At 67.3% G+C, this 57,671-nt stretch carries 46 protein-coding genes and 1 riboswitch (2 of these 47 cut by a window edge); of the genes, 10 read left to right on the forward strand and 36 right to left on the reverse strand.

Going from position 1 to position 57,671, the window contains the following annotated elements:
• Positions 1-4,955: the 3' portion of a cation-translocating P-type ATPase gene (locus MKW15_RS08935; protein ID WP_240857256.1), read on the forward strand. Its footprint begins 394 nt before the window's first position; only the last 4,955 of its 5,349 coding nucleotides appear in the window; the start codon falls outside the window, past its left edge; it ends in the stop codon at positions 4,953-4,955.
• A 233-nt stretch (positions 4,956-5,188) separates the two neighbouring features.
• Here MKW15_RS08935 and MKW15_RS08940 read toward each other — a convergent pair whose 3' ends face one another.
• The 6 genes from MKW15_RS08940 to MKW15_RS08965 form a co-directional block, all read right to left on the reverse strand.
• Positions 5,189-6,619, reverse strand: a complete 1,431-nt coding sequence (locus MKW15_RS08940) for a cytochrome P450 (RefSeq protein ID WP_240857257.1) — start codon at positions 6,617-6,619, stop codon at positions 5,189-5,191.
• Between the two features lie 134 nt (positions 6,620-6,753).
• Positions 6,754-7,989, reverse strand: coding sequence for a glycosyltransferase 87 family protein (locus MKW15_RS08945; RefSeq protein ID WP_240857258.1), 1,236 nt, complete (start codon positions 7,987-7,989; stop codon positions 6,754-6,756).
• A 103-nt stretch (positions 7,990-8,092) separates the two neighbouring features.
• Positions 8,093-10,510 carry an ATP-binding cassette domain-containing protein gene (locus MKW15_RS08950; protein WP_240857259.1) on the reverse strand — a complete coding sequence of 806 codons (2,418 nt, stop codon included), beginning with the start codon at positions 10,508-10,510 and terminating at the stop codon, positions 8,093-8,095.
• Positions 10,511-10,544: 34 nt separating this feature from the next.
• Positions 10,545-10,955 (reverse strand): VOC family protein, encoded by a 411-nt coding sequence (locus MKW15_RS08955; RefSeq protein WP_240857260.1) that lies wholly within the window; start codon positions 10,953-10,955, stop codon positions 10,545-10,547.
• 10 nt (positions 10,956-10,965) lie between these two features.
• Complete coding sequence (locus tag MKW15_RS08960) at positions 10,966-11,361, reverse strand: helix-turn-helix transcriptional regulator (RefSeq protein WP_240857336.1); 396 nt, start codon at positions 11,359-11,361, stop codon at positions 10,966-10,968.
• Between the two features lie 90 nt (positions 11,362-11,451).
• A complete protein-coding gene (locus tag MKW15_RS08965; protein WP_240857261.1) occupies positions 11,452-13,131 on the reverse strand; it encodes a phospho-sugar mutase in 1,680 nt (559 codons plus the stop codon).
• A gap of 94 nt (positions 13,132-13,225) precedes the next feature.
• Here MKW15_RS08965 and MKW15_RS08970 point away from each other — a divergent pair, with 94 nt between their 5' ends.
• Entirely contained in the window at positions 13,226-14,485 is a 1,260-nt protein-coding gene (locus tag MKW15_RS08970) for an esterase/lipase family protein (protein ID WP_240857262.1), read from the forward strand.
• Between the two features lie 12 nt (positions 14,486-14,497).
• Positions 14,498-15,598, forward strand: a complete 1,101-nt coding sequence (locus MKW15_RS08975) for an NAD(P)/FAD-dependent oxidoreductase (RefSeq protein WP_240857263.1) — start codon at positions 14,498-14,500, stop codon at positions 15,596-15,598.
• 79 nt (positions 15,599-15,677) lie between these two features.
• Here MKW15_RS08975 and MKW15_RS08980 read toward each other — a convergent pair whose 3' ends face one another.
• The 7 genes from MKW15_RS08980 to MKW15_RS09010 form a co-directional block, all read right to left on the reverse strand.
• On the reverse strand, positions 15,678-16,022 hold the full coding sequence (locus MKW15_RS08980) for a nitroreductase/quinone reductase family protein (RefSeq protein ID WP_240857264.1): 345 nt from the start codon (positions 16,020-16,022) through the stop codon (positions 15,678-15,680).
• Positions 16,023-16,034: 12 nt separating this feature from the next.
• Positions 16,035-17,060 (reverse strand): oxygenase MpaB family protein, encoded by a 1,026-nt coding sequence (locus tag MKW15_RS08985; RefSeq protein ID WP_240857265.1) that lies wholly within the window; start codon positions 17,058-17,060, stop codon positions 16,035-16,037.
• A gap of 95 nt (positions 17,061-17,155) precedes the next feature.
• Positions 17,156-17,968 (reverse strand): VOC family protein, encoded by an 813-nt coding sequence (locus MKW15_RS08990; RefSeq protein ID WP_240857266.1) that lies wholly within the window; start codon positions 17,966-17,968, stop codon positions 17,156-17,158.
• 239 nt (positions 17,969-18,207) lie between these two features.
• Entirely contained in the window at positions 18,208-18,429 is a 222-nt protein-coding gene (locus tag MKW15_RS08995) for a DUF3263 domain-containing protein (RefSeq protein ID WP_240857267.1), read from the reverse strand.
• Between the two features lie 204 nt (positions 18,430-18,633).
• The gene (locus tag MKW15_RS09000; protein WP_240857268.1) at positions 18,634-19,482 is read right to left on the reverse strand and encodes an adenylate/guanylate cyclase domain-containing protein; all 849 of its coding nucleotides are present in this window, start codon (positions 19,480-19,482) and stop codon (positions 18,634-18,636) included.
• A gap of 55 nt (positions 19,483-19,537) precedes the next feature.
• The gene (locus MKW15_RS09005; protein ID WP_240857269.1) at positions 19,538-20,638 is read right to left on the reverse strand and encodes a DUF475 domain-containing protein; all 1,101 of its coding nucleotides are present in this window, start codon (positions 20,636-20,638) and stop codon (positions 19,538-19,540) included.
• Complete coding sequence (locus tag MKW15_RS09010) at positions 20,635-20,916, reverse strand: hypothetical protein (protein WP_240857270.1); 282 nt, start codon at positions 20,914-20,916, stop codon at positions 20,635-20,637. The genes MKW15_RS09005 and MKW15_RS09010 overlap by 4 nt, the downstream gene beginning before the upstream one ends.
• Before the next feature lie 244 nt (positions 20,917-21,160).
• On the opposite strand from MKW15_RS09010, the gene MKW15_RS09015 reads away from it, so the two are divergent.
• Entirely contained in the window at positions 21,161-21,505 is a 345-nt protein-coding gene (locus MKW15_RS09015) for an RNA polymerase-binding protein RbpA (RefSeq protein ID WP_160902307.1), read from the forward strand.
• A 19-nt stretch (positions 21,506-21,524) separates the two neighbouring features.
• Here MKW15_RS09015 and MKW15_RS09020 read toward each other — a convergent pair whose 3' ends face one another.
• The 5 genes from MKW15_RS09020 to cobN all read right to left on the reverse strand — a co-directional run bounded on the left by MKW15_RS09020 (position 21,525) and on the right by cobN (position 30,051).
• Positions 21,525-22,343 (reverse strand): polyprenol monophosphomannose synthase, encoded by an 819-nt coding sequence (locus MKW15_RS09020; RefSeq protein ID WP_240857271.1) that lies wholly within the window; start codon positions 22,341-22,343, stop codon positions 21,525-21,527.
• Entirely contained in the window at positions 22,327-23,955 is a 1,629-nt protein-coding gene (gene lnt, locus MKW15_RS09025; RefSeq protein WP_240857337.1) for an apolipoprotein N-acyltransferase, read from the reverse strand. The genes MKW15_RS09020 and lnt overlap by 17 nt, the downstream gene beginning before the upstream one ends.
• Positions 23,956-24,125: 170 nt before the next feature.
• The gene (locus tag MKW15_RS09030) at positions 24,126-25,751 is read right to left on the reverse strand and encodes an amidohydrolase (protein WP_240857272.1); all 1,626 of its coding nucleotides are present in this window, start codon (positions 25,749-25,751) and stop codon (positions 24,126-24,128) included.
• A gap of 36 nt (positions 25,752-25,787) precedes the next feature.
• Positions 25,788-26,303 carry an FxsA family protein gene (locus MKW15_RS09035; RefSeq protein ID WP_240857338.1) on the reverse strand — a complete coding sequence of 172 codons (516 nt, stop codon included), beginning with the start codon at positions 26,301-26,303 and terminating at the stop codon, positions 25,788-25,790.
• A gap of 115 nt (positions 26,304-26,418) precedes the next feature.
• Positions 26,419-30,051, reverse strand: a complete 3,633-nt coding sequence (cobN, locus tag MKW15_RS09040; protein WP_240857273.1) for a cobaltochelatase subunit CobN — start codon at positions 30,049-30,051, stop codon at positions 26,419-26,421.
• 52 nt (positions 30,052-30,103) lie between these two features.
• Positions 30,104-30,262, reverse strand: a riboswitch (cobalamin riboswitch).
• A 46-nt stretch (positions 30,263-30,308) separates the two neighbouring features.
• Here cobN and cobG point away from each other — a divergent pair.
• Genes cobG through MKW15_RS09055 form a run of 3 tightly spaced genes read left to right on the forward strand, consistent with a single transcriptional unit; the run spans position 30,309 to position 33,649 of the window.
• Positions 30,309-31,490: a precorrin-3B synthase gene (gene cobG / locus MKW15_RS09045; protein ID WP_240857274.1), complete on the forward strand. Its 1,182-nt coding sequence runs from the start codon at positions 30,309-30,311 to the stop codon at positions 31,488-31,490.
• 42 nt (positions 31,491-31,532) lie between these two features.
• Positions 31,533-32,156: a precorrin-8X methylmutase gene (locus MKW15_RS09050; protein WP_240857275.1), complete on the forward strand. Its 624-nt coding sequence runs from the start codon at positions 31,533-31,535 to the stop codon at positions 32,154-32,156.
• Between the two features lie 2 nt (positions 32,157-32,158).
• Positions 32,159-33,649, forward strand: a complete 1,491-nt coding sequence (locus MKW15_RS09055; RefSeq protein ID WP_240857276.1) for a precorrin-2 C(20)-methyltransferase — start codon at positions 32,159-32,161, stop codon at positions 33,647-33,649.
• Between the two features lie 81 nt (positions 33,650-33,730).
• Here MKW15_RS09055 and MKW15_RS09060 read toward each other — a convergent pair whose 3' ends face one another.
• From MKW15_RS09060 to MKW15_RS09075, 4 genes are read right to left on the reverse strand one after another with little or no spacing between them, the layout of a single operon-like run.
• A complete protein-coding gene (locus tag MKW15_RS09060) occupies positions 33,731-34,495 on the reverse strand; it encodes a cobalt-precorrin-6A reductase (RefSeq protein WP_240857277.1) in 765 nt (254 codons plus the stop codon).
• Positions 34,492-35,271: a precorrin-4 C(11)-methyltransferase gene (gene cobM / locus MKW15_RS09065; RefSeq protein WP_240857278.1), complete on the reverse strand. Its 780-nt coding sequence runs from the start codon at positions 35,269-35,271 to the stop codon at positions 34,492-34,494. The genes MKW15_RS09060 and cobM overlap by 4 nt, the downstream gene beginning before the upstream one ends.
• Positions 35,268-36,515, reverse strand: a complete 1,248-nt coding sequence (gene cbiE / locus MKW15_RS09070; protein ID WP_374246775.1) for a precorrin-6y C5,15-methyltransferase (decarboxylating) subunit CbiE — start codon at positions 36,513-36,515, stop codon at positions 35,268-35,270. Before cbiE ends, cobM begins: the two co-directional genes overlap by 4 nt.
• Complete coding sequence (locus MKW15_RS09075; RefSeq protein WP_240857279.1) at positions 36,512-37,273, reverse strand: SDR family NAD(P)-dependent oxidoreductase; 762 nt, start codon at positions 37,271-37,273, stop codon at positions 36,512-36,514. Before MKW15_RS09075 ends, cbiE begins: the two co-directional genes overlap by 4 nt.
• A gap of 82 nt (positions 37,274-37,355) precedes the next feature.
• Between MKW15_RS09075 and MKW15_RS09080 the strand changes: the two genes are divergently transcribed.
• Complete coding sequence (locus MKW15_RS09080) at positions 37,356-37,763, forward strand: pyridoxamine 5'-phosphate oxidase family protein (RefSeq protein ID WP_240857280.1); 408 nt, start codon at positions 37,356-37,358, stop codon at positions 37,761-37,763.
• Positions 37,764-37,872: 109 nt separating this feature from the next.
• Here MKW15_RS09080 and MKW15_RS09085 read toward each other — a convergent pair whose 3' ends face one another.
• Positions 37,873-38,997 carry a M24 family metallopeptidase gene (locus MKW15_RS09085; RefSeq protein WP_240857281.1) on the reverse strand — a complete coding sequence of 375 codons (1,125 nt, stop codon included), beginning with the start codon at positions 38,995-38,997 and terminating at the stop codon, positions 37,873-37,875.
• Between the two features lie 76 nt (positions 38,998-39,073).
• Here MKW15_RS09085 and MKW15_RS09090 point away from each other — a divergent pair, with 76 nt between their 5' ends.
• Positions 39,074-40,066 (forward strand): 5'-3' exonuclease, encoded by a 993-nt coding sequence (locus MKW15_RS09090; protein WP_240857340.1) that lies wholly within the window; start codon positions 39,074-39,076, stop codon positions 40,064-40,066.
• Between the two features lie 12 nt (positions 40,067-40,078).
• Here MKW15_RS09090 and MKW15_RS09095 read toward each other — a convergent pair whose 3' ends face one another.
• The 11 genes from MKW15_RS09095 to dop form a co-directional block, all read right to left on the reverse strand.
• Positions 40,079-41,089 (reverse strand): DUF4333 domain-containing protein, encoded by a 1,011-nt coding sequence (locus tag MKW15_RS09095; RefSeq protein ID WP_240857282.1) that lies wholly within the window; start codon positions 41,087-41,089, stop codon positions 40,079-40,081.
• 162 nt (positions 41,090-41,251) lie between these two features.
• A complete protein-coding gene (locus tag MKW15_RS09100) occupies positions 41,252-44,095 on the reverse strand; it encodes a DEAD/DEAH box helicase (RefSeq protein WP_240857283.1) in 2,844 nt (947 codons plus the stop codon).
• Complete coding sequence (gene tatC / locus MKW15_RS09105) at positions 44,092-45,072, reverse strand: twin-arginine translocase subunit TatC (RefSeq protein WP_240857284.1); 981 nt, start codon at positions 45,070-45,072, stop codon at positions 44,092-44,094. Before tatC ends, MKW15_RS09100 begins: the two co-directional genes overlap by 4 nt.
• Positions 45,073-45,116: 44 nt before the next feature.
• Complete coding sequence (tatA, locus tag MKW15_RS09110) at positions 45,117-45,374, reverse strand: Sec-independent protein translocase subunit TatA (protein ID WP_240857285.1); 258 nt, start codon at positions 45,372-45,374, stop codon at positions 45,117-45,119.
• Positions 45,375-45,475: 101 nt separating this feature from the next.
• The gene (locus MKW15_RS09115) at positions 45,476-46,444 is read right to left on the reverse strand and encodes a helix-turn-helix transcriptional regulator (RefSeq protein ID WP_240857286.1); all 969 of its coding nucleotides are present in this window, start codon (positions 46,442-46,444) and stop codon (positions 45,476-45,478) included.
• Entirely contained in the window at positions 46,441-47,433 is a 993-nt protein-coding gene (locus tag MKW15_RS09120) for a helix-turn-helix transcriptional regulator (protein WP_240857287.1), read from the reverse strand. The genes MKW15_RS09115 and MKW15_RS09120 overlap by 4 nt, the downstream gene beginning before the upstream one ends.
• 16 nt (positions 47,434-47,449) lie before the next feature.
• A complete protein-coding gene (gene pafA, locus MKW15_RS09125; RefSeq protein WP_240857288.1) occupies positions 47,450-48,808 on the reverse strand; it encodes a Pup--protein ligase in 1,359 nt (452 codons plus the stop codon).
• A gap of 45 nt (positions 48,809-48,853) precedes the next feature.
• Complete coding sequence (prcA, locus tag MKW15_RS09130) at positions 48,854-49,648, reverse strand: proteasome subunit alpha (protein ID WP_240857289.1); 795 nt, start codon at positions 49,646-49,648, stop codon at positions 48,854-48,856.
• Positions 49,645-50,466 carry a proteasome subunit beta gene (prcB, locus tag MKW15_RS09135; RefSeq protein ID WP_240857341.1) on the reverse strand — a complete coding sequence of 274 codons (822 nt, stop codon included), beginning with the start codon at positions 50,464-50,466 and terminating at the stop codon, positions 49,645-49,647. The genes prcA and prcB overlap by 4 nt, the downstream gene beginning before the upstream one ends.
• 62 nt (positions 50,467-50,528) lie before the next feature.
• Positions 50,529-50,720 carry a ubiquitin-like protein Pup gene (locus MKW15_RS09140; RefSeq protein ID WP_240857290.1) on the reverse strand — a complete coding sequence of 64 codons (192 nt, stop codon included), beginning with the start codon at positions 50,718-50,720 and terminating at the stop codon, positions 50,529-50,531.
• Positions 50,721-50,824: 104 nt separating this feature from the next.
• A complete protein-coding gene (gene dop, locus MKW15_RS09145; protein ID WP_240857291.1) occupies positions 50,825-52,324 on the reverse strand; it encodes a depupylase/deamidase Dop in 1,500 nt (499 codons plus the stop codon).
• A 99-nt stretch (positions 52,325-52,423) separates the two neighbouring features.
• Here dop and glgP point away from each other — a divergent pair, with 99 nt between their 5' ends.
• Complete coding sequence (gene glgP / locus MKW15_RS09150; RefSeq protein ID WP_240857292.1) at positions 52,424-55,006, forward strand: alpha-glucan family phosphorylase; 2,583 nt, start codon at positions 52,424-52,426, stop codon at positions 55,004-55,006.
• Between the two features lie 49 nt (positions 55,007-55,055).
• Here the strand turns inward: glgP and MKW15_RS09155 are convergent, their stop codons facing one another.
• Positions 55,056-57,539 (reverse strand): FHA domain-containing protein, encoded by a 2,484-nt coding sequence (locus tag MKW15_RS09155; protein WP_240857293.1) that lies wholly within the window; start codon positions 57,537-57,539, stop codon positions 55,056-55,058.
• Between the two features lie 98 nt (positions 57,540-57,637).
• A protein-coding gene (gene arc, locus MKW15_RS09160) for a proteasome ATPase (RefSeq protein ID WP_240857294.1) crosses the window boundary here: on the reverse strand, positions 57,638-57,671 show its 3' portion. The gene runs 1,775 nt beyond the window's last position; only the last 34 of its 1,809 coding nucleotides appear in the window; the start codon falls outside the window, past its right edge; its stop codon occupies positions 57,638-57,640.

Genomic DNA, 57,671 nt, shown 5'->3' on the forward strand with positions numbered 1-57,671 from the left:
CAGTGATCGATGCGGTCTCCGACACTGCCGGAGTTCGCGATGTGGTGTTGAATCGGGCAACCGCTCGCATGGTCGTCGTGGTCGACCGGGGGGGCCCGAGTGCGCAAGCGCTGGGCACGATCCTCGACACCGCAGAGCACGGGGTGATCGCCGACCGGAGGCGGTTGCCGGCGACGCTCCCCGGTGACGACGCGGCCCTCGGCGCGCGACTGCTCAGTTCCACGGTGGCAACCGCCGGCCTGGTGGTCGGGACCACGGCGTCGCTTCTGGGCGCACCGGGATCATTCCGCTTCCTCGCCGCCCCGGTTTCTTTGTCGCACCACACACCGGCGATCCGAAACCGCGTCACCGAATTGTTGGGCCCCGAGGCGTCGGAGTTGGTCTTCGCGTTGATCGGTACGTCGGTCGGCGTACTGCGCGTCTCGCCGACCGGGTTGTTCGCCGACGCGACCACGCGCGCCATGCTTGCGGCCGAGGCAGTCAACGGGCGCCGAACGTGGAACCGATTGGAGCACAACCTCACTCGTCAGGCATTCAAGACCGCCGACGAGCCCGGGACGCGGCCGCGAACACGATCGCTGCACACCAGCGGTGTCAGCGACGGTTATGCGAACAAGGCAGCCGCGGTCGGTGTGGGTGCCGCCGCGCTCGTCGGCGTCATGTCGGGCAGCGCCGACATGGCCACCGACACCGTGCTGACGGCGATGCCGAAACCCGTTCGGAGCGTGCGTCAGTCGTTCGCGTGCGCACTGTCCCGAGGCCTGTCGGGCCGACACGGCGCACTCGTGATGCATCCGTCGGTGCTGCGGCACCTCGACACCGTGGACACGGTGCTGATCGACCCCCGCGTGCTCTACACCGACGAATTGACGGTCACGCAGATCAACGGACTGGACGGCGATTTCCGGGCGCGGGCGTGGGAAGCCGCACGCGCCGCACTCGACGACGGACTGTTGACTCCCGGCCTCCACCCACTCGACGAGATCCCCGGAGCAGGCGGAACCGGCACCGCGTTGGTCAGTCCACTCCGCGACCCGCTCTCCTCGGCGGTGGTCACCGAGGCCCGACGGGTGGGCGCGCGCATCGTCTCGCTCGACGACCCCGGACTGCGTTCTCTCGGACAGGGTTTCGACGAGCTTCTCCATGCCGCCGGACCCGTCGACGACGCCCTCCGCCGGGCGCTGGCCACTCTCCACGATCGAGGCGCGACGGTCGCTTTCGTCACCGGCGCCACCGATATGGCGACCGCCGATGCGGAGGTCGTGGTCGGGGTCTGGCACCGGGACGCGCCCCCACCTTGGGGTGCCGACATATTTGTCCCCGACCTGGGCGGTGTGTGGCGTTTCCTGCACGCCCTCCCGGTCGCCAAGACGGCGGCGAACAAGGGAGTCCAACTGTCGGTCTCGGGTTCGGTGATCGGCGCGATCATGCTGCTGCCCGACGTGGTGGGCAGCGGACCGGCGTCGGTCAATCTTGCTGCCGTAGGGGCGCTGTGGACCGGATTCCGCTTGGGTTCGGGAGTATTCGACGAGTCGCTGCCGATACCGGAGCTGGGCCACGATTGGCATGCACTTCCGGTGAGTGAGGTCGCCCGGCTGCTCCCGCGTCCCGCACCGGACCAACCGATTCAGGAACGGCTGAGCGGTCTCACCTCGGTGTCGGTGGTCAAACCGGTCACCAACCGTGTGGCGGCGGTCTGGCGGACGGCCTCAGAGTTCGTCGGAGCGATCCGTGGGGACCTCGACGATCCGATCACCCCGATCCTCGCCACCGGTGCGGCGGCCACCGCCCTCCTCGGCTCACCGCTCGACGCGGGCCTCGTCTTCGCGGTCCTGCTGCTCAACACCGCGATCTCCGCCGAGCAGGAACTCCACGCCGAGCGCATCCTCGACGAACTGCTGGCCGTCCAGGAACCGCTCGCCAGACGCCTCGTCGGCCCCGGAACCGGCGATCGCGAGGAACAGGTCCCGGCGAGTCGGCTGCGTCCGGGCGACCTCATCGCCGTCGGCCCCGGAGAGGTGGTCCCGGCGGACGGACGGATCGTCCGAGCCGACGCATTGGAAGTAGACGAATCCGCGTTGACCGGCGAGTCGTTGCCGGTGAGCAAGTCATCCGAGCCGACACCCGGTGCGCCACTTGCGGAACGGACGGGTTCGCTGTACGCGGGAACGGTCGTCATCGCGGGACGAGGCGTCGCCATCGTGACGTCGATCGGAGCCTCCACCCAGATGAGCCGTGCGACCGCGATGACCGCACGGAAGTCCCGCAAGGTCGGGTTGGCCGCCCAGCTGTCGAAGATCACCGGTCAGGCCTTGCCATGGAGCATCGCCGGGGGCGGCGCCGTCGGATTGCTCAGCCTGCTGCGCGGCACCCCGCTGCACGATGCCGTCGCAGGCGGCGTCGCCATCGCAGTTGCAGCGGTTCCCGAGGGATTGCCCTTGGTGACCACCCTCGCTCAGCTCGCCGCGGCACGGCAGCTCACCAGTTCACATGTGCTCATCCGCAATCCACAGGCGATCGAGGCATTCGCACGGCTGGACGTGGTGTGTTTCGACAAGACCGGGACGCTCAGTGAGAACAAGCTGCGGGTGCGTGAGGTCGGTTCGGTGGACGGCGTCGAGGACGACGCTGTGCTCGCGGCCGCGGTGCACACGATCCCGCCACCGAGAGGTGAGCATTCGGTGCACGCCACGGACGAAGCGATCCGGGTGGCCGGGCTCGACATCGGAGTGCAGACCGGTGGCACCGATGCGAATCTCCTCTTCCAGTCGGATCGTCCGTACGCGGCCGCGATCATCGGTACGACGTTGTCGATCAAGGGTGCACCCGAAGCGATCACCGCCGCGTTGCGTCCGGGTGAGGCGTCGTTGATCGAGGTCATCGACGAGATGACCGCCGCAGGACTTCGAGTGCTGGCGGTCGCCGAGCGCGCGCTGACCCCCGAGCAGGCACAGGCCGCTCGGGCCGATCCCGACGTGTTCACGCAACTCTGCTCGGAGGACCTCCGCGCCCTGGGGGCGGTCGGGATCGCCGACACGGCGCGGCCCACGTCTCGTGGCCTCATCGAAGAACTGCAGCGACGTGACATCGGTGTCCGCCTGATCACCGGTGACCACCCGGTGACCGCGATGGTGATCGCGCGAGACCTCGGGATGGCGCTGAAACCCGACGAGGTCATGACCGGAACCGCGTGGGAGGCCCTCACCAGCGATGGGCAGATCGCTGCGGTACAGCGTTACCGAGTGTTCGCGCGGATGGCCCCCGAACACAAGGTTCAGGTGGTGCAGGCGCTCGAGGCTGCCGACCTGGTGACTGCGATGGTCGGTGACGGCGCCAACGACGCCGCAGCGATCCGGGCGGCCACCGTCGGGGTCGGCATCGTCTCGAGCGGCAGCGACCCGGCCCGCACCGCGGCCGACGTCTTGCTACTCGACGGCCAGATCGGCGCCTTCATCGACGCGATCGATGAAGGGCACCAGCTGTGGCGTCGGGTCCAGGCCGCGGTGTCGATGCTGGTGGGACACAATCTCGGTGAGGTCAGCTTTGCGCTGATCACCAGTACGGTGACGGGCAAGCCCGCCATGTCGGCGCGTCAGATCCTGCTCATCAACATGCTCACCGATGCGCTGCCGGCAGCGGCTCTCGCGGTGAGCCCCCAGGTCGGCGACGGTCTCGCGGACTTCGACGAGGCAGCGCTCTGGCGGGCCATCTACACTCACGGCGCGTCGACGGCGGTCGGTGCCACGCTCTCGTGGCTGCTCGCACGACCGGGCGGGACGCCGCAGCGGGCAGCCACCGTCGGCTTGGCCGGCCTGGTGCTCACCCAGTTGACCCAGATCGTCGACGAATCGCACGGCAAGCTGGTCGTGATGACCAGCGTGGGCACGTTCATCCTGATGGCGGGCGTGATCACGACCCCGGGTCTGAGCTCCCTGTTCGGGTGCACGCCCCTCGGGCCGGTCGGATGGGGTCAGGCGCTCACCGGAGCGGGCGCCGCCATGGTGGTGTCCAAGATCGCCCCGGACGTCCTCGAACGGATGGGGCAGCAGGCGCGTAGTCGCGCAGAGTCACTCGTCGTCGATGACGAGGACACCGGCGCGAACGAGCAGCGCGTAAACTTCGCGGATCGGCGGCGTGAGCACACGAACGCCGGCGGCGAGCAACGTGTCCGGGCCGATGGCACGGCCGATCTCGGTCATGCAGGACAGCCTAACCGAACAAGCGGTGGAAGTCAGTACCCCGTGCCCGAATGGAGAGAAGATTTGTTGGAAGCGACGCGGTCGTTCGTCGACTCACACCGCGACGTCTCGAAGTTGGTCGCCGAGGCGGAACGCTTCGCTGTGCAGGTGCCGGTCCTCGGACGGATCTCTGTGCCCTCCCCCGACCAGCTTGCGTTCTACGGTGCGCTCGGTCTACTGGCGGTGCTCGAGGTGATCGATTGGCCGGTGGCACTCGCGGTCGGCGTCGGGCATGCGGCAACGACGCGCCATCTCGAACAGCGCGTCGAAGAGGCCGAAGCCGAGGTCGAAGAAGTGGCCGCCGAGGTGGAAGAGGTTGTCGCACAACTTCCCCCGGGTGCGCTGAAACAATTGACCGCAACGCGTGTCGAGACGGTGGCGGCGACGAAGGCACCGGCAAAGAAGGCTGCAGCGAAGAAGGTTGCAGTGAAGAAGGTTGCGGCCAAGAAGTCTCCCGCAAAGAAGGCAGCCGCCAAGGCACCGGCCAAGAAGGCAGCACCGGCCAAGGCGGCCGCCAAGAAGGCGGCAGCGAAGAAGGCGGCAGCGAAGAAGGCGGTGCCGGCGAAAACCGCTGCAAGGAAGGCACCGGCAAAGAAGGCTGCTGCAACAAAGGCTGGGGCGCAGAAGGCAACCGTCGCCAAGAAGACCGTCGCGAAGAAGGCGCCGGCCAAGAAAGCGGCAAGGTCGACCACGCACAGCAACGTTGCGGAGAACTGATCCCAAGATCTGGGTGACTACCCCGCTGAGCTGGGCAGATACCCTCGCGCTCTGCCCGCAGAATCTAGGGGAAGAACTTCTTCCCCGGGGTTCGTAGTCGTCCGCTAGGAATTTCGCGGGGAGGACTCGAAGGGTAGGGGAAGAGTTTCTTCCCCTACTTTTTGCGGGCGTCCGTCGGACCGGTCAACGAATTTCGATGCACGGTCAACGATTTTGGGCGCACGGTCAACGGGTCAGGCGGGGACGTAGGCCGTCCGTCGTCGGATGTCGATGGGGAGTCCGTCGGCGGGTGTGGGGCCGGTGCCGTAGGTCAGTTCGAGTCGGTAGTCGGCGGGCACCGTCCACTCGAAGCGCTGCAGCATCTGGTGCATGATCGACTTCACTTCCATGCCACCGAAATAGAGGCCGATGCACTTGTGTGCGCCGCCGCCGAAGGGTGCCCACGCGAACCGGTGGACCTTGTCCTCACGACGGTCGTCGGCGAATCGCTCGGGATCCCAGTGCGTCGGGTTCGGCCACCATTCCTTGCGCAGCATCGTGGTCCACGGATGAATGCCGATCATGGTGCCGGCTGGTATGTAGTGACCCAGAATGTCGGTGTCCTGGATGGCTTTTCGGAACAACATGCCGACCGGAGCGTTGATGCGGAGCGTCTCCTTGAAGGCAAGGTCGAGGCTGGGCAGCTTGTCGATGTCGTCGTAGTCGAGGGTCGGCTTGTCCAGGGCCAGCGATTCGGCGCGCAGCCGTTCCTGCCACTCCGGGTAGCGACCGAGGAAATACGCGAGCATCGACAACGCGATGGTGCTGGTGTCGTGGGCGGCCATCATGACGAAGATCATGTGGTTCACCACGTCCTCGTCGCTGAAGGTGTCGCCCTCGGGACTTTCGCTGTGGCACAGGACGCTGAACAGATCGTCGCCGTCGCCGGCTCGCTTGGAGGCGATCTCCGACCGGAAGTAGCGCTGCAGCGCCTCTCGCCCGCGCAATCCACGTGTCCAGGTGCCGAACTTCTTGGTGTCGAAGCGGACGAGGCCCTGTCCGCCACGAACCGCGGCTTCGAAGGAGTCCTCGAGAGCGTGCGCCTCGGTCTCGTTCAGTGACGCGCCCATGAACACCTCGGTCGCCAGCGACAGGGTCAAGTCCTTTGTACGGGAGTACATCGGAAAGCCGTCTTCGATGGGCCAATTGGCGAGGGTCTTCTCGATGTGCGGGGTCATCATGCCCAGGTAGCCCTTGAGTCGGGCGGGCGTGAACGCCTGCTGCATGATGCGGCGGTGATACATGTGGTCCGGTGCATCCATCAGCATGATTCCGCGATGGAAGAACGGGCCGATCATCGGCTCCCATCCCTCCTCGCTCGAGAAGGCCTTCTCGCGGTTCATCCACGCGCATTCGATCGCGTCGGGTCCCACCAGATTCACCACGTTCATGCCGATCGAACCGGACCACGTCACGGGTCCGAAGCGTTCGAAACGGTCCATCGAACTCTTCAGCGGATCGGCCAACGCCTCCAGCGTGTTGCCGATCAACGGCAGCCCGGCCGTACCCATCACCGGCTTGAGGCCAGAACCGGCCGGCGGCTCCGCGAGCGGTCGCGGCGGACTCGGGTAGGCCTTGTTGATTCGCGCCAGCGTGTTCTGGAAAAGCTTCTTCGTATCTGCCACGTCGTACTCCCGCCCGTCCGATCGCGCGGCGGCACCACCCGCGATGACACGAATTCGTTGAACTGTTTCAAGCGTGAGTGTAGGACGCAGAATTCGACCGCGTCATCGATTCGCGGAGATCGGTCGGAGGATTGTCAGGCGACGTGTTCGAGTTCGCGCTGCGGCGCGACGTCACGCGGCAGACGCGCTGCGACCGCGCCCAACGCGACGAGGACAGCGAGTCCCCAGATGAGGTACGTCGATCCGATGAGGTGCTGCCACCACGTCCAGGTCAGCTCGACCTCGTAGCGGTTGGGTACGCGCTGGTGGGGCACGATGAGGAAGATCGCGACGCCTGCGACGACGAGGAACCACCACGCGACGGCCCCTGGCAGGACGGTTCGGATGCCCCAGACGGTCATTGCCATCATCAGCGGGGCAACCCACACCCAGTGCTGATCCCACGACAGCGGAGAACAGAACAACGCCGACATCGCGACCACGAGGAGCGCGCCGACCTCGGTTCCCGCTCGCATGAGTTGCCACGCCACCCACGCGATGAACAGGCCCACGATGAGCGCGAGGAGGAACCAGACGGCGCGTGAGTCGATGCCGAGGCGTTGCAGCTCGCCGTTGATCGACTGGTTGTTGGCAAAGATGGGGCTGCCGATGCGGTCGGTGTCGATCAGTGACTCCGTCCAGTACTGGACCGAATCCTTGGGCGCCAGCAGATAGCCGATGCCGTGGAACGCGAGCGCCGACACGACGCTGACGACAGCCGCGCGCCAATCCCGGCGGAGGACGAAGAAGAGCAGGAAGACGAAGGGGGTCAGCTTGATCGCGATCGCGAGGCCCACGAGAAGACCCCGCCACCAGCGACCGCGTCCGACCAGCGCGTCGATCACCACCAGTGCCATGAGCAGAATGTTGACTTGGCCGAAAGTCAGTGTGTCGCGCACCGGGCCCAACCACAGCGCGACCGCCGCGAACGGCAAGACCAGCCAGGTGATCTCCGCGGCGGTCCGGTCGAGGATTCGCGACATCACGAGCCGCATCACGATGAACAGCAGGCCGATCGAGATCGCGGTGAAGATGGCCGAACCCACCCAGACCGGCACGATCGTAAAGACCGTGAACAGCACCGCCGCGATCGGCGGGTAGGTGAACGGCAGGTAGGCGCCTTGCGACAGCTGCGGCAGTTGGTCGTATAGCCGTCCGCCGTCGAGGAAGTACTGCGCGCCCGTGCGGTAGACGTCGAAGTCGATGCGATACGGCGTCATCGGCTGGTTCGGGAAGACGAAGATGAACAGGAACGCGCCGATGGCGAACGCGACCAGCGCGACCCACCGCGCGGGCGCCGAACGCAGATAGCTGTTCGCCAGTGCCGTCACGACCGACCTCTCTTCCGAGTCGGGATCGTATCGCGCAGACCCGACGGTACCGGGGGCAGGTACTCCGACGTGCCTGGTGGGCGACCTTCGGGCGTGTCGAGGGTCACCTCGCGGCGGCGAGATCCACGTACTCGGCGAGGTGCTCGCCGGTGAGGGTCGACCGATCCGCGACGATGTCGGCGGGCGTGCCCTCGAAGACGATCCGGCCGCCGTCGTGGCCGGCGCCCGGTCCGAGGTCGATGACCCAGTCGGCGTGCGCCATCACTGCTTGATGGTGCTCGATCACGATGACGGACTTACCGGAGTCGACGAGGCGGTCGAGGAGCCCGAGCAGTTGTTCGACGTCGGCCAGGTGCAGTCCGGTCGTCGGTTCGTCGAGGACGTAGACCTCGCCCTTCTCCCCCATCTGTGCGGCCAGCTTGAGGCGCTGCCGCTCACCACCGGACAGGGTCGTCAGCGGCTGACCGACCTTCAGGTAGCCCAGGCCGACGTCGGATAACCGCACAAGGATCTTGTGGGCGGCCGGGATCCGGGCATCGCCGTCACCGAAGAACTCGGTTGCCTGCGCCACCGACATCTCGAGGACCTCGCTGATGTCGCGACCGCCGAGCTTATAGTCGAGGACCTCGGCCTGGAACCGCTTGCCGTCGCACACCTCGCACACGGTGGCCACCCCGGCCATCATCGCCAGGTCGGAGTAGACGACTCCCGCGCCGTTGCAGTTCGGGCAGGCGCCCTCGGAGTTGGCGCTGAACAGTGCGGGTTTGACGCCGTTGGCCTTGGCGAACGCCTTGCGGATGGGTTCGAGGAGACCGCTGTAGGTCGCCGGGTTGCTGCGTCGGGACCCCTTGATCGCGGTCTGGTCGATCGACACCACACCTTCTTCGCGGGTCACCGAACCCTCGATGAGCGAGCTCTTGCCGGACCCGGCAACGCCGGTGACCACCACGAGAACACCGAGCGGGATGTCGACGTCGACGCCCTGCAGGTTGTGGGTGTTTGCCCCGCGGATCGGCAACGTGCCCGAAGGCTCGCGCACCGACTCCTTGAGGCGCGCGCGGTCGTCGAGGTGGTGTCCGGTGAGCGTGTCGCTGGCGCGCAGACCGTCGACAGTGCCCTCGAACATCACCTCGCCGCCGTCCGTGCCCGCGTGCGGACCCAGGTCGACGACGTGGTCGGCGATGGTGATGACCTCCGGCTTGTGCTCGACCACGAGCACCGTGTTGCCCTTGTCGCGCAGTGCCAGCAACAGCTCGTTCATCCGGGTGATGTCGTGCGGATGCAGACCGATCGACGGTTCGTCGAAGACGTAGGTGACGTCGGTCAGCGATGACCCGAGATGGCGGATCAGCTTGGTGCGCTGGGCTTCTCCCCCGGACAGTGTGCCGGCCGGACGTTCGAGGGACAGATATCCCAGACCGATGTCGACGAAGGAGTCGAGGGTGGCCTGCAGGGTCTCGATGAGCGGTGCGGCGGACGGCTCGTCGAGGCCGCGTACCCATTCGGCGAGGTCGCTGATCTGCATCGCGCACACGTCGGCAATGCTGACACCCCCGATCTTCGACGACCGCGCCTCGGCGGACAGCCGACTGCCGTCGCATTCGGGACAGGTCGCGAACGTGATCGCCCGGTCGACGAAGGCCCGGATGTGCGGCTGCATGGCGTCGCGATCCTTGGACAGGAACGACTTCTGAATCCGCGGGATCAGCCCCTCATAGGTGACGTTGATGCCCTCGACCTTGATCTTGGTCGGTTCCTTGTAGAGCAGATCGTTCAACTGCTTCTTGGTGAACTTGGCGATCGGCTTGTCCGCGTCGAAGAAGCCACACCCCCGGAAGATCCGCCCGTACCAGCCTTCCATGCTGTAGCCGGGGATGGTGAGAGCGCCCTCGTTGAGCGACTTTTCGGCGTCGTACAGTGCGGTCAAATCGAAGTCGGAGACCTCACCCCGGCCCTCGCACCGGGGACACATTCCGCCGGTGATGCTGAAACTGCGGCGTTCCTTGACCTTCTGGCCGGCGCGTTCGATGGTGACGGCCCCGGCTCCGCTGATGGATGCGACGTTGAAGGAAAACGCCTGCGGGGATCCGATGTGCGGTTTTCCGAGGCGGCTGAACAGGATTCGGAGAAGTGCGTTGGCATCGGTGGCGGTGCCCACGGTAGACCGCACATTGGCGCCCATCCGTTCCTGGTCGACGATGATGGCGGTGGTGAGACCTTCGAGGACGTCGACGTCGGGCCGCGACTGGCTGGGCATGAAACCCTGGACGAAGGCGCTGTAGGTTTCGTTGATCATCCGCTGGGATTCGGCGGCGATCGTGGCGAACACCAGGGAACTCTTGCCCGAACCGGAAACCCCGGTGAACACGGTGAGCCGACGCTTGGGCAGTTCGACACTCACATTCTTCAGATTGTTCTCCCGAGCGCCGTGCACGCGGATCCGGTCGTGGGTGTCTGCGACGTGTTCGGTCTGTGCCGCAGAGGATTTCGCACCAGGGGCTTTGGCGGTCTTCGAGGGCATATGTGGAGAATCCTGTCGGGGGGTTGGTTGCGTTTCAGGGACGTTGCTGGATGCGGATCATGTTGCCGGCCGGGTCGCGGAAGGCACAGTCGCGAACACCGTAGTCCTGGTCGGTGGGCTCCTGTACGACCTCGGCCTCGCGGGCCGCGATGCGTTCGAACGCGGCGTCGACGTCGGCGCTGGCGAGCAGCAGACTGCCGTAGGTGCCCTTGGCCATCATCTCGGCGATGACTCGTTGCTCGTCGTCGCCGATACCCGGGGTCGCGGTCGGCGGGTACAGGACGATCGAGGTGTCGGGCTGGTCGGGCGGTCCGACGGTGATCCACCGTAAATCGTTGTAGCCGACGTCCATTCGGATCTCGAAACCGAGTGTGTCGCGGTAGAAGGCGATCGCGGCCTCTGGGTCGTTCTGTGGGAGGAAACTGGCGTGAATGGTGATGTCCATGTCTGCCACGCTAGCGACCGGGGAGATTCGACGCTTCTCGATTCCTGATCGGTCTGCCGACCTGCTTGGCCACGCACCCGGGCAGGTCTCCGACGCCCGTGGTGTGCTCGCGGCGATACGTGCTGGGCGACATGCCGACCAGTTCGGTGAACCGCGTACTGAAGGTGCCCAGCGACGAGCAGCCGACGGCGAAACACACCTCCGTGACGGTCATGTCGTCGCGCCGCAGCAGCACCATGGCCCGTTCGATCCGCCGCGTCATCAGATACGAGTACGGGGACTCGCCGTAGGCGGCACGGAACAGACGACTGAGGTGTCCGGCCGACATGTGTACGCCGCGCGCAAGGGCTTCGACATCGAGGGGCTGCTCGTAGTCGCGGTCGATCCGATCACGGACCCGGCGCATCGCCGTGAGATCGCGGAGACGTTGCTGCGAGCCGGTGCTGGTCACAATTTCGATCGTGCCATGCGATCGGGGGCTTCGGAACAGGTGCGCTCACAGGTCGAGCGCCGCGGCGACATCGCGCCGAAGGGTCGCGAGCCGATTATGGGCCGCGGCAAGCGGAATCGGCGCGGCAGCGTCGTCGCAGGGCCGCACGACCTCGAGATAGCACTTCAACTTCGGCTCGGTGCCCGACGGGCGAATGATCACACGATCGTCGTCTGCGGTGTGAAAGACGAGCCCATCGGTAGGCGGTAACGAACCGCCGTCTGCCAGATCCACCACCTCGGTGACCGCTGATCCGGCGAGTCGGTCGATGCCGTCGCGCCGGAGCCTGCGCATCACCTCGGTGATGGTGTCGGTGTTCTCCACTCGAAAACTCAACTGCCCGGTGGCATGCACACCGTGTCGGCGGGCGAGATCGTCGAGGAGGTCGTCGAGGGTGCGCCCGCCGGCGGCCGCGGTCTCCACGAGCGTGAGGACACGGATCATCGTGCTGATCCCGTCCTTGTCTCGCACCGCGTCCGGGTCGGTGCAGTACCCGATGGCCTCCTCGTACCCGAACCGCAGGCCGGGCGTACGGGCGATCCACTTGAAGCCGGTCAGCGTAACCGCGTGGCGCAAGCCGTGGGACTCGGCGATGTGCGCAAGCAGCCGGCTCGAGACGATCGAGCAGGCCAGAGTATCTCCGGCTCGGTCGGGATCGGTGGCCGCTTGCTCGGCGAGCAGCGCACCGACCTCGTCGCCGGACAACTGCCGCCATCGGCCGTCTCGACCGGGAATCGCGACCGCGCAGCGATCCGCGTCCGGATCCAGCGCGACAACCACATCGGCGACGGTCTTGCGGGCCAGGGCGATGGCGGCGTCGAGCGCGCCGGGCTCTTCCGGATTCGGGAAGGCGACGGTCGGGAAGTCGGGGTCGGGATCGAACTGCGTGACAACCCGGTGGACATCGGCGATTCCTGCCTTCGCCAGAACCCGGGTGGCGATCCCTCCCCCGACGCCGTGCAAGGGTGTCAGCACCACACGCACCGGTGAGGGTGAGATCGCGGATCGCAGGCTGGCGACGCGGTCGATGTATGCGTCGACCACGTCATCGGCTACCTGTGTTCTCGACGCGGCGTCGCTCATGGGCACCTTGTCGGCAGGCGGCGCGGCGTGGATGTGTCGCGCGATGTCGGCGTCGGCAGGCGAAACGATCTGGACCCCGCGGCCGGCGGTGTCGGCCGCCCGCCCACCGAGGTACACCTTGTAGCCGTTGTCGGCGGCGGGATTGTGCGATGCGGTGATCATGATCCCCGCGTCGCAGTTCAACGCTCTGGTCGCGTACGCGACCACCGGCGTGGGCAACCGCGGTGGTAGTGCGATGACGTCCACACCGGCGGCATCGAGCACGCCGAGCGCCGCAGTCCGGAAGTCGGCCGAGCCGAGGCGCGCGTCGCAGCCGACCACCACGCGGGCGTCGTCTCCGACCACGTCGCGCAGGTAGCTCGCCAAGCCCGCCGTCGTCCGCACGATCACCGCGACATTCATCCGGGATTCACCTGCGCCGACGGCCCCGCGCAGTCCGGCCGTGCCGAACTCCAGGGGGCCGGAGAAGCGGTCGCTGAGGTCGGCGGCAGCGTCTGCGTGTCCACGAGTCGCCGCGTCGATCACAGTCGCGAGTTCGGCCCGCGTGGCGGGATCGGGATCGTGTGCCAACCATTGCTGCGCACGTTTGACGACGCCGTTCACCGAATGAATCCTCTCGTCAGCCGGATCGACCCGCCGACCGTATCAATGCCCGCAGACGCCCGCGCATTCAGTGAACAGATGTACACTCAGAAGTATGTCGCAACTGCGCAAGGATGCCCGCCGGGCCGAGGTACGGGCCGTCGGCCGTCTCGGCTTCACCGAACTGGGCCGAGCCACCCGGGGAATCGCTGCGGTCCATCGCTTGGTATCCGACGGAGTCTTCTCGGGATTCGCGCGAACACCGCTGCGCGCGTGGACGCAGCCGTCGCATCGAGCTCACGACGCGGTGGCGGGCGGTGTGTACACCGCAGTCGCGAGCAGCCTCGAGGTCGCCGCCGACATCGCCGGCGGACTGCTCGACACACCCGGGCGGGCGCCGTCGGCCACACCTCGCGGTGCGGCGATGATCGGCGTGTTGAACGGACTGATCGGTGACGAACTCGAAGCTGCGGGATCTCCGCTCGCCCCGGGCATGGATGTACGCGTCCACGGCGAGCCGGTCGCGGTGTCGACGGATGCGCTGGTGCGAGCGTTTCCGGACCCCACCGGCCACCTCGTCGTCTTCCTCCACGGGCTCATGGAGACCGAGCATGCGTGGCGCCGCGAGGCCCGCGCCACCTATGGCCGACGACTCCAGAGCGACCTGGGCGCGACACCGATCTTCGTGCGGTACAACACCGGTCGGCACATCAGCGACAACGGACGCGACCTCTCGGAGTTGTTGAATCGGCTCGTGCTGTTGTGGCCGACCCCGGTCACCACCTTGACGCTTGTCGGGCATTCCATGGGCGGGCTCGTGATTCGCAGTGCATGCCACGCCGCGAGTGAGTCGAGCGCGTACTGGCCCGAGGCGCTCCGGCACACCGTGAGCCTCGGGACGCCGCATCACGGAGCACCACTGGCGCGCGGTGTGCATGCGGCCACCGCAGCGCTGCGTTCGGTGCCGGTGACGCGTCCGTTCGGCGAGTTGCTCCGCCGACGGAGTGTCGGCGTGCGAGATCTGTTTCACGGCAACCTCATCGACGACGACTGGCGATGGGCGGAGCCCGATGTGCTGCGGCAGGCACCCGGCGCCGACATACCGTTGGCGCCCGGCGTACGGCACCTCTATGCGACGGCTTCGGTGACGCGTGATCCTCGACATCCGCTGGGCCGAGTCATCGGTGACGGGTTGGTGCTGATCCCGAGCGGGCGTGGCGAAAGCCGCACCAGGCGTACGGGATTTCGCGTCGACGACGGACTCCATGTGGGCGGTGCGCATCATTTCACGCTGCTCAACAACGAATCGATCTACCGCTGGATGCGTGCGCAACTGGCACCGCGGCCGCAATTGCCGGTGGGGAGAACCGCCTGAGAAGATGACGCCGTGGAACGGGTGGATTGCCTTGTCGTCGGAGCCGGCGTCGTCGGACTCGCCATTGCGCGCAGGCTCGCTCAGTCCGGTCTCGAGGTGGTGGTGGTCGAGGCCGCCGACGACGTCGGAACGGGTACGAGCGCACGCAATTCGGAAGTGATCCACGCCGGGATCCACTACCCCGCCGGGAGCCGCAAGGCTCGGCTCTGCGTCCGCGGACGTGAGTTGCTCTACCGGTACTGCGCCGACCGGGATGTGCCCTATCGGCGGGTAGGCAAGCTGATCGTGGCCGCGACGCCGGACCAGATTCCGGCGCTCGACGGTGTTCGTCGTCGGGGCGTCGACAACGGGGTCCACGACTTGCGACAGATCGACGTGGCCGAGTTGCGCGACCTCGAACCAGCGGTGTCGGGGGCGGGCGCGTTGCTCTCCGGATCGACCGGCATCGTCGACAGCGCCGGTCTGGTGCACGCATTGCGACGCGACCTCGAGGACGCCGGCGGCGCGGTCGCCTTGCGGACCCGGTTTCTGCGCGGTTCGGTGGCCGGGTTCCGGATCACCGTCGAATTGTCTGGGACGCAACAGGTGTCGTGCGGCATGGTGATCAACAGCGCCGGACTGGGCGCCTGGGACGTGGCACGCTCACTGTCCGGTGCGCAACTACCGATCCCACCGAGATATCTGGCCAAGGGGAACTACTTCCGGCTCGAATCGGGTCGCGCGCCGTTCTCACATCTCGTGTACCCGCTGCCCGTCGACGGCGGACTCGGTGTGCACTACACGCTCGACCTCGGGGGTACCGGGCGGTTCGGTCCCGACGTCGAATGGACCGACGCGGTCGACTATGTCGTCGACGACACGCGCGCACGCGCGTTCGAGGATGCGATCATCCGGTATTGGCCTGCGCTGCCCCGCGATTCGCTGACACCCGATTACGCGGGCGTTCGACCCAAGATCAGCGGGCCCGGTGAACCCACCGCGGATTTTCTCGTCCAGGGTCCGCGCACGCACGGCGTCGAGGGTCTGGTGAATCTGTTCGGTATCGAGTCACCAGGCCTGACGTCCTGCCTCGCCCTCGCCGACGACGTCGCAGACGAGTTGACCGCCTCCTGACGTGATCCGGCGGTAGGGCGTCGGCGAGCGACCCCCCGCTGGTCGATCCGACTCACTCAGGCGGGGACGTCCGCTGCCTTCACGCGGCGGCCAGGGTGACGCGAACGGTCACCTGACCCTTCTCGTCGCGGGTGCTCACCGCGTGGCCGCTGTGCTCTTCACCCTCGAGCGTCAGGGTCAGTGGTGCGCCCTCGCCGGTGAAGTTGCGCCACCAGTTCTTGCGGTCGGGCATCGCAACGCCGATGTTGACTTCGTCGCCGTGACGTCGATAGGCAACGGGCAACTCGAAGGAATTGCCCGACCGTCGTCCGGTGTATCGCAGCACGGTGATCGTGCGTGCCGCTCGTTCGCGGATGAAGGGCAGCTTCAGGATCGGGATCGTGATCGCGTTGTTGACCCGGGCAGCTTGCTGAAAAAGGCTCACGCCGGATTCGTATCACGCATGCGGGTCGGGTGCATCCCCGCTGGGCTTGATGAACGCCGCACCCTTCTGTTCGCGACGCTTCATCGCCTGGATCGCGGCGTGCTGCCGGCGGGCGTGATACGCGAGCGGGAAGTACGTGAGACGCTCGGGCAGCACGCGATACGACCCACGCAGGACGGTGTGCATCCGCTCGAGTTGCTTTTGCTCACGATCGCTCCAGGACAGGCCCAAGATCTCGCGCACACGCGGATCCATCACCCCCACCGTCGTGAGGTAGTTGAACTTCTGCATCGGAGCGGCAGCGGTCGTCGCAACCCGCTTCACCGCGGGCCGCATCGCGCGCGGAACCGCGCGCGGCACGGGCGGCGCTGCGCGCATCTGCTCGATGAGCTCGACCGCCACCGGATGCCGGGTCAGCTTGTTCTCGATGAAGTCGTCGAAGTATTCGTCGAACTCCTCGACCGTCTCGGGATACCCGCGCATCGGGACCTGCACGATCTTGGCGATGCGCCGGTTGTCGACGAGTAGCTCACGCTGCTCGTCGCGGCTGAACTCCCGGCCCACCAGCAGCGGTGCGGCGCTGAGCAGCGTCGGGAACGCGGTCGCGATGACCCACTGGTAGGCCTCGGGATTCAGTGCGCTGATGTGCTTGCCCGCCTTGTTGCGCATCTGCAGGGGCTGATGCAGCTTTCGGAGCCGTTTGCCCTCTTCGATCGCCTCCTGGCCACCGTAGATCCAGCGCATCACCGAGTCCGTCGAGCGGATGGCCCGCCCGAGTGGGTCGGTGCGAAAGACCGAGTACTTGTCGACCACATCACCGATGACCGGATGCATCACCTGCATGACGAAGGCAGCGCCGTTCACCGGCAGAAAGGTCAGGTGACCGGCGAGGTCCGCGGTCAACGAGTCGGCAGGCACCAGCTCGATCTCGTCGTCGCGGTTGTTGATGAGGTGGTCGCCACCGGCGAGCCGATCGTCGGTGCTGGGCGGTGACGCGACAGCCTCGTCGGCGCTGGACTGCTCGTGAACCGCGGTCATGATGCTCCCTTGGCGATCGGACAACGAATGTAGTCAGATTACATGACCCGTCAGTTAATGAGAACGAATTCTCGTATTCGAGAGTGTTTCCCGTATCAGGCCGGGCCGATGACCACGGTCCGAGTCCCGAGATCGGGTTCGGACACGGTAAAGATCCTGGTAGCGGGTTTGCGTCCCGGGCGGACCTCGGTCACCTCCATGCCGGCGTCGGCGAGGCGTGCGTGGCTGCGTTCGATGTCGACCGATCGCCACGCGAGCCCCCACAGCGAAACCGGTGCCTCGTCGACGGCACCCTCTACGGCATCGGCGGCATCGAGCGGTGCGCCGTCGTTCGCGATCACTTCGAACACGAGGTCCGACGCGCGGAAGAAGAGCTGATGCACGTCCTCGGCGATGGCTCGGTCGAGCCGGAGATCGAGACCGAATGTCGCGCCGAAGAGTGCCAGCGCCCGATCGCGTCCCGTACACATGAACACCAGGTGGTCGAGACCCGAGATGTCATCGTCGGCAGCGGTCACCGGACGTGGAACGAATGTGGTGATGCCCAACGGAAATCCCACGGCTCGTTGCGAGTTGTCCGCCGCCTCGAGCGCAAGCCCACGACGACCGAGCTGCCGCGCAGCCGGGTCGACGTCATCGACCTCCAGCATCACCGCATGTGTCGACGTCGCCGGCACCGCCTGGATTCTCGTGTTGCCACGCACGAGACGCTCGGTCTCGGTCGCGAGCAGTGTCGCGTGGGCAGCTGCGCACGGTGCGTTCGCGTGCGCGAGATCGACTCGGGCCCCCCTGATCTCGAGTGAGTTCATCGCCTGCGCCCGCCCTTGCGTCCGGAGCTCTTTCGGCCGGTTCGCCGCGCCGTCGGGTCGTCGAGTGCCGGACGTGGTGGCGAGCTGGTGATGTGCCACGCGCCGCAGACACAGTGATACGACCGCAGGTCGGGTCCGCGCGGCCGTTCGCGCCGGGCCCGATCAAGGGCGTCGGCAACCTCCGTCGAGGAGGAAAAGTCGCTCTTGTCAGGAGTCGGACACGGTATGTGGGTGGGCTGCGGAACACGAGGCCGCCGCGGCGGGCGTTTACCGGCGGTGCGTCGTTCGATGTCGCGGTAGAACTCCCCGAGTTCGTCGTCGGAGAACGGGGTCACCGCTCAGCGGGCCATCCACAGGCGCCGCCGGATGACCTCACGCATCCGCCGAAGTTCGGACCCGCTCAACGCTTCTGGCGGTTCTGTCTCCACGAGCCGGCCGACCTCGGAGAAGAAGTCGCGGTCAGACAGACCGAATTGTTCGCCGATCTCACGCGACGACCCACCGCCGAGCGGGTACCAACTCGTCTCGAACTGCAGCATCTGCTGCTGCTTGTTGTCCATTGTCACCGTGCGCCACCGCCAGAGTTGTTCCGAGCACCCGATCTTCCGGTGCTGTTGGGACCGGCGTCGCCTCGTCGCAGTCGAGTGTCACGGCCCCATCGACGTCCTTTGTACACCCGTCGGGCACAGGAATACAGGCGACAACCCACACTGATCTCAAACGTGTCGAAGCGGTGATGAACGGACGGCGAAAAGCCCGCGATCTCAGTCCGAATAGCGCGGAATGACCGAGAAAACCTCCAGGTCCGACGGCACACCTTTCGCCTTGAAACGACGACGCCGCTTGACGTAGTTGTCGTCGTCGGCGACGGCCAGCGTGTCGGCGCTCACGAGCAACTCCCCGGCACCGGCAGCCGCGGCGACTCGTGCCGCGATGTTGACGTCGACACCCAGATAGTCGTCGCCGACCGCGCGAGGTTCGCCCGTGTGCAGGCCGGCCCGCAACTGCGGCCGGTACCCGTCGATCGTCAGGGCACTCACCGCGCAGATCGCCTCATATCCCGCCTCGATGGCCTGGGTGCCGTCGGCGAACACCGCCATCGCGCCGTCCCCGAGGTGCTTGACGATCTTTCCGCCCCGTCGGACCACCACCTCCCGGGTCGCCTCGTTGACCTCGGCCAGCAAGCGGAGGACCTGCTCGTCGCCGACCCGCAGCGCCCAGGTGGAGAATCCGACCAGATCGGTGAACAGAATCGTCGCCGACACCGGACGGTCGTCGCTTCGCATTCCCCGACGCACCAGCGCCTGCCAGATCTGGACGGAGGCCAGGCCCAGCTCCCGTACCGCGCTGGGACGATCGGCCCCCGCCTCTGCGATGAGGCGCGCCAGGCGAGCCGACGCACGATCGCCGGAGACCGGTGGCGGGGCGTCGGGAAGAAGCCGTCGGGCCGCTTGCGCCGCCTTGACCGCTCCCCCGCTGGAATTGGTGCGCGCCAAGAACTGTGCGGCTCGACGGGCCGGACCCGGTTCGTCGGAAGCCCCAGCAGGCGGGGCATCGGATCGCCGACCGAGATCACGGTTGTCGCGCGTCGGGGGCTCGTCGTTGGCGACCACGCACCGAAGTGTACGGATATCCGACGAGGACGTGTCCGGCTGTGGGCGCAACGTTTCAGCCGATCGAGCCCGTGGTGGCATGAACCGTCTGGGCCTCACGCCGATTGGCGCGAATGCTGCTGAAGAGCGAAGCGCCGATGAAGGCGACGCCGATGAGTCCCGTGACCAATTCGGGAATGTGCACCTTGACGCTGAGCAGAAGGATGACTGCGAGAGCCCCGATCGCCCAGTGGGCGCCGTGCTCGAGGTAGCGGTACTGCGCGAGCGTGCCCCGGCGCACCAGGTAGATCGTGATCGACCGGACGAACATCGCGCCGATGAAGCCGAGGCCGAGGGCGATGAGGATCGGGTCGGAGGTGATGGCGAACGCGCCGATCACGCCGTCGAACGAGAACGAGGCGTCGAGGATCTCGAGATAGAGAAAGAGAAAAAAGCCCGCCTTACCGACTGCCCTGGTGACCGCAGTGGGTGGGGCGGTCCCGTCGTGGTCGGGACCGTCGATCGCGAACAACGAGCTGAGGCCGTCGACGAGGATGTAGGTGATCAGGCCGAGCAGTCCGGCCACGAGCACGGTGGCGACCTTGTCGTCGGGTGCCAGGAATTCCGCGACGGCGAGCAGCGTCGCTGCCGCGATGACCACGGCGAGTTGGTCGAGCTTTCCGATCGCCGCCAGTGGCCGTTCGAGCCACGTCAACCAGGTGCGCTCGCGGTCGCTGAACACGAAGTTCAGGAAGAGGAGCAGCAGAAACATCCCGCCGAAGGCGGCGATCTGCGGATTCGCCTCCTGCAGAATGACCTCGTAGCTCGGGCTGCCGTCGGCGAAGTGGTCGGCGCCGTCGGGCGGCGGATTCATGGCCAGCCGGAATGCCTCGGCGGGAGCGAGTCCCGCCGTGGCCCAGACGACCGCCAGCGGGAAGAACAGCCGCATCCCGAAGACCGCGATGAGCACGCCGACCGTGAGGAACATGCGCTGCCAGAAGTCGCTCATGCGCTCGAGGACCGTTGCGTTGATCACCGCGTTGTCGAACGAAAGCGAGACCTCCAGGATGCCGAGGATCGCGCACAATGCGAGGCCGGTCCAGCCGCGGTAGGCGAAGGCCGCCGCCAGCGACGCCAGGGTCACCAGTGCGGACAACCCGAAGACGCGAACGATCAACGCAATTTCTCGGCTTCTCGCGCGAGGTTCAGCACCTCGGCGGCAAGTTCGGCCAGTGTCGCGTGATCGGCCCGCTCGGCGAGGGCGGTGCCGAGGTCCTCGGCGGCACACCGCAATGCGAACAGCCGATCCCCCAGCTCAGCCCCTTCGGCCGCCGACAAGATGATCGCGTCGGCGGGAATAGCCGTGCCCTCGACGAGCGTTCTCTGTTCGTAGGCGCGCTGCCGACACGACCGCTTGCAGTACTTGCGGCGTCGGCCCATCTCGGAATCGACCATGCTTCGACCGCACCACGCGCACGCGTACGGACGTTCACGGCGTCGGACGGATTCCACCCGGCAAACGTACCGCGGATGGCCGGGCCTGCGCGCCCGACGTTCGACGGAGTGTCGGGCGGGTAGAATGGGCCTGTTGACGTCCGTCGCAGCGGCCGATGCCGCCTGCGACCCCCGCTGGGACGGATTCCAGGCGGAGCAGAAGAGAACCAGAAACAGCCGACGACGAAAGCTGGAGGACAATTCCATGGCAGATCGAGTACTTCGGGGTAGCCGCCTCGGTGCGGTGAGCTACGAGACCGATCGCGACCACGACCTCGCGCCCCGTCGCATTGTCCAGTACCGCACCGACAACGGCGAGATCTTCGACGTGCCTTTTGCCGACGACGCCGAGGTGCCGTCGAAGTGGCCCTGCAAGAACGGCATGGAGGGCACCATCCTCGAGGGCGCCGAGCCCGAGGAGAAGAAGACCAAGCCGCCGCGCACCCACTGGGACATGCTCCTCGAGCGCCGCAGCGAAGAAGAACTCGAAGTGCTGCTGAACGAGCGCCTCGAACTGCTCAAGCAGCGTCGCAAGGGCGTCACGAACTAAGTGGTGGCCGCCGGCGAGCTCAGGGCCGGCGGCCGACACCCCATCGCTCGAGACGGCTCTGGATGCCCCAGCGCGCGACCATCGTGAACGCCTCGGTCATCACACCGCCGCTCATCTTGGACTCGCCGACTTCCCGTTCGGTGAAGGTGATCGGAACCTCACGCACGTCGAACCCGGCGCGTACGGATCGCCACGCGAGGTCGATCTGGAAGCAGTAACCGGCCGACTCCACCGTGTCCAACTGGATCTTCTCCAGCACGATGCGGCGATAGGCACGGAAACCCGCGGTGATGTCATGCACCCGGGCCCCGAGCGCCAACCGCGCGTAGGTGTTGGCGCCGCGCGACAAGAACTCCCGGCGCCGCGGCCAGTTCACCAGCTTGCCGCCCGGCACGTAGCGTGACCCGATCACCAGGTCGGCGCCGTCGTTGATGGCGTCGAGCAGCCGCGACAACTGCTCAGGGGCGTGACTGCCGTCGGCATCCATCTCGACGATCACCTGGTAGTCGCGATCCAGTCCCCACGCGAAACCGGCCAGGTACGCACGCCCCAGACCGTCCTTCTCGACACGATGCAGCACCTGGATTCGAGACTTGTCGTCGCGCGCGGCCAGATCGTCGGCGACGTCACCCGTGCCATCCGGGCTGGAGTCGTCCACCACCAGAACGTGGATGCCCGGCAACGCAGTGCGGAGCCGGCCGACGATCAGCGGGAGGTTGTCGCGCTCGTTGAACGTGGGTATGACCACGAGCGCACCCGCACCGTCGCTCCCGACGACTTGCCGGGATGCGTCGTCGGGACCGTTGCGCCCGGACGTTGCATCAGTCCCCGCTGCCATCAAGCTCCTTTGTTCCCGACGCCGTATGTGCGTCCTCGTGTGGTCGGCGGACAACTCCGTTCCCGACAGTGAACCTAGTACGCCATCCGATCGCGAACAAAAGCCCCACCAGCGCCACGATCACGGCCACCGCCTGTGGCCAGGCACCCAGCCTTGTTGCCATCGTCTTTCCCTCGTGCAGTGGTAGACGACTCGCCAAGATGGCGGGACGGAAGATGCCGGACTGTGACGCGACTGTGCCGTCGGGTTCGACGAGCGCGCTGACCCCACTTGTCGCAGCGACCACGACCGCCCGACCATGCTCGACAGCGCGCAACTGCGACATCGCCAGCTGCTGGTAGGTCATCGTCGACCGCCCGAATGTCGCGTTGTTGGTGGGCACGAACAGGATCTGCGCCCCGTCGTCCACCGCGTCGCGCGCGGCTCGGTCGAAGGCCACCTCCCAGCAGGTCGCGATGCCCACGTCGACCGTCCCCGATGCGGTGGGCACCGTGACGGCAGAGCGGCCCTCGCCGGGGCGGAAGTTGCCCGCCAGGTCGGCGTAGGACGAGAACATGCGGAAGAACGGCCGCCACGGGAGATACTCGCCGAACGGCTGCACGATGTGCTTGTCGTACCGGTCGACCGGACCTCGCTGCTGATCCCAGACCAGCACGGTGTTGGTGGGCCGACCATCTCCGTTGCGCAACAGGGTGCCGACCAGGATGGGCGCACCGACGGCGACGGACGCCGCGGTGATCTCGGCAGCCGCGTCGGAGTTGTCCAACGGCGAGATGTCGGAGGCGTTCTCGGGCCAGAACACCATGTCGGGACGTTCGGCACGGCCCGTGTTCACCGCCTGCGCCAGGGCGAAGGTGGTACGCACGTGGTTGTCGAGGACAGCGCGGCGCTGCGCGTTGAACTCCAGCCCGAGCCTGGGCACATTGCCCTGAATCGCCGCGATCTTGGTCGACGACGATGACACGTTCCGGTCGAGAGTGGCCGGGGTCAGCGCGATCGCGGCCATCGGAGCAAGCAGTGCGACGACAACAGCGAACGCCGCCACTCGGATGCCCGGTCCGTCGGTACGGCCGTCGGCGCGATACGCGTGGATCAGCACGGCCACCAGCCACGCCACACCGGATCCGAAGAGCGCCACGGCACCCGACACACCCGGGGCCCCGAACACCGACGCGAGCGGCAGCAGCGGGCCGTCGACCTGGCTGAAGGCCACCCGACCCCAGGGGAACCCGCCGAACGGGAATCCGGATCGCAGCGCCTCCACCAGCAGCCACGATGCCGTGAACCAGATCGGCGGACACGGCAGCCGAGTGGTGAGGACTGCGATCGCACCGAAAAGTGCCTGGTAGACCGCAAGTACGGTGGCCAGGGCCAGCCACGGCAGCGGCCCGACGTACTCACCGATCCACGGCAACAAGGGCACGAAGAAGCCGAGTCCGAACACGAATCCGAGCCACGCGCCGGTACGTACTCGCGGACGGCCGATCGTCAGGACCATGTACAGCAGGGCGATGGAGATCACCGCACAGAACCACCACGATCGCGGCGGGAACGCGCCATACATCAGTACACCGGCAACCGCCGAGAGCACCGTGCGCGCGGCCCAATCCATGCGGGCCGAGGTGGCGTGGTCGTAGTCGTCGGTTGAGTGATCTCGACACGGTGCCTCGCTGCGCTCGGTACCGGCTCGATCAGCGGGAGGGCCAGCTCGATCAGCGGGGGTCGCGGCTCGATCAGCGGGAAGGTCGGCTCGATCAGCGGGGGCGCTCGGCTCGGTGCCGGTCATGTGTCATCCCCGGCGTACAACACCCGTCCACGGTGGACGGTGCGGACGCACTCCGGCAGCCGGGCGCCCGGGGACACGTCAGGGAGTGCGGGTACGCGCGAGCGAGGATCGGTGGACCAGCGCTGCACCCCGGCGTGGGAACCGGCGACCACCAGGTGATCGGCCTCCCAGATGGCGTAGCTTGCCGGTGCACCCGGTTCCAGCGTTCCGGTGAGACCGTCGTTGATGCCACCGGCCCGCCAGCCACCCCGGGTGCACGCAGCAAACGCGCCTCGAGCCGAGATCGCGTTGTGGTCCTGGTGATGGTGGACGGCCGCCCGAATTGTGGACCACGGATCGATCTCCGTCACCGGCGCGTCCGACGAAAATGAAAGCGCGACACCCGTTTTCGCCAGCATCGCAAAATTGTTGAGGCCGGCGGCGCGATCGGGGCCGAGCCGCTGGTCGTACAGGTCACCCGTCCCGCCCCACGCCGCGTCGAAAAGCGGCTGCATGCTGGCGATGACACCGCACCGCGCCAGCACCGCGGCTTGTTCGACCGACACCATCTCGGCGTGCTCGATCCGGTGGGCGCATCGCGCGATCGCTGGGGTCCCCAGTTCGTCGGCGAGGGAATCGAGCGCGTCCACCAGCGTCTGGGTACCGGCGTCGCCGATCACATGGAAACCCGCCTGGATGCCGGCAACGGTGCACGCGGCAAGGTGCGCACGTATCTGTGCGTCATCGAGGTAGCAGTTGCCGACGGCCGACGGATCGTCGGTGTACGGCGCTGAAAGCCACGCGGTGCGCGACCCGATCGCACCGTCGATGAACAGGTCTCCGCCCAGTCCATCCGCGCGGCTGATCGCCGCCAATTCGGCAGCGTGGTCGGCATCGGTCACCGACTGACCCCAATAGCGGCGCACTTGCACCTCATGATCGAGATCGGCGAGCCCGAGGAAGTCGTCGAGCCCGCTGATATCCGGCCCCCCGTTCTCGTGCACGGCCACCACCCCGTGGGCTGCGGCGAGGTCGAGCGCCCGACGCTGCGCGCGGGTACGGGTGTCCGGTGTGATCAGCTGGCGGGCCGCCCCGCGCACGAGGTGGTGGGCGTCGGCGGTCAACGGTTCTTCCGGGTGGAATCCGGGAGCGTCGGCGAGGTCGGGAACGAGCCGTCGCAAAGCTGTGGAGGCGACCGCAGAATGCTCGTCGATCCGGGTGAGATATACCGGCCGATTGCCGACCGCCTCGTCGAGCTCGGACGTGGTGGGGAATCGGCCGTCTGCGCGTTCGGCACCGTCCCACGCCGAGTCGTCCCAACCGAGGCCCCACAGCACTTCGCCCTCGTCGAGACCGGACACGGCCTGGACCACGCGGGCGAGGCAATCGCGTCGATTGACGGCGTCGTTGAGGGTCAGACCCAGCAGCGCGAGGCCCGTGGAGGTGAGATGCACGTGGGAATCGACGAATCCCGGAGCCACAAAGCGCCCGTCGAGTTCGGTGATCTGGGCGTCCGGGTGCAGTGCCCGACCGACGTCGTCACTGCCCACCCAGACCACGACGCCGTCGCTGACCGCCAGCGCGGTCGCGTCGGGCGCGGAAGCGGAGTACACGGCTCCGCCGAGGAGCAGTTCGGTCGCCACGATCGTCAAGTGTGCCCTGCGCCGAGGCGGCGACGGTCAGCGGCCCTGCGGCAGCTGACGGTCAAACCTCTCGTTGGGAAAGCGCTCGTCGGCATAGCTCGCGTCGACGACCGTCCCGTCGATCACGTCGGGACCGGCGTACCTACCACCCGCGTAGACACCGGTCGCGTAGATACCGGCTCGGTCCATCGCGGTGGCGGCACGCCGCGCACCCAGCGCGACGACCGCCGGCCGGGCCAGCTTGCGCAGCGGCGGCGCCAGCATCAGCACGCCGGCGACGGTGGTCACCACCCCGGGCACGATCAGCAGGATGGTCGCGAGGGCGAGCAGTGCGCTGTCGGCCAGCGGTGCGGCGGGATCGACCTCGTTGCGGGTGGCGCGGCGAAGCTCGCCGAACACCTTGCGGCCCTGCCACTGGAGCATGACCAACCCGAGCACAGCGGCGCCCAGGCTGATGAGCACCGCCCAACCGAAGCCGAGTGTCAACGCCATGGCGACGAACGCCGCCAACTCGACGAGGACGTAGAGGAAGAACATGTGACGCAGGCGCATGATGGTCCTGCCTTTCTGCGACTCTGGGGCGTCGGCACGCGGTGTGCCGAGATCCGATCGCATTCGAGTCTCCCCCGGTGAACGAACGACCGCCCGGTTTTGCTCCCGAACGGTGTCAGTCGGCTCCCCGACCCTCGATATCGCCTTCGGTCTGCAGATACACGGCCCGTAGCTGGTCGAGCATCTCGGCGGGCGGTGCGGCCCACATGTCGCGTTCGGCGGCTTCCAGAAGGCGCTCGGCGATGCCGTGCAGCGCCCACGGGTTCGACTGCTGCATGAACTCCTGATTGGTCTCGTCGAGCACGTAGGCCTCGGTCAGCTTCTCGTACATCCAATCGGCGACCACGTCGGTGGTCGCGTCGTATCCGAAGAGGTAGTCGACGGTCGCGGCCATCTCGAACGCCCCCTTGTAACCGTGGCGCTGCATCGCCGATATCCACCGCGGATTGACCACCCGGGCGCGGAACACCCGGCTCGTCTCCTCGGACAGCGTGCGCGTCCGGACCGCGTCCGGGCGGGTGCTGTCGCCGATGTAGGCCTCGGGTGCGGTTCCGGTGAGCGCCCGCACCGTGGCGACCATGCCGCCGTGGTACTGGAAGTAGTCGTCGGAATCGGCGATGTCGTGCTCGCGGGTGTCGGTGTTCTTGGCGGCCACCGCGATGCGTCGGTAGGCCGCTCGCATGTCGTCGACGGCCGGCACGCCCGCGAGATCGCGGCCGTAGGCGTACCCGCCCCACTCGGTGTAGACGCGGGCCAGATCCTCGTCGCTGCGCCAATCGCGCGAGTCGATCAACTGAAGAAGTCCCGCTCCGTACGTACCGGGTTTGGACCCGAACACTCGGGTTACCGCGCGACGGTGGTCGCCGTGATCGGCCATCGAGGCGCGCACGTGGGCGGCGACGAAGTTCTGATCGTCGGGTTCGTCGGCCGCCGCGGCGAGCGCGACCGCGTCGTCGAGCATGGTCACCACGTGCGGGAACGCGTCGCGGAAGAAGCCGGAGATCCGCACGGTCACGTCGATGCGCGGACGACCCAGTTCGTCGAGGCCGATGAGTTCGAGACTGGTGACCCGCCGCGACGCCTCGTCCCACACCGGCATCACCCCGAGCAGCGCGAGGACCTCGGCGACGTCGTCGCCCGAGGTGCGCATCGCGCTCGTCCCCCACACCGACAGGCCCACAGACGCCGGATGGTGACCGTGATCGTTCACGTAGCGTTCGAGCAGCGAGTCGGCCATGGCCCGGCCGGTCTCCCATGCGAGCCGCGACGGGACCGCCTTGGGGTCGACGGAGTAGAAGTTGCGCCCGGTGGGCAGCACGTTGATCAGACCGCGCAGCGGCGATCCGCTCGGTCCGGCCGGGATGAAACCGCCACCCAGGGCGTGCAGAACCCGCGGCACCTCGTCGGTGGTCTGCCGCAGCCGGGGCACCACCTCGTGGGCGGCAAAGCGCAGTACGTCGGCCACGGCCGGCGGATGATCCGCGGACACCAGAGCGACCGTGTCGTCGCTCCAGTCGCCCTTCGCGCAAGCGGCAACCAGCTCGCGTGCCTGCGCCTCGACGGCGTCCACGTCACCGCGCGCGGATGCGCCGTCCTCGGTGAGGCCGAGGGCCTCGCGCAGTCCGGGCAGTGCGCTGGTGCCGCCCCAGAGTTGGCGGGCACGCAGCATGGCCAGCACGAGATCGACCTCGGCGTCGCCCTGCGGGGGCTCGCCGAGCACGTGCAGGCCGTCACGGATCTGGACGTCCTTGATCTCGCACAGCCATCCGTCGACGTGCAGGAGCATGTCGTCGAAGACCTCTTCGTCGGGCCGTTCGCTGAGCCCGAGATCGTGATCCATCTTCGCCGCGGTGAGCAGGGTCCAGATCTGCTGGCGGATCGCGGGCAGTTTCGCCGGGTCGAGGGTGGAGATGTTGGCGTGCTCGTCGAGAAGCTGTTCGAGGCGGGCGATGTCGCCATAGGACTCGGCACGCGCCATCGGCGGGATCAGGTGGTCGACGAGGACGGCGTGGGCGCGCCGCTTGGCCTGGGTGCCCTCGCCCGGGTCGTTCACGAGGAATGGGTAGACCAGCGGCAGGTCGCCCAGCGCCGCATCGGTGCCGCATCCGGCCGACATGCCCAGCGTCTTGCCGGGCAGCCACTCCAGGTTGCCGTGCTTGCCGACGTGCACGATCGCGTCGGCCGCAAAACCCGCACCCTCGGACTGCGATGCCAGCCAGCGGTAGCTCGCCAGGTAGTGATGCGACGGCGGCAGGTCGGGGTCGTGGTAGATGGCTACCGGGTTCTCGCCGAAGCCGCGCGGCGGCTGAACCATGATCGCGATGTTCCCGAACGTCAGTGCCGCGATCACGATGTCGCCGTCGGCGTTGTGGGAGCGGTCGACGAACAGGTCGCCGGGAGCCGGCCCCCAATGCTGCTCCATCCCGGCACGCAGTTCTTCTGGCAGGGTGCGATACCAGTCGTGGTAGTCGGCTGCCGACATACGAATCGGGTTGGCGGACAACGCTTCTTCGGTCAGCCAGTCCGGATCCTGACCGCCCGCCGCGATGATCGCGTGGATCAAGGCGTCCGAATCGTCTTCGGCCAGACCCGGAAATGACGACTCCCCGCGCTCCGGCCCGATGTCGTACCCGGCGTCGCGCAGGGCGGTCAGCAAACGCAGGAGGCTTCGGGGGGTGTCGAGGCCGACGGCGTTGCCGATGCGGGCGTGCTTGGTCGGGTAGGCCGACAACATGATCGCGATGCGACGCTGCGCGGGCACGATGGACCGCAGGCGGGCGTGCGCAACGGCGATACCTGCCACGCGGGCGCAGCGTTCGAGGTCGGGCTGATACCAGGGCAGTCCGTTCTCGTCGAACTCCTTGAAGGAGAACGGCACCGTGATGATGCGGCCGTCGAACTCGGGAACCGCGACCTGGGTGGCCACGTCGAGGGGCGAGAGGCCGTCGTCGTTGTCTGCCCAGTCCGCGCGCGAACCCGTCAGGCACAGCCCCTGCAGGATCGGGATGTCCAGCGCGGCAAGACGTTCGATGTTCCAGGCCTCGTCGTCACCGCCGGCCGACGCGGTGGCCGGGGTGGCACCGCCTGCCGCGAGGACCGTCACCACGAGCGCGTCGGCGGTACCGAGCAGATCGATGAGATCGTCGGGCGCGGTACGCAGCGACGCGCAGAAGACGGGCAGGGCGTGTGCTCCGCGTTCCTCGATGGCGCCACACAGCGCATCGATGTAGCGGGTGTTGCCGGCGAGGTGTTGCGCCCGGTAGTAGAGCACTGCGATCCGCTCGGCGTTCTCGGGCAGATCGTCGCGCGCGGCTCTGTCGAGCACCCCCCACGCGGGCGTCTGCTGCGGCGGATCGAAGCCCAGCCCGGTCAGCAGCACGGTGTCGGAGAGGAAGTTGTGCAGACCCACCATGTTCTCCACCCCGCCGAAGGCGAGATAGTTGTGGGCTTCGGCGACCACACCCGACGGGACCGTCGACTGCGCCATCAGATCAGGGTCCGGTTGTTGCTCTCCCGAACACACCACGAGGGGTTTGCCGGTCGCGGCCACCGCGGCGAGGCCGTCCTCCCAGGCTCGTGTCCCGCCCAGGATGCGCACGACCAGAAGATCGGCGTCTGCGGCCAGGTCCGGGATGTCGTCGGCGAGGATGCGCGACGGATTCGCGCCGGCGATGTCGACCCCGTCCCGTTCGGCAGCCGCGGCGGCGGTGAGCAGATCGGTGTCCGAGGTCGAGAGCAGCAGGATCATCAGATCTCCTCGCCGGGATGTCGCGCCCGGAGCGTGTCGTAACGGTTGTGTCGTGATGCGGTGACCGGGGGCGCAGGTCTGACTTCGGTGCCGCGGAGTCGCTCTCACGACGCAGGGCTACCCGTCACAGTGGCGCGACCGTGCCGGACTCACACCGGCTTCTGTGCTCTCGGTGCATCGAGACTACCGAACCCGCGATCCCGAGCCGACCGGTGATCGAACCGGGCGAGCCACCCGGACGGTCGTACGCTGGAGGGGTGAGCCAGCCCGCCGGACGATCCGTCGCCGACCGCTGCCCCGGGGTGTTCAGCACGCATCCGGCGGCCGACGGTCACCTCGCGCGCATCCGGCTCCCTGGCGGAGAGATCACCGGCCCCCAACTCGAGACCCTGGCCCGCGTCGCAACCGAGTGGGGCGACGGCCATCTCGAGCTCACGGCGCGAGCCAATCTGCAGTTGCGCGGCATCACCGATGTCGAGGCCGTCGCCGCCGCTGTCACCGGCGCAGGGCTGGTCCCGAGTGCGTCGCACGAGAAGATCCGGAACATCGAGGCAAGCCCGCTGTCGGGCCGCATCGGCGGTGTCGTAGACGTACGACCGATGATCCGGCTTCTCGACGAGCGGCTGCGAGCCGACGATCGATTCGCGGCGCTGTCCGGGCGATTCCTCTTCGGTCTGGACGACGGTCGCGGCGACATCACCCGACGCTCACCCGATGTCCACGCGGTGGCTCGCGCGAGCACCGACCATCGATCAGCCCGGCCCGGCCCGCTCGCCGACATAGTCGTCGGCGGTGCGACGCTCGGGTCGGCCACCGGGGCGGAATCGATCGTCGACGCGCTCCTCGTGGTCGCCGACGCGATGCTCGAGGTGGCGCCGACCGCGTGGCGGTTCGCCGACCTAGACGCCGCAGATCAGGCCCGCGTCGTCGAACGCGCTGGTAAAGGCCTAGATCCGGTCGGTGATGGCTACCCTCGGCCGGAAACCCAGACCGAACCGATCGTCGGGTGGTTCGAGCAGGACAACGGGATGGTGCTGCTCGGGTCGGTTGTCGAACTCGGCAGGCTGCCGGCCCGATTGGCCGAATTCCTGGCCGCCATCGGCGCTCCGATCATCTTCACGCCCGATCGCGAGATCCTGGTCTGCGACCTCACCGAGGGCGTCGCGGAGACCGTGGTGCGGGTGCTCGCACCGATGGGGCTGATCTTCGACGCGTCGTCGCCGTGGGCAGCGGTCAGCTGCTGTGCGGGAGCACCCGGCTGCAGCAATGGGCTGGCCCCGGTACGCGAGGATCTGCTCGCCCGTGTGGCGTCCGGGCAGGAGGTCACCGAGCGAGAACACTGGGTCGGGTGTGGCCGCGGGTGCGGTTCCCCGGTCACGCCACACCTGCGCGTCGAGGCCGGTCCGGACGGATATCGCACGACCGAACGCGGGCAGTAGCCGTCGAGCCCGGTGCGGGCGGCTCGATACACTGAGCCCACCATGACCGACTACCTGCGTGACGGCGCCGCGATCTATCGACAGTCATTCGCCACCATCCGCGCCGAATCCGACCTCACCGCATTTGCCCCCGACGTCGCCACGGTGGTGGTTCGGATGATCCACGCCTGCGGACAGACCGACCTGCCGGCTGACGTCGTGGCCACCGACGGGGTGGTCGAGGCGGCGCGGGCCGCGCTGGGTTCCGGCGCACCGATCCTCTGCGACGCCTCGATGGTAGCCGCCGGGGTCACCCGCAAGCGCCTGCCCGCCGACAACGACGTGCTGTGTTACCTGGGCGAACCCGGGCTGCCGGAACTCGCCGAACGAATGGGCACAACGAGAACTGCTGCGGCGCTGCAGTTCTGGCTTACACGCCTGGAAGGATCGGTGGTGGCGATCGGCAACGCGCCGACTGCTCTGTTCGCGCTTCTCGATCTGATCGACGACGGCGCACCTCGGCCCGCGGCCATCGTCGGCGCCCCGGTCGGCTTCGTCGGCGCCGCCGAATCGTGTGCGGCCCTAGCGGAACGGACCGATCTGGAATTCATCACGGTCACCGGTCGCCGGGGTGGGTCGGCGATCACGGCCGCCGCCCTCAACGCCCTCGCGTCGGCCCAGGAGTGAGCGTGACCGGCAAACTGTGGGGCGTCGGACTCGGCCCCGGCGACAGCGAACTCGTGACGGTGAAGGCTGCGCGGGTGATCGGCGCGGCCGATGTCATCGCGTATCACTGTGCGCGACATGGCAACAGCATCGCTCGGACGGTGGCGGAACCGTACTTCAGCGATGGTCAGATCGAAGAACGGCTGATGTATCCGGTGACCACCGAGACCACCGACCATCCGGGCGGCTATCAGGGAGCTCTTGACGACTTCTATTCCGCCAGTGCGGATATCCTCGCCGCGCATCTGCGGGAGGGTCGCAGTGTCGCACTGCTCGCCGAAGGCGATCCCCTCTTCTACAGCTCGTACATGCACATGCACAAGCGTCTCGCCGACGAGTTCGATGCCGAGATCGTCCCGGGCGTCACGTCGGTGAGCGCTGCGTCGGCCGCGACGGGCGTCCCGCTGGTGGAAGGCGACGAGACCCTGACGGTGGTGCCGGGTACGGCTGACGCCGACGAGTTGCGTCTGCGCTTCGCCTCGGCCGACGCCATCGTGGTGATGAAACTCGGCCGCAATTTCGAACGCGTCCGACAGGCTCTCGCCTACGCAGGCCGCCTCGACGAGGCGTGGTACGTGGAGCGTGCATCGACCACCGTGGAGCGGGTGGCACCGGCTGCGGAGGTGGATCCGGCGCAGGTGCCGTACTTCTCGATCGTCGTCGTACCCGGTCGCCGCAACAACCCGCGGTATGCCGAGTCTGCGTCGACTGCAGGCGAAGTGGTGGTCGTCGGCCTCGGACCCGGCCGGGAGTCGTGGACCACCCCGCAGGTCCGTGCGGAACTGGCCGCGGCGACCGATCTCGTCGGCTACACCACCTATCTCAAGCGGGTCACGCCGCGGCCCGGCCAGCGGATGCACGCCAGCGACAATCGGGTCGAGGCGGAACGTGCAGAGTTCGCGCTCGATCTTGCGCGGCGCGGTGCTCGGGTCGCGGTGGTCTCGTCCGGTGATCCAGGGGTATTCGCGATGGCCGCGGCGGTGGCGGAGGTGGCGGCCGAATCACGTTGGCAGGATGTCCCGGTTCGCGTGGTGCCCGGGATGACTGCGGCAACCGCCGTGGCGGCCACGGTCGGGGCTCCGCTCGGCCACGACTTCGCGATCATCTCGCTTTCGGATCGGCTCAAGCCGTGGGAAGTCATCGAACGACGGATTCGCGCGGCGGTGGACGCCGATCTGGTGATCGCGATCTACAACCCGGGATCGGCGAGCCGCGCCTGGCAGGTGGGCGCGCTCAAAGAGATTCTGGCCGAACAGGTCTCACCGGACCGGGTAGTCATCGTCGGACGCGACGTCGGCGGGCCGGACGAGTCGGTGACGGTGACGACGGTCGGCGATCTGGAAGCGGCCACCGTCGACATGCGTACGTTGCTCATCGTCGGATCGTCGTCGACGACGGTCGTCGATCGCGCGGCCGGGCCGCTCGTCTACACACCGCGTCACGCGTCGGAGTAGGCCGGGACCAGGCCGCTATCCTTGTGCGGCCGTGCACGATCAACGATTCGGGACGCGCGGTCAACGGTTTTCGACGCACGGTCAACGTGGGCCAGGAGTCGGGAACTTCCGACGAAGCCACGTCATGGCGTCGGCGACGTCGGACACGGTGTCGAGACCGTCGGGTTCGGCGGGGCGATCGACCATGATGACCTCGACGCCCAGTTCCCGGGCCGCGTCGAGCTTGGCGTGTGTGAGCGCTCCCCCACTGTTCTTGGTGACCAGCACATCGATTCGATTGTCGTGCAGCAACTGTCGCTCGCCGGCCAACTCGTACGGCCCGCGCGACCGCAGAATCTCGTGGTGCGGCGGCAGCGCGGCCGTCGGGGGATCGACGACGCGGATCAAGAACCATGCGGTGTCGACGCCGGCGAACGCCCCGACGTCTTGACGACCGGTCGTCAGGAGTACCCGCGGGTGTGATGTCCCGATCGCGCCTGCGGCGGCGTCGATGTCGGCGACCCGGGTCCAGCGGTCATCGGGACCGGGCGTCCAGGCGGCGCGACGCAGCGCAAGCAGCGGGAGATCGAGTGCCCTCGTCGCCGTAACCGCATGTGCGGTGATGGTGGCCGCGAAGGGGTGGGTCGCATCGACAACCACACCGATCCCATTGTCTGCGCACCAACTACGCAATCCTTCGGTCCCACCGAACCCGCCGATGCGGACCTCTCCGACGGGCAGGCGGGGGTTGCGGACACGCCCGGCCAGCGAGCTGATGGTCGGGATTCCGGCTCCGGTGGCCTCCGCCGCTAACTCGCGGGCCTCCCCTGTTCCGCCGAGGATCAGCAGACGGTCTGCCCGGCTCACCGATCGTGTCCGGGTTCGGAACGCAGTTTGCTCATGCGGGCTCGTGAGTACAGGTAGCTGTCGGTGACGGACGGATCGGAATGTGGGTCGAGGACTTTGCCGACGAAGATCACGGCGGTCTTGCGGATGGCTTCCGCGGCGAGCGCTTCCGGCAGCTCCCGGAGTGCGCATCGGACGATCTTCTGACCGGGCTGACTCGCGAAGGCGACGGTGGCGGTTGGGCATTCGAGACCGTAGTGCGGGGCGAGGGCGGCCACGATCTCCTCGGTCCGGTGTGCGGCGAGATGAAGTGCGAGTGTCACCCCGCACGACGCGAGACTGGCCAGGTCCTCACCGTCGGGCATGTCGGTGGACAGCGTCGACACCCGAGTGATCAGCAGACTCTGCCCGACGCCGGGTGTGGTCAGTTCGATGTCGAGCGCGGCGGCCGCGGCGGCGAAGGCGGGCACACCGGGCACGATCTCGTGATCGATCTCCCGCTGCGTCAACTCGCGGCACTGCTCGGTGAATGCCGAGTAGAGCGACAGGTCACCGGAATGCAGCCGGGCGACGTCGTGCCCGGCCTCGTGGGCGGCCACCATGTGGGAGATGATGTCCGGCAGCGGCATTCGCGCGGTGTCGATGAGCGTGGCGCCGGGCGGACACAGGTCCAGAAGTTCGCGGGGCACGAGAGACCCGGCGTACAGACAAGTGCGGCAGAGGCCGAGAATGCGGGCGCCGCGGATGGTGATCAGGTCGGCTGCTCCGGGTCCGGCGCCGATGAAGTAGACGGTCACGGTTGTGGCTCGTTCAGATCGGTGGCCTTCCCCTTGGCGGCCTTGACGTGAATCCACTGAACGATCGGCAGTGCGGGTCGCCACGTGGTCATCGAGCCGAGCGGTTCGGCGGACTCGATCATCACCCTGCGCATCTGCCCTCCGTGCGTCCGGTGCCACTCGGCGAGAAGAGTCTGACTTTCCACTGTCACCGCATTGACGACGAGACGGCCACCGATTCGGAGTGCATCGTAGGCAGCTCGCAGGACGTCCTCGGTGAGTCCACCACCGATGAACACCGCGTCGGGTGTCGTTGCGCCCGAGAGGGATTCGGGTGCGCAACCATGAACCGAGATCGCCGCGCCGACTCCGTGCCGGTGAGCGTTCTGCGCAATACGCTCTGCGCGTTGTGGATCGCGTTCGAAAGCGACGACGCGTCCGCGAGGGTCGGCGCGCAACCATTCCACTCCGACGCTCCCCGATCCCGCGCCGATATCCCAGAGCGTTTGTGCGCCTGCGGGTTCCAATGCGCACACGGTGAGTGCCCGATGCGCGGACTTGGTGATCTGCCCGTCGTGGACGAAGTCGGTGTCGGCGCGGCCGGGAACCGTCGTCCGAGGTGGCCCGACGCACTCGACCGCGATCACGTTGAGCGGATCGCCGGGTGCATGCGCCCAGACCCCGGCCGTTCCGCTGATCACCCGCTCCCGGGGTCCGCCGAGCTGCTCGAGCACTGTCAACGTCGACGAACCGAAACCGTTGTCCCCCAACAGCGCCGCGACGGCAGCGGGCGTGTGTGCGTCCCGGCTCAGGACCAGCAGGCGCTGCCCGTGGGTGCTTTCGGTGAGCAACGACGCGGGGTCGGCCGTGACGAGGCTGACGACACGGACAGAGGTGAGGTCCCACCCGATGTGAGCGCACGCAAGACTCGCGCTCGATACCGCGGGTATCACCCGAGTACGTTCTGCGCCGACCGCGTTCACGATCGTCGCACCCACACCGTGGAACATCGGGTCGCCACTGGCGAGAATGTGCACCGCCGGGTACGCGGGTTCATCGAGCACCCGGGCAAGATGTGCCGACATCGGTGAATCCCACGCGATCGTCTCGGCGTCGACGTCGTCCAGCAGGTCGAGCTGGCGTCGGGCGCCGTAGATCACCTTCGCCGACGCCAGTTCGTCCTTCGCCCGACGGCCAAGACCCGCCCAACCGTCGGCACCGATCCCCACGACGACGAATTGCGACCGGACACTCACCTCGCTCACCGGCTCAGTCGTCGCCAGATCGGGCGTGGAATCATCCGGAGAGCGACGGAGAGCGGATGCAGCGCCCACGGAATCCAGACCTCGCGTCGGCCCTTGCGGTAGGCGCGTGCCACGTCGTCGGCGACCCGATCGGCATCGATCGACAGCGGCGCGGGCTTCACACCCGATTCCATCAGGTCGCGGGTCATCTGACCGATGACGAACCCCGGCCGGGCCAGGAGGAGGCGAACTCCGCTGCCGTGCAGGGCATCCGAGAGTCCGCTGGCGAAACCGTCGAGGCCCGCCTTGGTGGACCCGTACACATAGTTGGCCCGCCGGACGCGCACTCCGGCGATGGACGAGAACACGATGATGGTGCCGCAGCCCTGGGTGCGCAAAGCTGTGGCCAGCGGCGTGAGCACGCTGATCTGGGCGAGATAGTCGGTGTGCGCGATCGCAAGCGCATGCTCGACCTCGGTTTCGGCACGGGTCTGGTCGCCCAGAATGCCGAATGCGACGATCGCCGCCTCGACGGGGCCGAAGTCGGTGACGATGCGTTCGATCAGTCCGGGATGCGAGTCGGTGTCGTCGGCGTCGAATCCGACCGTGTGCACCCTTCTCGCCCCGGCGTCGGTCAGCGCCTGCACCTGGTCGGCGAGGTCGTCGGGCCTGCGAGCTGCCAGAACGACGACACGGCCGGGTGCCAGACGTTGTGCGAGTTTGACACCGATCTCGCTGCGACCGCCGAGCAGGACGATGGTGCGGGCCGAATCAGGCATGTGCAGCAGTATCCCATCCGCCCGTTCGGTGGCTGACTCGGCGGGTGTGCGGTTGATCTGCGGGAACCGATACCGTTGCCGCATGACCGAACCCACCACGAAGCCCCGACTCGGACCCACCGCGTTGGAGTTCCTCACCGAACGGCACCTGGCGACGATGAGCACCGTTCGCAGCGACGGCACCCCGCACGTGGTCGCGGTCGGATTCACCTATGACCCCGAGACGGGCATCGCGCGGGTCATCACCGTCGACGGCAGCCAGAAGGTGCGCAACGTCGAACGAGCCGGCTACACCGCGTTGACCCATGTCGACGGCCCGCGCTGGATCACGCTGGAAGGCCCGGCCACGGTGCATAGGGAGCGGCCGCGCGTCGCCGAGGCGGAACGGCGCTACGCGGCACGCTACCGCGAGCCGAAGCCGAATCCGCGGCGTGTCGTGGTCGAGGTGCAGGTGCGGCGAGTACTGGGATCGAAGACCTTGCTGGACTGAGTCAGCATCCCACTGTCCGGAAAGCTGGACCTGGGAGACCGACGAGATGCACAGTGCATTTCGGTGGGTTCCCAGGTACAGATTCCCGCAGGCCAGACTTCAAATCGGGTCAGAGAACCGTCAGCCCGTGTGGTCGGGTGTTGAGCGCCTCGCAGCCGTCGTCGGTCACCACCACGATGTCTTCGATCCGCGCACCCCACTGCCCGGAGAAGTAGACGCCCGGCTCGACGCTGAAGGCCATTCCGGACCGGAGCTCGATGTCGTTTCCCGCGACGATGTAGGGCTCCTCGTGGACGGAAAGGCCGATGCCGTGCCCGGTGCGATGGATGAACTTCTCTGCCAGTCCCGCGCCACGGAGCACGTCGCGCGCGGCGGCGTCGACGGACTCGGCGGTGACCCCGGGACGAACCGCTGCGACTGCCTGCTGCTGAGCACTTTGCAGCGCTGCGTAGGCGTCGGCGATCTCGCCGGATGGTTCGGCAAAGCTGTAGGTCCGCGTGGAGTCGGAGTTGTACCCGGGCTCGACGGGACCGCCGATGTCGATGACGACCACATCGTCGGCCGTGATGGTGCGGTCGGAGTACTCGTGGTGGGGGTCGGCGCCGTTGGGTCCCGAGCCGACGATCACGAACTCGGCACCCGTGTGGCCTTCGGACACGATGGCGTCGGCGATGTCGGCGGCCACCTCCCGTTCCGTTCGGCCGACCCGCAACCATTCACCCATCCGGGCGTGCACCCGGTCGATCGCTGCGCCGGCCTCGCGCAACGCATCGATCTCGCTGGTGTCCTTGATCATTCGCAGCTCACGCAGCACCGCGGTGGCCAGTGCGGGGGTCGCGGACGAACGCTGCGCGATCGGCACGACGTGCAACGCGGGCATCGCGTCGGAGACAGCCAGGCGGGGTCGCGCGCCGAGACCGTCGAGCGCGAGCGCGTAGGCGTCCTGACCGTCCACCCAGTCGCATACCTCGATACCGAGATCCCCCACCGCGGAGGCCTTCAGCGACGGCACCTCGAGGCGCGCCACCACGATTCGCGGTGTGCCGCTTGCAGGTATCACCAGGGCCGTCAAACGCTCGAATGTGTTGGCCCGAGAGCCGGTCAGGTATCGCAGATCGGGTCCGGGGCCGACGACGAGCGCGTCGAACCCCGCGTCGGCGGTGAGCTGTGCGGCCCGTGACACGCGGCTGGCATAGACATCGGAGGTGAAGCGCGAATCCCCGGTCGTGGTCATGTCGCAGAGCCTACGCGGTACGTGCGTGACGGATGGTGCCCGTCGATGCGAGAGTGTGGGGGTGACCGATTCGCTGATGCTGCTCGACGGTGCGAGCCTGTGGTTCCGTTCCTTCTACGCCCTGCCGGAAAAGCTGACGGCACCTGATGGCCGCCCGGTCAACGCGGTACGCGGGTTTGTGGACACCATCGCCAACCTGGTGACCCGCGAGCGACCCACCCGGCTGGTCGTGTGTCTGGACCTGGACTGGCGACCCGCCTTCCGGACCGACCTCATTCCGTCGTACAAGGCGCATCGCGTCGCGACCACCGACACCGCCGGCGGCGATCCGGTGGATGTGGAGGAAGTGCCCGACACGCTCACTCCGCAGGTCGACATGATCATGCGCGTGCTGACGTGCGCGGGCATCGCAAGTTCCGGTGCCCTGGGCTGCGAGGCCGACGACGTGATCGGCACGCTCGCCTACGAGGAGGCGCGCGACCCGGTCGTGGTGGTCAGCGGCGACCGCGACCTCCTGCAGGTGGTCGCCGACGATCCCGTCGCGGTCCGCGTCCTCTACGTCGGCCGCGGACTCGCGAAGGCCGAGATGATGGGGCCGGTCGAGGTCGGCGAACGTTACGACCTGCCCACCGACCGCGCGGGTATGGCCTACGCCGAGATGTCTATGCTGCGCGGGGACCCGTCCGACGGTCTCCCTGGTGTCAGTGGCGTCGGCGAGAAGACCGCGGCCAAACTGATCTCCGAATACGGCAGCCTTGACGCGCTCGAAGCGGCCGCTGCCGATCCGGCGTCGAGCATCCCCACACGGGCGCGCAAGGCGATCCTCGCGTCGGCCGACTACCTGTCGGCAGCGCGGACGGTGGTGCTGGTCCGGACCGACGCCGACACCATCGACAGCTGGGCCCCCGACGATGGTTCGAACACCGACGACGCGTCGAACGCTTCCGATGCACTGCCGAGTGAACCCGCCGATCCCGAAGGCCTGGCCGAGCTCATCGTCGAACTCGGGATCGGCGCGTCGGTGAGTCGGCTCGCCAAGGCTCTCGACTGGGACTTCTCCGCGCCCTGATCCAGAGACCTTCTAGGTCTTGGGCCCGGGCCGCGACACCTCGTACTTGCCCTCGTCGTCAAGGACGGTGACGGTGACCTGCTGGTTCTCCTGATCGCCGACGGTCAAGGTGCAGGTGAACGAGGCGCCCTGCTCGATCTTCTGACCCGACGGGCACGACACGTCCTTGACCTCGGTGGCCTGGTAATCCTCGGTCAGCACCTTTTCGACGCCACTTTCCACGGCGGCCTGGTCGAGGGTCTTCGGTGCCCACCCGGGCAGCCAGAATGCGGTCACCACGATCACGATCGCCGCGAGAAACAGCACGGCGCCGCCGATGATCATGGCGAGACGCAGGCCCTTACCCGACGAACCCTGCTTGGCCATCGATGCGAACTGGTCGCCGCCGAACTGTCCGGGGGGCTGCTGGCCCGGCTGGCCGTATGGCTGCTGCCCGTAAGTCGGCTGTCCGAATGACGCCGCGCCATAGCCTGGGGCGCCCTGCGGCTGTCCGGTGCCTTGTGGGCCGGACGGCTGACCGTAGCCTCCGCCCACGTGCTGGGTCGCGTTCGGATCGGTGCCCGGTTGAGCACCGGGGTACTGACCCGAGCCGTACTGTCCCGGCGGAATCTGCTGAGTCGATCCACTCGGTCCCCCACCTTGCGGCGGGGCACCGAAGGTTCCGGGTGCCTGGCCCTGGTGGTACTGACCCGGCATCTGTGTGGGCGCGTACTGTCCCGGAATCTGGCCGCCCGGACCTGCTTGCGGTGGCGGAGGCGCCTGCGGTGCTCCATAACCCGGTTGCTGCGGGTATCCAGGCGGCGGTGTCTGCGATGTCGTGGTCGGCGGGGCCACCGAACCGGGTGCGGGACTCACCGTCGTCGGGTCAGCCGGCGGGCCCTGGGGCGCCGCGGGTTTCGCTCCCCCGACGTTCACGACCTCCGTCTTGCCATCAGTGTTCCCGCCATCAGCGTTGTCCGGACCCGGTTGCCCGCTGCCCGGAACATTCGACCCTCCGGCTGGTGGGTTGTTCGGCTCGCTCATGAGTCTCTCCCCGCTGGCCGCGTCCTCCGACGCCCGTAGTTGCGCGTCGTCCGACGCCTGTGTTTTGACAGTGCACTTCATCCGTGCCACGGATCGCCAAGAACGTTACCCCAGCGCGACACCGCAATCAGCCAAGGACGTCATGTCGGAGGGCAACGTCGTTCAACCGAGTTCGACCGCCACGACCCCGCGCCGGATAGAAGTGACTGCCGAGCGCGCGGTCGATGCAAGTGGGGTGTCGGGTCCGGCGCCGAGCCGTATCTGCTCCAACAGATCGACGACCTGGCGATTCCATCGGACGAAGTCACCGGGCGACAGCAACTGCCCGCGTTCACCCGCGGCCGCCAGCGCCTCGGTGAGCGATCGGCCCATCGCCCACATCGACACGGCCACACTGAAACCCGTGTCGGGTTCGCGGGTGGGTGCGACCTGATGCCGTCGTTCGACATCGGTGACCTGCGACCACACCTCGGCGGTCGCGGCCATCGCGTCGCGCACCCCCGCAGTGCCGGGCATCGAGTCGATGCCGCGGTAACTGTCGCGCCGACTCTCGTACACCAGCGATGCGACGACTGCGGCCAGCTCGTGCGGTGCCAGCCCCTCCCACACACCGGCCCGCATACATTCGGCGACCACCAGATCGCTCTCGCTGTAGATGCGTCCGAGCAGACGTCCGGCGTCGGTGACCCGCACCGTGTCCGGCCCCTTCGCGCCGGCATCGCGATGATCGTCGAGATAGCCGAGCTCGCGCAGCACCGCGACGATGCGATCGAAGGTCACACCGAGCGTCGACGTACGTTCACCAATGGCGCGCTCGGCGTTGACGATGTCGCGGACGAGTCGGTTGCGGCGTTCCGCGAGCCGGAAGAGCTCGTCACCGGGCGGCAGTTGATGGGCAGGATGCGATCTCAGGTCGCGGCGCATCTGTGCCAGCTCGGTGTCGTCGGCCGCTTCCGCGCGACGTTTCTGGCGTCCGCGGGGCGCCTCGATCCCCGTCGACCGAAGAGCCGACGCGAGGTCGCGGCGTCCGCGTCCCGTACGCCGATCGGCGTTCTTCGGCAGCCGCATGTTGCCGAGCACGTCCGGCGGATTCACGAAGTCGCGGATCCCCACCCGGCCGCACCAGGCATCCTCGCTCAGTACCAGTGGTTTGGGGTCCTGCGCTTGCGACGCGGGTTCGATCACCACGGCGAGACCGCGATGGCGACCGTTGGGCACGCCGATCACATGCCCGCGTTTGAGCGCCGCGAGGTCGGCGGCGATCGCGTCGTGGGTGGTGTTGCGCCGCCGGAACTTGAGGTCGCGTTCCCGTTGCCGGATGTCTTCGCGCAACGTCACATACCCGAGGAATCCCTGATACGGGTCGGCGGCACCCTCATCGTCGGCTTCGACCCCGTCCGCTTCGACTGTTCCCGGGTCGATACCGCGCTTGGCCGCCGCCCCGGCCAACTCGACGTCGAGCTTGCGCAGCGCCCGATAGGCGTCGTCGACCTTGCGTGCCTGCCCGACCACCGAACGGTCTGCCTGGAACTGAGCGAACGAGCGGTTCAGCAGTTCCCGCGACCCCGCCATCCCCAGGCGCCCGATCAGGTTGACCGCCATGTTGTATTCGGGCGCAAACGAACTGCGCAGTGGGAAGGTTCGGGCGCCCGCGAGGCCGGCCACCTCCTCGGGGGCGACTTCGGGCGTCCAGACCACCACGGCATGCCCTTCGACGTCGATGCCGCGCCGGCCGGCCCGTCCGGTGAGCTGCGTGAACTCCCCCGGGGTGAGATCGACGTGCGACTCGCCGTTGTACTTGACCAGACGTTCCAGGACCACCGACCGGGCCGGCATGTTGATCCCGAGCGCCAGGGTCTCGGTGGCGAACACCATCCGCACCAGACCCCGCACGAACAACTCCTCGACGGCGTGCCGGAATGTCGGCAGCAAGCCGGCGTGGTGGGCGGCAAACCCGCGTCGCAATCCCGCACGCCATTCGTCGACGCCGAGTACATCGGCATCCGCCGGCGACAGCTCGGTCAGGTGAGCGTCGACCACCGCGTCGACCTGCATCGACTCCTCCGGGGTGAGCAGTGTCAGGCCAGACCGGAGGCATTGCGCCAGTGCTGCATCGCAGCCGACGCGCGAGAAGATGAACCCGATGGCGGGCAGCAGCCCTTCCCGGTCGAGGCGGGCGACGAGATTCGGCCGCGACAGCGCTCGATCGCCGCGACGCTGACGGGTCCGGCCGGAACGACCACCACGACCACGCCGGTCGTGGCCACGGCTGTCGTCGTCGGCAAGCAGGATGCGGTGGCGGATGTACCGTTTGAGCTCCGGATTCACCTGATGCCGACCGGCCCGGGTCGATCCGCCGGGAGATCCGCTGTGTGAACCGTCCGGCGCGAACAGATCGAACAGTCGCGAACCGACGAGCATGTGTTGGGACAGCGGTACGGGCCGGTGCTCGTCGACGATCACCGAGGTGTCGCCGCGTACGGTCTGGATCCAGTCGCCGAACTCCTCGGCGTTGCTGACGGTCGCCGACAGGCTGACCACCCGCACGGACGGCTCGAGGTGCAGGATGACCTCCTCCCACACCGCACCGCGGAACCGATCGGCAAGGAAGTGCACCTCGTCCATCACCACATGCGACAGCCCTTGCAGCGCACGAGAATTCGCATAGATCATGTTGCGGACCACCTCGGTGGTCATCACCACGACGGGGGCGTCGGGGTTGATCGAGCTGTCGCCGGTAAGCAGGCCCACCCGGTCGTGTCCGTGCACCGCCGCCAGATCCGCGTACTTCTGATTGCTGAGGGCCTTGATCGGGGTGGTGTAGAAACACTTGGTCCCGCCCGCCAACGCGAGGTGGACGGCGAACTCTCCCACGATCGTCTTGCCCGCCCCGGTCGGCGCGCAGACCAAGACCCCGTGTCCGGCCTCGAGCGCCTCGCAGGCACGGGTTTGGAATTCGTCGAGGCGAAAGTCGAGTCGCGACGTGAAGTCGTCGAGTTCGGTCACAGGACGTCGTCGAAGGTCTCGGTCGCACGGGTCGACGACCTGCCGGCGACGGGCCCGGCCTCCACACGCGTCGGCCGATCGATCGCCGACCCCGCCGGCGTGTCCTGGGAATCGGGCAGTGCGCTGGCCTCGTCGTCCGACGCCGAGAGCCACTCGGGTCGCTTCTTCGCGCGCCGCTTGTCGGTGATGCGGGCGAATTGGATGGAGAACTCCAGGAGCACGGTGAGAGCGAGGGCCAGTGCGCACATGCTGAACGGGTCGGAACCGGGTGTGGCGAAGGCTGCGAAGACGAACAGGGTGAAGATCAGGCCGCGTCGCCAGGCCTTCAGACGTTGGTAGCTCAGGACGCCGATGAGATTGAGCGCGACGATGAGGAGTGGGAGTTCGAAGCTGACTCCGAAGATCAGCAGCAGGTGCAGCATGAAACTGAAGTACTGGTCACCGGCCAGCGCGGTGACCTGCACATCGTTGCCGACGGTGAGGAGGAACTCGAACGCCTTGGAGACCACCAGGTAGGCGAGGACGGCACCGGTGACGAACAAGACGGCACCAACGGACACGAAGCCGACGGCGTAGCGCCGCTCGTTGGAGTGCAGGCCGGGGGTGATGAACTGCCACAACTGATACAGCCACACCGGGCACGCCAGAACGATTCCGGCCGTCAATGCGACCTTCAGGCGAAGCATGAACTGGTCGAACGGACCGGTGGCCAGCAACCGACACGAATCGTCCGGTGTCAGGGACGCGCGCGAGGAGGCCGGCAGATCGCAATACGGCTCACGAAGAAGATCACCGAGCGACGGCACGAAGAGGAAGCCGTGCGAATACCAGATGAAGCCGATGATCGTGGTGAACACGATCGCGATCGAGGAGATGACCACTCGCGTGCGCAGCTCATACAGATGCTCGACCAACGACATGGTGCCGTCGGGATTGAGCTTGCGTTTGCGGTATCTGGGGTCGAAGGGAATGCGCACTCAGGACCCTGGGATGGACACGGCGGCGTGGCGTGCGCCCAGCCCTATGCCGACTTCTTCACGTCGTCGGTGGTGGTCTTGCCCGCCGCGTCGTCGGTCGCCGCGGGCAGTTCGCGCTGCGCCTCCTTGGTGGATGCGGTCTCCGACGGCTCGTCCTTCTGCATCTCCTTCATCTCGCTCTTGAAGATGCGCAGGGAGCGGCCGAGGCCACGTGCCGCGTCCGGGAGTCGCTTGGATCCGAAGAGGACAAGGATGACCACCAGCAACACGATGAGATGCCAGGGCTGAACTGCGTTGAACATGGTTGTGAACCTCCCGATCCAGGTCTGTTCGCCATGCTACCCGAGGTGGCGTGTCCGCCGACCCGGTCGGGTGAGGACCGACAGATGCGGCAGTCCTCACATCACCGGTAACGCGCCCGAGCAGCGCCCGCCGCGGTCCGGATCCTGGCCGCCGTCGGCTCGTCGTCGAGAAGCCGCACCGCACCGCCGAACCCCAGGAGGAATCGGCTGAGCCACTCCGGTGACCCGTAGACCAGCCGACCGCGCACCGGCAGGGCCGGGTCCGGGCGATTGGCGATGTCCTCGTCGGGTTCGATGAGGTAGTAGTCGAAGACCCAGAGGTGGTCGGCGTCGATCTCGATGTGCGCCTGCGGGAGGTCGGGGTCGTCCTGCAGGACGGGCGAGGAACTCTGGCCCGCCGCCTGCGGTGGCGGCGCGCTCTTCTCTTCCAGTTCCGTCGCGGCGTCGACCCGGTCGAATCGGAACAATCGCACCCCCTCGGACAACCGGCACCAGGCCTCGAGGTAGGTGTGCTGGTCCATGACCTGCAGGCGAATGGGGTCGACCACTCGGTCGGCAACACTGTCCCGGGTGGCCGAGTAGTAGCGCAGCCGCAGCGCGCGGCCATGTTTGACCGCGTCCCGAATGGCTGCGTAGGTGGGGTTCTCCTCGGAATCGGTGTCGACCTCGGCACCCGCCGCAACGGCCGGCCCTGCGGCACCCACGGCCTGTTCGATCTTGGCGATCGCCCGGCGCGCGGCATCCCGGTCGACGACGCCGGGGGTGTCGACGAGTGCCCGCAACGCCACCAGCAGGGTGCTCGACTCCGTCGTGGTCAGACGCAGCGGACGATCCATGCCCGCGGTGAATCCGACGTGGACATGGCCCTCGCTGAATTCGAGTTCGATCAGGTCGTCCGGGTAGTAACCAGGCAAGCCGCACACGAACAGCAGCTCGAGATCCTTGGTGAGCTGTTTGGGGGTGACGCCGAGATCGGCGGCGGCCTGCTCGATCGCGATGCCCCGATGCGCCTGGAAGTACGGCACCATCGCGAGCAGGCGGGACAGCCGAGAGGGTTGAGCCGACATCACGCACTCACCCCCGACAGCCGATCGAGCCCGGCGACCACCTGGTCCCGCAGTTCCGGCGGTTCGAGGACCACAGCACCGCTGCCGACCCCCAAGACCATCCGCGTCAGCGTCGACAACGACCGGATGTCGACGGTCAGCACATCCCCGGGTTCGCCGTCGTAGTCCCCCGGTTCGCTGCCCACCGCGAGCCTCCGCAGGCCCGCTGCACGGTCGGTGGCCACCCAGATCCGCGCGGTGCGGCCGTCGGTTCCGGCGGCGGCGTCGACCGCCGCGCTGACGATCTGCTGCAGATCGGTTCCCGCGGGGACCTTGACCGCGCCGGACGGCCCAACGGAACGCAGATCCGAAATCCGCGACAGTCGAAAGGTTCGGGTGGCGGCCCGGTCCCGATCGTGCCCGACGACATACCAGCGGCCGCGGTGCGTGACGACACCCCAGGGCTCCACTGTGCGCGTGGCGGGCGCAGACGCCGAGCCCGAGCGGTGTGTGAACTCGACCGCCTGCCCGGCGTCGACCGCGGCCAGGAGTGCACCGATCACGACTTCCGAACCCATCGATCGGGCGGCGCCGCCACTGCTGATGCCCAGCTCGTCCTCGGTGCGTACCGGAATGCCGGCCGCCCGCAGTTTGAGTACCGCGGTCTGCGACAGCGTCGAGACCTCGGGGGTGTCCCACAGCGCGGCAGCCATCGCGATGGTGGCCGCCTCCTGGGCGTCCAAGCTCACCTCCGGCAGCTCGTAGCTGTCCCGGTTGATGCGGTAACCCTCGGCGCTGCCCGACATCGGCGATCGCCCGGTGATCAGTGGGATACCCAGGTCGCGGAGCTCGGTCTTGTCACGCTCGAACATCCGGTTGAAGGCCTCGGGCGACTGACCTTCGTCGGAGTAACCGGCGACGTTGTGCCGGATGTACTCGGCGGTGACGAACTGGCGGGTGGCCAGCAGACAGATCACCAGGTTGAGGAGACGCTCGACTTTCGCAGTTGCCACCGGGTCAGGATAGAACTCACATGGAGGCGATCAGTCGATCGACGCGCTCGTCGACGCTGCGGAACGGGTCCTTGCACAGCACGGTGCGCTGCGCCTGGTCGTTGAGCTTGAGGTGTACCCAGTCGACGGTGAAGTCTCGTCCGGCCTTCTGTGCGGCCGAGATGAAATCGCCGCGCAGCTTGGCCCGCGTCGTCTGCGGCGGCTCGTTCACCGCGGTGGCGATGGCCTCGTCGGTCGTCGCCCGGGTGACCAGGCCCTTGCGCGACAAGACGTCGAACACGCCGCGGCCGCGTTTGATGTCGTGGAACGCGAGGTCGAGTTGCGCGATCTTGGGATCGGACAGCTCCATCGAGTACTTGTCCTGATACCGCTGGAAGAGTTTGCGTTTGATGACCCAGTCGACCTCGGTGTCGACCTTGGAGAAGTCGTCGCGCTCCACCGCGTCGAGCATGCGGCCCCACAGGTCGACCACCATGTCCATCTCGGGATCGGGGCGCCGGTTGGTCATGTGCTCGACGGCACGGGCGTGGTATTCACGCTGGATGTCGAGAGCGCTGGCCTGCCGACCGCCCGCCAACCGCACCGGCCGGCGTCCCGTGGGATCGTGGCTCACCTCTCGGATGGCCCGAATCGGGTTGTCCAGCGCGAAATCACGGAAGACGACGCCCGCCTCGATCATCTCGAGCACGAGCGCGGCCGACCCCACCTTCAGCAGGGTGGTCATCTCCGACATGTTGGAGTCACCGACGATGACGTGCAGGCGGCGGTACTTCTCGGCGTCGGCGTGCGGCTCGTCACGGGTGTTGATGATGGGCCGCGACCGGGTGGTCGCCGACGACACGCCCTCCCAGATGTGTTCGGCCCGCTGCGACAGGCAGAACGTGGCGGCCTTGGGCGTCTGCAGCACCTTGCCGGCCCCGCAGATCAGCTGGCGGGTGACCAGGAACGGGAGCAGCACATCCGAGATCCTGGAGAACTCGCCGGCGCGGACCACCAGATAGTTCTCGTGGCAGCCATAAGAGTTGCCGGCCGAGTCGGTGTTGTTCTTGAACAGGTAGATGTCCCCGCCGATCCCCTCGTCGGCGAGACGCTGTTCGGCGTCGACCAGCAGATCCTCGAGGACCAGTTCACCTGCCCGATCGTGGTTGATCAGCTGGATGAGGCTGTCGCACTCGGCGGTCGCGTACTCCGGGTGCGATCCGACGTCGAGGTAGAGCCGAGCGCCGTTCTGCAAGAACACATTCGACGACCGACCCCACGACACCACCCGACGGAAGAGATATCGGGCAACCTCGTCCGGGCTCAGTCTGCGATGACCGTGGAAAGTACACGTGACACCGAATTCGGTTTCGATGCCCATGATTCGACGCTGCACCTGCTCAACCCTACCCGTGCGTGCGGTCGCCGGGGCGGTGCGACGTCACGCCGACTCGTCCGGTGTCGGCGAATCCGCGGCGTCGGTAGACGTCTGGTCCTCGGTCGGTGCTTCCTCGGACTTGTCGCCGGGCAACAGCGCGTCGACCGCTGACGATGTCAGTCGTTTGAACGCACGACGCGGACGATTGCGATCAAGGATCGCCACCTCCAGGTCACCCGCAGCGAGGACACGCGGCTCCGCGGGAGCGCCGTTGCCCGAGTCGGCCGGCGTGGCCAGCGCGCCGACGGCCACCGCCACCGCACCGGCCAGGTCGAGGTCGGGCTTATAGCTCTCCTTGAGCGCGGCCGCGATCGGTTCGGTCGCACCGCCCATGACCAGAAATCGTGTCTCGTCGGTGATCGAACCGTCGTAGCTGATGCGATACAGCTGCGACGGTCGGGGTTTGCCCGGCTTGGCGACCTCCGCGACGCACAACTCGACCTCGAAAGGCTTTGGCTGCTCGGTGAACACACTGCCGAGGGCATTCGCGTAGGTGTTGGCCAGCGACAGCCCCGACACGTCGGCGCGGTCGTAGCTGTAGCCGCGCATGTCGGCGAGCTGGATACCGGCTTTGCGCAGGCTCTCGAACTCGTTGTACTTGCCCACCGCCGCAAACCCGATGCGGTCGTAGATCTCGCTGGTCTTGCGCAGCGTGTTGGACGGATTCTCGGCGACGAACAGCACGCCGTCGGCGTAGGTGAGGATCACCACGCTTCGTCCGCGAGCGATTCCCTTGCGCGCCAACTCCGAGCGGTCGCGCATGATCTGCTCGGCACTGGCGTAATACGGGAACGTCATCGGGCACCCCCTTCATGCTCGGCTGCACGCCGTTCGACGATCGCCCGGGCCGCCGACTCGATGGCCGCCGCGTCCACTTCGCGTGCACCCTGGGCATCGACGACCGTCGCCAGCGGGAAGATCTTGCGCACGATGTCGGGCCCACCGGTCGCCGAATCGTCGTCGGCAGCGTCGTAGAGCGCCTCGACCGCGATCGCCAGCGCCGACTCCTCGTCGAGGTCGTGTCGGTAGAGCTTCTTCAATGACGACTTCGCGAAGACCGAGCCCGAACCGATGGCCTGATAGCCACCGAACTCCTCGTGCCGATCGCCCGCGACATCGAAGGAGAAGATCCGGCCACGCTCGGACGGGTCGTCGTGGTCGATGTCGTAGCCGACCAGCAGCGGCACCGCCGCGAGTCCCTGCATCGCCGCACCCAGGTTGCCCCGCACCATCGTGGCGAGCCGAGAAACCTTGCCGTCCAGGGTGAGTGGAACGCCTTCGATCTTCTCGTAGTGCTCGAGTTCGACGGCGAACAGCCGCACCATCTCGATCGCGATGCCGGCTGTACCGGCGATACCGGCCGCCGAGTACTCGTCGGTGATGTAGACCTTCTTCACGTCGCGCGTGGCGATGAGATTGCCCATCGTGGCGCGGCGGTCACCGGCAAGAACAACGCCGCCCGGATAGGAGACGGCGACGATCGTGGTGCCGTGTGGGATGTCGTCGGTTGCGCCGGTGAATCCACCCATCGCTTCAGCCCTGGACTGCGGCAGCTGATCCGGCGCGTGGGCACGCAGGAACTCGGTGAACGACGAGATGTCGGCCCCCAGCGACAGACCTGAACGAAGTGAAGACGACCGTGAAACCGAACCGCGTGAAAACCAACCGGGGTTCTCGCTCACTGGCCGCCCTTCTGCACATATGCGCGCACGAAGTCCTCGGCGTTCTCCTCGAGCACGTCGTCGATCTCGTCGAGCAGGTCGTCGGTGTCCTCGGCCAGCTTCTCGCGACGCTCTTGACCCGCACCACCCTCGGGACCCAGATCACCGTCGTCGTCGCCACCACCGCGCTTGGTCTGTTCCTGCGCCATCTGCCACTCCTCACTCCGGCCCCGGCTTCGCCGCGGCGTAAATCCACCCTACCGGTGGCCGCGGCGTAACGGCGCCCTTAACACGAGCGTTGGGTTCGTCTCGGTTACGTGGTCAGCTGATCGACGAGTTCGGATGCGGAATGGACCGAATCCAGGAGCGCTCCGACGTGGGCCTCGCTGCCCCGCAACGGTTCGAGAGTGGGTATCCGGACCAGCGAGTCGCCGCCGAGGTCGAAGATCACCGAATCCCAGCTCGCCGCGGCGACATCGGCACCGAACCGGCGCAGACATTCACCGCGGAAGTAGGCGCGGGTGTTGCGCGGGGGTTCGGTGATCGCGGCGAGCACCGCGTTCTCGTCCACCAGACGCTTCATCGAACCCCGCGCCACCAGCCGGTTGTACAGACCCTTGTCGAGCCGGACGTCGGAGTACTGCAGGTCGATCAGCTGGAGACGCGGTGCCGACCACGACAATCCCTCGCGCTGACGGAACCCCTCCAGGATCCGCAGCTTCGCCGGCCAGTCGAGGATGTCGGCGCATTCCATCGGATCGCGTTCGAGACGGTCGAGGACGTCGGCCCACGTCGCCAGGACGTGCGCGGCCCGTTCGTCGTCGGAATGCTCACGGTCGTGGAAGGCCTGGCAACGCTGCAGATACTCGCGTTGCAGTGCGAGCGCGGTGACCTCGCGGCCGTCGGTGAGCGCTACCGTCGTCGTGAGCGTCGGGTCGTGACTGATGGTGTGCACGGCTTGCACCGGGCGGGCGAGTTCGATGTCGGAGAAGTCGACACCCGCCTCGATCAGATCGAGGACGAGCGCGGTCGTGCCCACCTTCAGATAGGTGGCGGTCTCGGCGAGATTCGCGTCGCCGATGATCACGTGCAGGCGGCGGTATCGCTCCGGGTCGGCGTGCGGTTCGTCGCGCGTGTTGATGATGCCCCGCTTGAGGGTGGTCTCCAGACCGACCTCGACCTCGATGTAGTCCGCACGTTGCGACAGCTGATATCCGGCCTCGTCGCCGGACTGCCCGATGCCCACCCGCCCCGATCCGGTGATCACCTGCCGAGACGCGAAAAAGGTGGTCAATCCGGCGATGACGGCGGTGAACGGCGTCTCTCGCGCCATGAGGTAGTTCTCATGAGTGCCGTACGACGCGCCCTTGCCGTCGATGTTGTTCTTGTAGAGCTGGAGGCGGGGTGCCCCCGGCACGCTCGCGACGTGGCGTGCCGCAGCCTCCATCACGCGCTCGCCCGCCTTGTCCCAGATCACCGCGTCGAGCGGGTCGGTCACCTCGGGAGCCGAGTACTCGGGATGCGCGTGGTCGACGTACAGGCGCGCCCCGTTGGTGAGGATCATGTTGGCCGCGCCGATCTCGTCGGCGTCGATGATCGGGGCCGGTCCCGACCCTCGCCCGAGGTCGAAACCGCGCGCATCACGAAGCGGCGACTCCACCTCGTAGTCCCAGCGCGTCCGCTTCGCGCGGGGCACACCGGCGGCCGCCGCATAGGCAAGAACGGCCTGTGTTGACGTCATGATCGGATTCGCGGTCGGGTCGCCCGGCGCCGAAATTCCGTACTCGACCTCGGTCCCGATGATTCGCTGCATGCCAAGAGCCTAATTGTTCATCTCGGTGCGTCGAATCTTAACCCGTCGCTACGCTCGTCCCGGTCGCAGGGACCGTCTGACCTGGGTACCGTCTACGCCGTGAAAGCATTCCGCCGGTTCAACGTTCGCGTGCCCCTCCCCCCTCAACTCGCCGACCTGGCCGGCCTCGCCAACAACCTTCGATGGGTGTGGCACACACCGACGCAGGAGTTGTTCGCCACCATCTACCCGGAACGCTGGGCTGCGACCGGTGATCCGCTCCGGGTGCTCGCCGACGTCGACACCGAGCGCCTGCACGAACTGGCCGCCGACACCGAGTTCTGCGAACGGGTCACACAACTGCACGCCGACCTCGACGACTACATCGCCGCACCTCAATGGTTCGGTGACTATCGGTCGGCGGGAAACACTGTGCCGGAAGGCATTGCCTACTTCTCGATGGAGTTCGGCATCACCGAGGTGCTGCCCATCTACTCGGGTGGCCTCGGCATCCTGGCGGGTGACCACCTCAAGGCAGCATCCGACCTCGGATTGCCACTGATCGGCGTCGGCCTGTTCTACCGCTCCGGCTACTTCCGGCAGAGCCTGTCGCACGACGGCTGGCAGATCGAGCGCTACCCGGTCAACGACCCCGGGGCCCTGCCGCTGACGCTGCTGGCCGACGATTCCGGTCCGGTCATCGTCCGCGTCGCCATGCCCGGCGATCGCGCCCTCCACGCACAGGTGTGGATCGCGACCGTCGGTCGGATCCCGCTGTTGCTGCTCGACTCCGACATCTCGCTCAACGACGAAGAGCTCCGCGCCGTCACCGACCGCCTGTACGGCGGCGACCAGGATCACCGCATCAAACAGGAGATTCTGCTCGGCATCGGCGGCGTCCGGGCGCTGCGCGAGTACGTCCGCATCACCGGTCGCGCAGAGCCGACGGTGTTCCACATGAACGAGGGCCATGCCGGTTTCCTCGGCGTCGAACGGGTGCGAGAACTCGTCGACGGCGGTGCGGGCCTCGATTTCGACACGGCGGAGGCGGTGGTCCGGGCGTCGAACATCTTCACCACCCACACGCCCGTCCCCGCGGGAATCGACCGCTTCCCCACCGACCTGGTTCGGTACTACCTCGCCGTCGGCCCCGACGGGCAGTCGCGACTGCTGCCGGGTCTCGACGTCGGCACCGTCCTCGAACTGGGCGATGAGTCCGATCCCGGTGTCTTCAACATGGCGCACATGGGATTCCGGCTCGGCCAGCGCAGCAACGGGGTGTCGCAGTTGCACGGCGAGGTCAGCCGCGAGATGTTCGCCGACCTCTGGCCCGGATTCGACGCCGCCGAGGTGCCGATCGGGTCGGTCACCAACGGCGTCCACGGCTTCACCTGGGTATCGCGGGCATGGCGGGAGCTGGTCGGCGCGGACGAGGACTCGGCCGGCGACCAGTACGCGGCGCTCAGTGTCGCCGACCTGTGGCAGACGCGGGAAGAACTGCGCGGCCAACTCGTCGACGAGGTACGCCGCCGTGCGCATGCCAGTGGCCGCGACCGTGGGTTCATCGACGCCGAATTGGGTTGGACCGCAGACATCTTCGACCCGTCCGCGCTGACGATCGGTTTCGCGCGCCGCGCCGCCACCTACAAGCGGCTCACGCTGATGCTGCGCGATCCCGACCGTCTGCGACGTATCCTGACCGACCCGGAGCGCCCCGTTCAGTTGGTTATCGCCGGCAAGGCGCATCCGGCCGACGATGGCGGAAAGGCGTTGATCCAGCAGGTCGTGCGTTTCACCGAGGACCCCGAGCTGCGCGACAAGATCGTCTTCTTGCCCGACTACGACATCTCGATGGCCCGGCACATCTACGCCGGCTGCGACGTGTGGCTCAACAACCCGGTACGCCCCATGGAGGCGTGCGGAACGTCGGGCATGAAGTCGGCACTCAACGGCGGACTCAACCTGTCGATCCTCGACGGCTGGTGGGACGAGATGGCCGACGGCGAAAACGGTTGGGCCATCCCATCGGCGGAAGGCGTCACCGACGAGTACCGTCGCGACGACCTCGAGGCAGAGGCACTGTATTCGCTGCTCGAGGAGTCGGTGATCCCCCTCTTCTACAACCGCACCACCGACGGTGTCCCCGAGCGCTGGGTGGAGATGGTCCGGCACACGCTGAGCAAACTCGGCCCCAAGGTGCTCGCCTCCCGCATGGTGCGCGACTACACCACCCAGCTCTACTGCCCGGCCGCCGCGTCGTTCACGGCAGTGTGCGCCGACGACTACAAGGTCGCCGCCGACCTCGCCGCGTACCGGTCACGTCTCAATCGCAGTTGGTCGTCGGTCATGATCGCCGGCGTCGAGGACGACAAGGCCGACGACGGTCTGCTCGTCACCGCGCACGTGGCGTCGGGGGCACTGTCTCCCACGGAGGTCAAGGTCGAGGCGATCCTCGGCCGGGTCACCGACGAAGGCGACATCGTCGACCCGCACTTCGCGATCATGTCGCCTGCAGCCCAACCCGATTCGTCGGGGCGGTCGGTGTTCTCGGCCACCTTGGAACCACGCTCGTCGGGGCTGATCGGCTACACCGTGCGTGTCCTGCCCGCTCATCCGGCATTGAGCGACGACGCCGAACTCGGATTGGTGCGCTATCCCGAGGTCTCCGCAGGCGTGACGACCTCGTTCACCATGCCGTCCTGACGGGAACAGTCACCCGGCGGAATGACCGCCGGGTGACTGGACCGACTGATCAGCGGGCCTTCTTCAGGCGCAGCTTGGAGTAGGTGATGCCGGCCAGGATCGCGCCGATGATCACCAGCACGAGCATCGCCAGCGCGAAGTTGGCGAAGGTCGACTCCCACAAGCCGTTGCCGGCGGCCTGGGGTGCGTAGGAGTTGATGTAGGTCAGGTCCACCGAGCCTGCCGACGCCACGTACCCCCAGAAGGACGGGAAGATCCACGAGATCTGTTCCAGGCCCGGCTTGTCGAGAGCGAACAGGCCACCGCAGAACACCAGCTGCACCATGATCACGATGACCAGCGGTGGCATCACCTGCTCATTGGACTTCACCATCGACGAGATGGCCAGTCCGACAAGGGTCGACACGCAGGCCAGCGCCGCGATCGAAATCACCAGGTCTATCGGCGGGCTGATGAACGGTCCGCCGAACTCGGGTATGCCGCGGCCCGCAAAGCAGATGGCGACCATCACGATGCTCTGCAGAACGGCAGCAGTGAAGAACACGAGGATCTTTGCCCACAGGTAGGCGCCCGGTCGGAGGCCGACCGCGCGTTCGCGTTCGAAGATGTCGCGCTCACCCACCAGATCGCGCACGGTCAACGCGGCGCCCATGAAGGCAGCCCCGACGACGAGCACGACCAGGATCTGCACCGCCTCACCGGCATCCTTGGGTGGCGGCACGCCCGGTGGATGGTTGGGATCGCCGACGAGCCCAAAGCCGTTCGAGCCGGGAATCACCAAAGTCAGCGCACCCAGCACCACCGGCAGCAGAACCAGGAATGCGAGATACCCGACGTCGGCGAAGATCAGTCGGACCTGTCGGCGCGACACGGTGCTCGACTGACGCAGGAAACTGGTGTGCGGTATCGGGATCGGCGGTCCGGGTGGACGCATCGGTGGCGGAGGTCGGCGGCGGCGGCGATTGCGGTCGAGGAACCGCATGTGGGCGGTGTCGGGTTGATCGGCGACAAAGGAGAAGATCTCGGCCCAGTCGTCGGTGCCCATCGCGCCGCGGACCTGTGCCGGCGGTCCGCAGAACGCGGTCTTGCCGCCCGGGGCCAACAGCAGCACCTGGTCGCACATCGACAGGTAGGTCAGCGAGTGGGTCACCACCAACACCACGCGGCCGGCATCGGCGAGGCGGCGCAGCGTCGCCATCACCTGACGGTCGAGCGCCGGATCGAGCCCCGACGTCGGTTCGTCGAGAATCAGCAGCGACGGACCGGTGAGCAACTCCATTGCCACCGAAGCACGCTTCTGCTGGCCACCGGAGAGTTTCTCCACCCGGGTGTCGACGTGCTCGGTGAGTTGGAGCTCGGACAGGACACCGTTGATGACGTTGTCGCGGTCGGCCTTGCTGAGGTCGGGTGGCAGTCGCAGTTCTGCGGCGTAACGCAGAGCCTGACGCAGGGTCAGTTTGTGGTGCAGCACATCCTTCTGCGGCACCATTCCGATACGGGTGCGCAGGGCGTCGTACTCGGCGTGGACGCTGCGGTTCTCGAAGGTCACCTGACCACTGGTGGGCGCGTTGAGACCGGCGACGATCTTGGACACGGTGGACTTACCCGCGCCCGACGGTCCGATGATGGCGGTCAGCGTGCCCGGGCTGGCGCTGAACTCGACGTCGGCCAGCAATTGCTTCCCGCCGTCGACCACCAGACTGACGCCGTGCACATGGACACCGCCGGCCACCGCTTCGCGAGCCTGACCGCGGATGAGGGTGCCGCCGGACACCACGAAGTCACTGTTACCGATGGTCACCACGTCGCCGTCGGTGAGCTGTGCCTGGCCCACCCGTCGCCCGTTCACGAAGGTGCCGTTGACGCTGTTCAGGTCGGCGATGACCAGCCCGGACTGCCCGGTACTCACCCGGGCGTGGTGGCGGGAGGCCAGCACGTCGCTGACGACGATGTCGTTGTCCGGGGTACGACCGATGGTCTGGACACCGCGCAGCGAGATCGACTCACGAGCGGGCGGGGTGTCGGCGCCCGGCAGTCGGTACACCGCCGACACGTTCTGTTGGAGTGACTGCAGGTGTGGTGCGTTGCGCAGTTCCTGCGGCATCGGTTCGACGCCGTTGTCGCGGGAGTACGTTCCGGGCGCGGGAACGCGCATCGGCATGCTGCCCGACCCCGGGCCGGCCGGCGGACCGGGACGAAACCCACCGGACGGCGGGGGCGGGCCGCCAGGCCCCACCGGGTCCAAGGCGAGATCGAGGACCGGGCCGGTCACCGCGTCGCCGATACGCACCTGAACCGGGCCAGACACGGTCAATTCCGGGATGCGTCGACCGTTCAGATAGAAGCCGTTGGTCGAACCGGTGTCGACCAGACACCACGCAGTGACGCGCCACTCGAGCGCCAGATGATGCCGCGACACCATCGGGTGGTTGATCACAATGTCGTTGTCGGGGGTGCGGCCGATCGAGATCCGTTGGCGGTCACCGATCGGGTGCACCTGACCGCCGTCGACGGTCACGCGCCCGCGCGTCATGGACATACTGTTCATCACCGAATGACTCTAGTGCCTGATCGCGAGGTCCACACCGCACCTGTCGGCCGGTCGGCCGACCCGCGTGTCGCGCCGCTCGACTACAAGTACTGGCCGGTGTTGGTCTCGGTGTCG

Source organism: Gordonia gummivorans, assembly GCF_022513585.1.
Lineage (GTDB): Bacteria > Actinomycetota > Actinomycetes > Mycobacteriales > Mycobacteriaceae > Gordonia.

Bases quoted from the DNA above. Each gene is read 5' to 3' on its own strand.
- MKW15_RS08950 (WP_240857259.1), bottom strand. From the start codon at position 10,510: ATGCCCTCGAAGACCGCCAAAGCCCCTGGTGCGAAATCCTCTGCGGCA.
- MKW15_RS08955 (WP_240857260.1), bottom strand. From the start codon at position 10,955: ATGGACATCACCATTCACGCCAGTTTCCTCCCACAGAACGACCCAGAG.
- MKW15_RS08960 (WP_240857336.1), bottom strand. From the start codon at position 11,361: ATGCGCCGGGTCCGTGATCGGATCGACCGCGACTACGAGCAGCCCCTC.
- MKW15_RS08970 (WP_240857262.1), top strand. From the start codon at position 13,226: ATGTCGCAACTGCGCAAGGATGCCCGCCGGGCCGAGGTACGGGCCGTC.
- MKW15_RS08985 (WP_240857265.1), bottom strand. From the start codon at position 17,060: ATGACCGCGGTTCACGAGCAGTCCAGCGCCGACGAGGCTGTCGCGTCA.
- MKW15_RS08995 (WP_240857267.1), bottom strand. From the start codon at position 18,429: ATGGACAACAAGCAGCAGCAGATGCTGCAGTTCGAGACGAGTTGGTAC.
- MKW15_RS09010 (WP_240857270.1), bottom strand. From the start codon at position 20,916: ATGGTCGATTCCGAGATGGGCCGACGCCGCAAGTACTGCAAGCGGTCG.
- MKW15_RS09015 (WP_160902307.1), top strand. From the start codon at position 21,161: ATGGCAGATCGAGTACTTCGGGGTAGCCGCCTCGGTGCGGTGAGCTAC.
- MKW15_RS09020 (WP_240857271.1), bottom strand. From the start codon at position 22,343: ATGGCAGCGGGGACTGATGCAACGTCCGGGCGCAACGGTCCCGACGAC.
- lnt (WP_240857337.1), bottom strand. From the start codon at position 23,955: ATGGATTGGGCCGCGCGCACGGTGCTCTCGGCGGTTGCCGGTGTACTG.
- MKW15_RS09035 (WP_240857338.1), bottom strand. From the start codon at position 26,303: ATGCGCCTGCGTCACATGTTCTTCCTCTACGTCCTCGTCGAGTTGGCG.
- cobN (WP_240857273.1), bottom strand. From the start codon at position 30,051: ATGATCCTGCTGCTCTCGACCTCGGACACCGATCTGCTCACCGCCGCC.
- MKW15_RS09050 (WP_240857275.1), top strand. From the start codon at position 31,533: ATGACCGACTACCTGCGTGACGGCGCCGCGATCTATCGACAGTCATTC.
- MKW15_RS09075 (WP_240857279.1), bottom strand. From the start codon at position 37,273: ATGCCTGATTCGGCCCGCACCATCGTCCTGCTCGGCGGTCGCAGCGAG.
- MKW15_RS09080 (WP_240857280.1), top strand. From the start codon at position 37,356: ATGACCGAACCCACCACGAAGCCCCGACTCGGACCCACCGCGTTGGAG.
- MKW15_RS09085 (WP_240857281.1), bottom strand. From the start codon at position 38,997: ATGACCACGACCGGGGATTCGCGCTTCACCTCCGATGTCTATGCCAGC.
- MKW15_RS09090 (WP_240857340.1), top strand. From the start codon at position 39,074: ATGCTGCTCGACGGTGCGAGCCTGTGGTTCCGTTCCTTCTACGCCCTG.
- MKW15_RS09095 (WP_240857282.1), bottom strand. From the start codon at position 41,089: ATGAGCGAGCCGAACAACCCACCAGCCGGAGGGTCGAATGTTCCGGGC.
- tatA (WP_240857285.1), bottom strand. From the start codon at position 45,374: ATGTTCAACGCAGTTCAGCCCTGGCATCTCATCGTGTTGCTGGTGGTC.
- prcA (WP_240857289.1), bottom strand. From the start codon at position 49,648: ATGACGTTCCCGTATTACGCCAGTGCCGAGCAGATCATGCGCGACCGC.
- MKW15_RS09140 (WP_240857290.1), bottom strand. From the start codon at position 50,720: ATGGCGCAGGAACAGACCAAGCGCGGTGGTGGCGACGACGACGGTGAT.
- dop (WP_240857291.1), bottom strand. From the start codon at position 52,324: ATGCAGCGAATCATCGGGACCGAGGTCGAGTACGGAATTTCGGCGCCG.
- MKW15_RS09155 (WP_240857293.1), bottom strand. From the start codon at position 57,539: ATGACGCGCGGGCGCGTGACCGTCGACGGCGGTCAGGTGCACCCGATC.